Genomic DNA, 57,671 nt, shown 5'->3' on the forward strand with positions numbered 1-57,671 from the left:
CGTCCTAACCCCGGATTACGCTGCGCTAATCCGGGCTACGCATCAACACTCACACACTCCGTCCCAACCCCGGATTACGCTGCGCTAATCCGGGCTACGCATCAACACTCACACACTCCGTCCTAACCCCGGATTACGCTGCGCTAATCCGGGCTACACACCAACACCTTCACACTCCGTAGCCCGGATTAGCGCAAGCGTAATCCGGGATCTGCTCTAGAAAACACGATCCATCTGCGACTTAAACTCCGGAACGAGGCTTTTAACAAGAATATAAAGCTCTTCATCATTATGACCGTTGCAGGCACTGTTTAACAGACTGAATGTTTTTTGCAGCTCCAGCCAATCCACCTTGCGAAACCTGGCTCGATACAGTTTGGCGTGATCGGTTTGCGTTAGCTGTTCCGTTTCATGGAATAGCTCTTCAAATAATTTTTCACCTGGCCTGAGCCCTGTGTATTCAATTTCAATGTCCTTACCCGGTATTTTTCCAGACAGACGGATCATCTGCTCCGCCAGATAACGGATTTTAATGGGCTCTCCCATATCCAGAACAAAAATTTCACCCCCACGGCCATTCACCATCGCCTGCAAAATCAACTGACAGGCCTCGGGAATAGTCATGAAATATCGCTCTATATCCGGATGAGTCACAGTCAGGGGGCCGCCGGCCTGCAGCTGCTTCTGGAACAAAGGTACCACGCTGCCAACTGAGCCCAGCACGTTGCCAAAACGCACCGTAATAAAGCTGGTTTCCACACGTTCATCAAGATTCTGGCAATAGATTTCCGCCACGCGTTTGGTTGTACCCATAACATTGGTTGGATTCACGGCTTTGTCAGTCGAGATCAAAATAAATTTTTCGGCTTTCACATAAACGCTGGCTTCTGCCACGATCTGGGTACCAAGGACGTTATTCTGCACCGCTACCCTCATTTGCGGCTCCAGCATCGGTACGTGTTTGTAAGCCGCGGCATGGAATACCGTATGCGGAAGAAACTGGCGAAAATGCCAGTCAACGGCGACAGAATCCGTTACCGAGATCAGAGCCACCTCGATATGAGCCAGAGGCCATGAAGCCTTTAGGTCCTGCTCTATGGCATACAGATTATATTCTGAGTTATCGACAATCAGTAATTTTGCCGGTTTTAATGCCAGAATCTGACGGCATAATTCCGAGCCAATTGATCCGCCCCCACCGGTTACTACCACATGTTTTCCCTTAATACCGCTGGCAATTTTTCCCCAGTCCAGCTGCACCTGATCGCGTCCCAGCAAGTCGTCAATGCTGACCTCGCGCAAGGCATTAACCTCAACCAGACCAGAAGCCAGGGCCGACAGGCCAGGTAAGGTCCGGAACGGCACCTCACTTTGCTCACACAACTCGACAATACGGCGCATGACCACCGATTTCGCGGAAGGAATAGCGATAAAGATGAGATCGACCCTGTGCTTGTCAATAACGCGCAGTAACTCAGCGGTGGTACCCAAAACGCGAACGCCATGAATATCCAGGCCGAGCTTCGCACTGTTATCATCAATAAGGCCAACAGGCAGATAACGATTGCTGCGTTTTAAATCGCGAACCAGGCTCTCTGCAGCCTGCCCTGCCCCAATTATCAGCACACGCTGCTGATGCTCATCCATATCATCCACGACCTGCTGATCGCGGTAAAACCGCAGCAACAGGCGTCCACCGCACAGCAGGGTAATATTCACCAGAGCAAACAAAGGCAAAACCGAACGGGGGATCTGATGCAGCAGAGAACTCAGATACAGCACAGGAATACTGAGAAAAACAGCCGAGAAAACCGATTTGATAATCCGGATGACGTCGTTAATCGACGAATAGCGCCATAGTCCGCGGTATACTCTGAAGTAATAATAACAGGCAGTCTGCACCAGCGTTACGATGGTCAGAGACAGCAGAGAATCAAGGCTTATTACCTTGTACGGGAATGGCTGCATGTTATATCGCAACCAATATGCCAGATACCAGGCCAGCGGAATCGACAAAACATCAAAGGCAATAACAGGAAATTTTTTATATAGTTTCTGAAACAGAGAACCAGACTTCAACATTACGTTACTTGTCCTTTTATTAATATCATGATATTCAGTGCGTGATTATCCCCTACCATGCCGTTCGCCCGCAACCAATAATGCGGTAAGAATAAAATTTTTTAGCATGATACAAAGATCATAAATTTTTCAATGAGTTGCAATTTATCACAGCCATAGGATGCAACAAAACCGTAAAATTTGAATAATCTGCATTGCTTTTAAGCGATGAAGTCGTAATATAAATAAAGGACGAAACGCAAACAAGGACGAGGTGCATGATGCCCACAACTTATTATGTAGTACCCGATACATTCCTTCAGGACTTCCCAGACATACGCAAACGATACGAAGAGAAAGCTCTGGTCAGTCTGACATCAAGCCCTCAGCCCTATGGTTTTTTTGTAGCACTCGGCGCCACCGACATTGAAACCCGTAGAAAGCAGGTTGAATTTCTGGAATCCTTGTACAACTCTGTCAAATACAGACTCAGACCCCTGCTTGATTTTAAAACGGAAACAGAGCAACAGAATCACATCAGTGCGCTGAGAATTCTGATTGCTGGATGTCTTTATGTAAAAGCTCAGATTGATGAGACCTATACTTATCCGCGTGACAGCAGCAGTGCCGATTTGGGTCAGGTCATTAACGACCTGCTCAGGCTGACCTGTGAAAAGAAGCATGACAACCAGATTGATGACAAATCACGTGAAGCGGCCCTGCTGACTGCAAAACAGTTTCTGGTTAACCGCAAGGTATTTGACGAACCGGACTACGCTCCTGAAAAAAGCTGGGTAGAGTTTCTTGCCTATATAGAAAAAGAAACGAGTAAGAACGGTAAAGACTACTCAGATTACCCCTGTCGCGATTTCATGGTCTGTTCTGGTCGTATTCTGGGAGAGGCAATAGGCACTTCAACAGGCTATGTGTTTGGTGACGGATTGAGCCGTTCAGAACCTTTGGTCGGGGCACGTCAGGCCTTTACGACGGTTTTAGGCACAGGCATTATCATGCTCATGGGCCCCTCAGCGCGTATGGGTGTAATGGTGCTTGTTCCTACCTGCGCCGGAAAAATTCTGGATATGTTCTGCGGTTTGTCTCTGGCTTATGTACTGGGAGCCGCAATGGGAATTGCAGGTGCTGGTGTAGGCTGGGGCGTGGGTATGACCATGGATATGAGTATGCTGCTGTTGCAGAAAGCCTGCCGCATGGTGATGCGGGCCTATCATGGCGAAAGCCGCTATCCGGCCGTTTCAGGCGTTACCCTCGTGGATTCACAACGTATCGTAAACGGTCTGGTATGCCCGATTTCGGCCGAGGGCGGTGAGGCAGTGATCCTTGAAACCAAGGCTGACGGACTGGAAGTGAAAATCGGCGAACAAACGGCTTTTATCCCATGGGATTTCAGGAAGCTGCCTTACATGAATGAACTGCGTGAGCTGCTCCAGCTTGACGTTTCAGGAAAAATGCCTTCTGTTGAGTACGGCATGCAGGAGGAACAGGAAGCAGATGAGCCGGAGAACCTGGAGCTTTTCCCCAGCTAGTACCGTTTCTATTTAATTTTGAGTAGGTTGGGCCTTGGCCCAACAATTAGCCTCGATGCCAATTCCATGTTGGGCCAAGGCCCAACCTACGATGTATTAATATAGCTGGAAGCCACCTAGACCGGGTTGTCGCTGTCAATAAAATGATGTGACAATCCAAAGCGCTCAGCCACATGCTGCCCCAGCGCCTGGATACCATAGCGTTCCGTGGCATGATGACCACAGGAAAAATAGCTGATTCCCAGTTCTTTGGCCTGATAGAAGGTGCGCTCTGATATTTCGCCTGACAGATAGGCATCAACGCCGAGAGCATGGGCATCCGCTATAAAATCCTGCGCTCCGCCACTGCACCAGGCAATCGTTCTAATCGGTCGGTCATGGCCTTCAACAACCAGAGGTACGCGCCCCAGCTTTTCAGCCAAAAAAGCTGACATCGACTCCGTTGAGCGGCCAGGCGACATCTCCCCAGACCACAGCAAATCAGGGGTATTATTCACACGGTGTCTTGTTGGTTCCAACACGCCAAACAAACGCCCGAGGCAGGCGTTGTTACCCAGTTCGGGATGGCAGTCGAGCGGCAAATGCCAGGCAAAGAGATTGATATCGTGTCGGATCAAATCCGCGATGCGTGCGTGCTTCATGCCTATAATTTCAGGTGCTTCGCCACGCCAGAAATAGCCATGATGAACCAGAAGCGCGTCGGCTTTCAAACGAATGGCCTCCCGAATGGCATCGTGTGAAGCCGTCACAGCCGTGCAAATGCTCTTAATTCGTTCCTTGCCAGCTACCTGCAGACCATTGGGTGCGTAATCCGTGAAGCTGTCGGCAGACAGCAGCTTACCGAGGTAAGCTGCCAGTTCAAAACGAGCGATCACCTGTCGGAAACCCGCTTGATGTCTGCGCCCAGCATGGACAGTTTTTCTTCGATGCGCTCGTAACCGCGATCCACATGGTAAATCCGCTCCACTGAGGTCTCACCTTCAGCGGCCAGACCAGCCAGAATCAGGCCGGCTGATGCGCGCAGGTCCGTTGCCATGACAGGCGCGCCCGTCAGGTGATCGACCCCGGTGATGATGGCAGTGTTGCCATTGAGATGAATCTGCGCGCCCATACGCTGTAACTCCTGGACGTGCATAAAGCGGTTTTCAAAAATATTTTCAATAACAGAGGAGGTTCCCTCGGCAATGGTATTCAAAGCCATGAACTGCGCCTGCATATCCGTTGGAAAGGCAGGATAAGGGGCGGTGGCAATATTGACTGCCTGTGGCCGCAAACCATTCATATTCAGGGTAACCCAGTCTTCGCCCAGCGTTAACTCAGCACCAGCTTCCTCAAATTTACACAGCATGGACAGCAGATTGTCCGGCTTCACACGGCGCACGGTTACCTTGCCGCGTGTGATGGCACCCGCGGTCAGATAAGTACCTGCTTCAATACGATCAGGCATGACAGAATACGAGCCGCCTGAAAGCGCTTCGACGCCTTCAATTTCAATGGTCCCGGTACCCGCACCGGTAATTTTAGCGCCCATTTCAATCAGGAAATTAGCAAGGTCCACCACTTCCGGCTCGCGCGCCGCGTTTTTAATCGTGGTTTTTCCTTCAGCCAGAACAGCCGCCATTAGAATATTTTCTGTACCGGTTACGGTTACGGTATCAAATACCAGTGGCCGGCCCTGCAGCCGCCCTCGTCGGCAACGTGCCTTGATGAATCCATTTTTTACAGAGATATCGGCACCCATGGCTTTCAGGGCTTTCAGATGCAAATCGACCGGGCGTGTGCCAATGGCACAGCCACCGGGCAGCGACACATCAGCCTTACCAAAACGACTCAGCAGTGGGCCAAGTACAAGAATGGATGCGCGCATGGTTTTAACCAGCTCGTAGGGAGCGACAAATTCATTGACCTTGCTGGCATCAACCTGAACATTCATTTTTTCGTCAATGGTCAGCTCGGCACCCAGCTGGCCCAGCAGTTCCATCATGGTGGTTACGTCTTTCAGATGTGGCACGTTGGACACCGTGACGTTATCCGTTGCCAGCAGCGTTGCGGCCATAACCGGGAGAGCGGAATTCTTAGCTCCGGAAATGACAACTTCACCGAACAAAGGCTTATTGCCATTGATAACCAGTTTATCCACGTTTTTTCTCCCATTCTTCATGTGTCCACGTCTTCATGCTCAGTGCATGCAGACCGCCGGTAGTAATATAATCTTTCAATTTTGCGTACACCCATTGCTGTCTTGCAACAAGCGATTTTCCTGCAAAAGCCTCGGAAACGACAATCAGCTGATAATGATAGCCATCGCCTTCAACCAAAACGTATTCTGTTTCACCACTGTCAAGCAAACGCTGCCTGATTTCTTCGTTACTGATCATGTATTCAACCCCAGGGTACCATTCACACCACAAAACTCTGCCAGGCTCTGCACCGCCCGGGTTACGCCTTCAATACGACATTCCAGATGATGATCGCGGGCAAGGCGTTTGGCTTCGATTAAAAAAGCCAGGCCTGCACTGTCACATTGTTCGACCTGACTCAAATCGAGAATCATGACGGGCGTTTTCAGTTCCAAACTGTACGCCAGCAGGCGTTCTCGATCCGACATGACGGTCTCAAAGCTCATCTCATTTGAAGGTATAAAGACCGCACTGCTCATCAGGATGCCTTACCGTTTTTGTTCATTTTGGCAATCAGTGCCTGCATATTGGAATTCTGCAGAGCATCGGCAAACTGCGAACGGAAGCTTTGCAGCAGGCTGACGCCCTCTACGCTCAGGTCATAGATTTTCCATTGTCCGTTTTGTGCAACCAGGCTGTAGGTCAGCGGAATAGTCTGGCCACTGGGACGAACGATGGTGCTGTTTACGCGGACAAAACGGCCTTCAAGCGATCCTCTGACAGGCTGAAACGTCACTTTTTCATCGGTGTATTCGGCCAGGGGACCCGCATAGGTGCGGATAACCAGCTTTGTGAATGCCTGCGAAAACTGCGTGCGTTCGGCAGCAGAAGCCTTGTTCCAGGCCTGTCGTCCCAGAACGGAGCGGGACATGCCGGCTACGTCGACATTAGGCAGCAGATAGCGTTCAACAGCCTGGTAAATAATCTGATGATTGCTCTTGAGGCTGGCTTTATTTTTTTTGAGGGTATCGATAATCTGATTCGCGGTATTCTGCAACATGGGAACCGGCGTTGTCTGTGCCCAGATCCATTGAGACAGCGTCAGAGCAAATCCAATAATTATTATTTTTGCAATTTTCACAAATCACCTATTTTTTAATGTTAAACAACAGTTGACCAATCAGGTTTTCCAGAATAATGGCTTCCTGGGTCTTGGCGATGACATCCCCTTCCCTCAAGTATGGATGAGAACCGTCAGCATTGTCGTCAAAACCCGGAACAATACTGATGTAATTCGATCCAAGCAGACCCTCCGTCAATATCCGCGCGGACGCATCCTCAAAAGGAATGGGCTTGTCTTTACGTAACATCATGGTTACTTTGGCATTTAACTCGCCAGGCTGCAACTCGATGCGCGTTACCTCTCCAATTCGAACACCAGCCACGGTAACCGGCGCACGTACCTTCAAACCACCAATATCGGCAAAATCGGCAGTGATACGATAGCCTTTACTCGAAGATATGGTGGAAATTCCGCTGACCTGCATCACCATCACCAGTAAGGCCAGCACACCAAACAACATAAAAAAACCAACGCTCAAATCCAGATAACGCTGCCTTGTATTCATTTACCAACCTCCAATCATCATGGCCGTCAAAAGAAAATCCAGACCCAGCACCGACAACGAGGAATACACCACCGTTCTCGTTGTAGCCTGACTGATACCCTCTGCTGTAGGAACACAGCTAAATCCCTGAAAAACGGCTATCCACACGACAACGAATGCAAACACAACGCTTTTTATGATGCCACTCAGAACATCCAGTCTGAAATCGACCGCAGACTGCATGTTGGACCAGAAACTACCACCATCAACGCCCAGCCATTGCACGCCGATAAAGTAACCACCGTATACAGCCACGGCAGAAAAAATCAGCGACAGGGTCGGCAGGGAAATCAGACCAGCCAGAAAACGCGGATAAATGATACGACCCAGCGGATCGACGCCCATCATGTCCATGCTGGCCAGCTGCTCGGTCGCCTTCATCAGACCAATCTCTGCTGTCAGAGCCGAGCCGGCACGGCCGGCAAACAACAGGGCACTAAGGACAGGCCCCAGCTCGCGGGATATACTCAGAGCCAGTAATTGCCCTAACTGACTGCTGGCCCCAAATTTTTCCAGTGTATGGTAACCCTGCAGGCCAACAACCATACCTATAAACAGAGCAGATACCACAATAATCAGACATGATAACACACCAACAAAGTGCAACTGAACCCGCAAGGCTGGCCAGAGTTTACGAAAATTCGGGCTGCGGGAAAAAACCATGAATAAAAATACACCGGAACTGCCTATTGACTGCAGAGTATTGACACCCCGGTGCCCCATTTGCGCTATTTTATCAAGCATCGAGCAGATCCTCAGTATAAGGTTTGGCCGGATAATGAAACGGAACCACGCCATCAGCCTCCCCATGCATGAATTGATGAATATGGGGTTGCGTGGATTCCCGCAGTTCCTGCGGGGTTCCCTGCCCAATCAGACGGCCTCCGGCTATCAGATAAACGTAGTCGGCGATGGAACAGGTTTCTTCTACGTCATGCGATACAATCACCGTTGTTGTGCCCAGCAGTTGATTCAAACGCTTAATCAGGCGAACCAGCACGCCCATGGACATGGGATCCTGGCCAGTAAACGGTTCGTCGTACATCATCAGTTCGGGATCCAGCACGATGGTTCGCGCCAGGGCTATGCGGCGCATCATACCGCCAGAGAGTTCAGCCGGCATGGCATTGGCCACGCCACGCAGGCCCACGGCTTCGAGTTTCATCAAAACGATATCACGAATCATGGCCGCGTTCAGTGCCGTGTGCTCACGCAGAGGAAAAGCCACGTTATCAAACACGGATAAATCGGTAAACAGAGCACTGCTTTGAAACAACAGCCCCATTTTACGTCTGGCCTGATACAGGGCTTTACGGGACAGCTGGTGAATATTGGTGCCATCCACCATAACCGTACCGGAATCAGGCTGCAACTGCGCGCCAATCAACTTCAGCAGGGTTGTCTTACCGCTGCCGCTGGGCCCCATGATTGCCGTAATTCCACCACGCTTCACCACCAGATCCACGCCATCAAAAATACGCCGCCCAGCGCGCGAAAAGGTGAGATTGGTAATTTCCACCAGATTAGTTTGCATGAAATAACGAATCCCGCTTTGAAGAGTGTAATAGATAAGTGATTAGTATATACCGGTCAACGCAGATTATGCCACATTTGTTAAGCAGCAGCGCACGCCTGTCCCTGAAACTGGTTTGATTCGAGCGTGCCGGGGTAAGTCGAGGGTCGGCGATTCAGGGCGCGAGCGAAGATGAGGCATCAGCATCTGGATCATCCCGTGCTTTTTTCACCTGTTCAAAGATCGTCCTTCCTGTTGGGATGGGGGACAGATTTTGTTGCACGCCAAAAGCCCGGGCCTGCCTGAACTCTTCAAGATGGGTGTCAATCAGAGATTGTGGTGCGCCGGAGGCGGTTTGTATAATCACCTGCAAGTCTTCAATACTGTCTTCCTTCAGATTCAGTATGGTAAATCGATTGCTCAATGCTTTTGACAGTTCGCTGCCATCGTGGACGCCAAGGATGCAAAACCCCGCTTTCTCGCCCGGTGTTGACAGCAGTTCATTGACAAGACGTTCGTCAATAAGACTGCTGAATTTGGGGATATACACCGCCAGGCCTTTACGATGAGCGTCAATGAGCTGTTCACGGGCGACTCGGGGATTATCGAGAGAGATAATCTTCAGCGGCGGGTCAAGTTTAAGCTCTGTCAGAATTTCCATGATAAGCCGCCCTTTTCCTAAGCCCTGACCCTCCAGCAGGAATCCGTTCGTACCGAGTTCCTGAGCCGTATTTTGTTCATGTTTCTGTTTGCGTATGCTTAAAAAACCAAGCAAGGCAAGCGCAACTTTTATACGCGCAGGCGTCCAGTGGAAATCTCGACTGGTTTCGGGCAGGCGGCTGCAGAGTGCCTGCCTGAGCTCCTGACCCTGTGCACGCCAAAGGGCATCGGCCTTAATGTCTGCACGAATCGCCTGAATGTCTGTTTTATCCGCCTTGATACCTTTCAATTCGTTCAATAAGGCATATTGCAATAATACCTTTTCTGGAAAAAGCCTGTAATTCTGGTGCAGTTTGAGTTCCGCAACGCGTAGACAAACCATCAACGCATTGCGGGTTGTCATGGTAATCCCCTTCCTCAAGGCCGCTTGATACACACGGTCAACCATCTCGAGAGCCGCCGCCGGATCCTCGAAAGTAGACAGCATAGGACTCAGCAGCTCATGCAATGGCTGAGTTTTGAAGGCCACGTAACAGGGATAACGCCGAAATAAATCCGCCTGCATCCGCCCGCCGTAAGCATAGGGATTGCCGGCAAATACCACTTTTTGCTGGTCAGAGAGATCAAAGCGCTGACCATTTATCCAGAGAACGCGCTGCCCACGCGCCAGATTATCAAACATCAGATAATCCTGAGTGGAGATGTTGGCTTCGTCTATGAATAAAATGGCGTTGCCTGATGTATGACGCGCCCAGACCTCAAGATCAGACAAATTGTTATACACGGTAATGGGTTGATTGATTTCCTTCCCGTATTTGGGCAACAGGTTTTGCATCAGGTAACTTTTTCCTGCGCCCGATTCACTGATAAGAAAGGCAAATGGGTGCGAATTAAGATAGGCCATTAATTCCTCAGGCGTTGACACCTGATTGGTGATGACGGCTGAACTACTGCCTGAATTCGAAGGCGCTGCCGCTACGGGCGGTTTTCCCGCCGCTAATTCGAGGGAGGTGACGAGCTGCTGAGCCCAGGGGATTTGTGCAGAGGCCTCTTCAGGGCAGTTTTGAAAGTGTGCATAACAGGGGCTGATTTTTAAACGGTCGTAGCAAGCCAGTAAGATTTTCCTGGCCGGTTCGCACAAAGCATCGTTTACCAGACTTTGACTATCAAACGAGCTGAAAACGCTACTGTTTAAGATTTCAAAGGAATTTGTATCCTCAGACAGAATAATGAATTCATTTTTGATGGGAATACGTTCGCCATTAACGATCAGAGCCCTGTCCCGGGTAAAAATCGAAGAGAGTTTTTGCACAAATTCTAAAGAAAACCTGCCCTTCAATATAACCCTCTCCCCTCGTTTAATGGCCTGCAGCAAATCACTGTCTGTAGCGGTAATGCGCCCGTCAGGCTGGCGCTGAACCGTGATAAAAAGTGACTCAAAACGGGTGTTCAGGCTAATGGGAACCACGGTTTCATAATCATTGGGCGCTCTCATGGCCCAATCACTGTCAGTAGATGGGTGGAACCTGACATGAGATGCGTCATTATTCAGCCAGGCCGCGGGCAAGGCGTGCCGGCTTAATGCCTTTGGCAGTGAGATGCCGGGGCATGGCTCCAACACCAGACAAATGCCATGCCGTACCGCTTCTTCTGTTATTTCCCACCATTGCAGGGGTGTTAAATCGCTGGTTATAGCCAGGTGAATGACATGTTCTTTGTGTTGTTCCATCAAACCCGGCATGGTATGAAACCCGTTTTCATCCAGGCGCATCATGGAAAAAAATGAGTTGTAACTGGCTGCATTCAGGGCGAGCGTTACGGAATTATCCTTGTGAGGAAAGGCGTCATAATCAAAAGGCCTGTCAGAAAAGCTGATAAGCGGCTGAGCCAGGTGAAACGAAAATCCGTCAGGCAGGTGATGGATTTCCCCGTTCACTTCAAACTGCCGGATTTCCTCTAATTGGATGAGAAAATCCATAAACGCCTTGTTTTCCATAGGGGGATTATGAATCGTCAGAGACGTCGCCCCCCTGGATAGGGCGCTCAACAGGGCGCCGTCAGTCAAAGTTGCCTGTCGCCCTTCAAAAACCGGCCCGCCCAGCAGGATTTTTTTCCAATCCAACGTCTGGGTGATGACCGCATCCCCCTGCTCGACGGGTTTATGCGTTTCGGGTGGACGCGGTGGTGGTGTAAGCCTCGGAGCAAGGCTTCGCGCGGGCAGTAAGGAGGTCAAGGTATCACCGGTATTCGCAAGTGCTGCCTTATCCATCATCACGACTACGTGCAGATTATCAGGCAGTATATGTCCGAATAACTGACGTGGCGTACCCGAGATAAGGCTGTGCAATCCCTTGTGCTTAAGCTTTGCGTCTGACCAGTCAATGAACCAGGTAAAGGGTTCATCAGGATGGTTCTCAGCGCGAGTGATTAAGCGGGCGATAGCACTCGGAGTCGATTCAAACTGATTCTCGCGTATTTGAGGGGCTGTTAATGAAATGGTATCAATATCCGAGGTATACAGACAATGACCTTCGGTGCCGTACTGTTTTACGATAGCGCGATGCAGGCATTCGAGGCTGGTTTTATCTTCTGTTACGACCAGCTGTTGAATCAGCAGCCTGCTGTTTGTAAGGATTTCATCAATAAGCAGCTGCGCCTCCGTGCCTTGCAGAGGATGACTGTTCCAGGTCTGGTAGCGATTCGTCGGATGGGGTTCTGGAGCCAGGGTCATGACATCGTGCCTGAACGCATTCTCAGGCTCAGCCTGCTCTTCCTCCACCTCGTCATCATCTGGTACGGGAAGCTCTGTCAGGTGCGCTTCGGCGCCACCCAGTTGAAGGGTAACCAGCGCGTTATCTTCTGTGCGGGCAATCGCAAACGCATGCGACGCATTCGTTTGATAACAGGCAGGTATCTGCAGTTCAGTAGCCAGAACCACAAACAGCTGAGCACGGTGACGGCAGGCACCTTCGCGGTGCTCCAGCATATGGTTAAAAATTTGCCATGGCTCTCCCTCTGTGTTGTCGCCTGATTCCTTTTCGAACGTGCATACTGCCTGCAGCGCAGACAGTATGTCCTGAGTCGATGCCCGCATGACCTCAGACCAGGTTTCGTTTTGCTGAAGATGCCCGCTGGCGTCAAAGCGTAGCTGGCGAATGAGAGTCTGCAGCTCAGTCGTATCAGCATTGTCCCTGACAAGGGTGTCCTGGCCAAAACCAGGTGTCAGGTTAAATCGGAAAGAGATGGGTACTGGATGAGAGACAGGTACCCGAAAAAAATGATAGCCGCTTTCGCGATCGTGTACTAACTCAAAATTCTGACCGGGTACACTGGCAGCGAAGGCAGTGAGCGTATCCTGCGTGCTGGTGGCGGGTAACTGGTACCAGGTATTTGCCTCCAGTTGCGGAAGCTCCCAGGAAGCATGAAGTTGTCCAGCCTCCCTGGCGCGTCTGATCGCTGAAAGATTCATCCTGGCTGGATGAACTGATTCTAAATTAGATGCGTCTGGAACGTAGGGAGTAAACAGCTGCTCTGGCGCATCCCAGCGATAGGTCTGCAAATGATAAAAGCCTGTGGGAATCCGAGGGGTGGAAGCGTCACCGATAAAAATGGACTGGGCGGTATGATGGGTGTCGGGATTGTTCTGAAAATCTCCCCATGTTTTTATTCCTCTTTTTGCAGGGTTGACTGCGTAATCAGAGGGAAAAGACATGTCAGGCCTATCGCTGTCCGGTTCAGAATCAAAGTCAGCGTATTTTTCGATTTGAGCCGCACCTTCTATTCTAATCTGTGGATAATTTGACTGAATATACTCGATATTTTCCTGACTCAAGGCATAACAGGCGTTAACAACGACCCGCTCTAACCCCGGGGCTGCGTTGATAATCGACATCAACTGCTGCAATGAAATATTGGAATCGGATACATCCAGTTCGGTTAGTCGGCGCAGCTGATTTGATTTTAATTTAAAGGCTTCAGGGGTGTTCAGCTGAATGTCATTAAGTGATAGTTTCGTAATATTAGGTGCCGCCCGAAGCAGACCGCTCAATTCGTTGGATTCCGAAACTCTGGCCAGTCTGACTGTCCTCAGGCGAGATAGAGAGTTTGGGGGGAGTTGCGCGAAGGAGCCATACTCGCTGCCTTCCCAACTCGCCGTAAATTCTTCCAGATTGGCGGCGCCTTCAAGAAGATTAATCAGCAGTTTCTTTGTTTGCTCGTCGCAATTATGGGCTGATAAGACTCTCAGCAAAGGCATTTTTTTAGGACTGAAGTCGTGACAATCGTGATCCAGACTGGCCCTATCCAGCCGGATAACGCTTAAATCCGGCGCCGTTTGAAACAGATTGTCCAGTTGTATTTCACTAAGCCCACCGACCCCGTCAGCATGAAATGCCGTCAGTTGCGTTAACGAAATATTGTCGGGATTAAAGAGACGCTTAACGAGATAGGTTCCTAAAAGGTGGCTTCTGGAAATATCCAGGCAGGTCAGCCCGGGATTGCTACGGATCAAGGTAGCCACATGGTCTTCATGACATAAGCTATCTATTGCCTGAATGCGCATCAACTGCCCCTGACGCAATGTCGACGGTATCCCGATGTTGCTGCCATCCATGATGAGGCTGGTAAGATTCGGTGCTGCCTGCCATAAGCTGCCAAAGCTGTCTCGGTCAACCCATTTTCCCAATTGAGCCGTTTGCAGGAGCAGTAGATGTCCAGGAGGCAAACGTAGACCATCCAGACAGTTTTGAGTGTCTTTCAGATTCAAAAAAGACAACGCTGGCGAAGCATTTAAAATGCTGCTGGCCTGTGTTGGTGTCAGACCGGAATTCGCCGCATTAAACGCGCTCAATTGTCCTTTTTGCAGCGCAGGCAGATCTTGCGGTTGATACGTTGTTAACTGTGTGCAGTTGGCCACGGACAAGTGCGTCAGGCGCGGGCAATGCAGCATGAGCATATGAAGCGCATTGCCGCTGATGTCACTGCCATCAAGAATACAATGTGTTAAAGCAGCCAGCGCCTCGGGTCTGTCAGTGAGGATTTTTTCGATAAAGGCCGAGACGTTTTGGGTATTACTTAAATCCAGTGATTTCAGCAGAGAAGGGGAGCCAACATGTTGCTCGAACGTCAATGTCTCAAGAGACGCTCCTTCTAACTTCAAATGCGTTATTTTCCTCAGGGTCGGTTGCCCGGCTTCTAAACGCTGGTTAAGCCACTGCGTGGACGAGGGCGCCTGGGGTTGCCCGGCCGCGCTGGATGAGCCGCCAAATGACGGCGTTTTAAAATCCCACATGTCAACGGTATGGTCGTACTGATTGTCTCGTTGAATTTGATTATCGAAACTGCTTGAGGAGGCTGATGAGAATCCATGATTTTCATTATCGTGAAAATGTGATTGTTCGCTGGGTCCTTGTTTTAGAGCATTAATATCCCATTCTGTTCTCGAGGGTTTTGAGGTAATAACAGCCCGGGACATCACTTTATCACTAAGTGATAAGGCCGTGAGATTCGGTGCGGCATCAATGAGGGCGTTTCTGTGTTGCGGTATCAGGTCTGGCTCATCCAGCGTCAGCGCGTCGAGCGAAAGCAGCGTATCGGGCAAAAGGGTGAGAGGTTCTTTGTAATGTGGTGCATTTTTTTTCAGTATTAAACGGTTAAGATGTGGGCTGTGTTGTAACAGAGCCGACAATTGCGAGCTATTGAGATCAGAGCGACTGATTGTCAGCTCTGTCAAATTGCACGGATCTGACAGGATGCGACACTCGTCCTGGCTCAAAACTTCAACACGGTCAATCGTCAGCTTTTTAAGATTTGGCAGGGTCAGGAGTAATTGCAGCAAACGGGAGTCGATTTTCAGAGAAGACAGCTCTAGCTGCTCAATGTGCTTGAAATGCATCATAATTAAATCGATATCAAATGGTTGAATGTGCTGTATGGTCAGCTTCAGTTGACGTACTTTTTGACAGAGGGCCGGGTGTTTTAAGACTGGATTGGCGGTAAAAAAATTATCTAGTGTGAGTCCCAGTGCATCATCCTGCGCTATGGTGCTTTCAAGGCGGGCGCAGTCTTTCTCTCTAAACTCTGTTGGTAGCATGGCATGTTGCACCAGTGCATGGGTTTCACCGCTCATTTTGTTGACGATGGCCAGTAATGCGGCCGCATTGATGAGAGCCGTGTTAGTTAGTCTTACATCGTCAGCCAGCCGAACAGGGGTAAAATCCGCCAGCTGGCGCCTCAGGCTGGCACTGTTTTCAATGGGTTTAATACCATTCGCTGTTGACAAAGCCAGCGTGTATCCTTCGCGCAGCAATAAAAGAAAAAACCGCTCAACATGCGCTCGACTGGTGTCATCCAGCGTATCAAAATACCAGCTGGTAAGCAGGAGATTTTTTTTACTGGCAACCGTGACAACATCACGCGTTGCCCAGCAGGCTTCCTCTCCTCGACTGGCTGCAACAACATCCAGCTCACCCGTATATTCTTTGGTTAAGCTCTCGTCAGTAATGGTTTGTTCAAACAGAAAACCCAGTTCGGTACAAAAATCAGCGAATTCTTTGGCATTCATGTGAATATCCAAATAAAGGTGATGCTTAAAGTGTATATATAGCGAGCTCTTAGATCAAATTAAAATCCATCCGCAACGAAAAAACACGGATTGGCAGGAGGATAATAAACCGTCAAAATACTGACAACATGATTAATAAGGGTCTTATTTACCTACGTGCCGTGCTTTATGCACTGCATCCAGACTACTTGAATCGAGATCCGGACTGGATTGTGCGCATAAAGCGCGGAACGCAGGGCTGTCCCATCTTGATGTGAAGGGAAGTTAATCAGTTGGCACCATCGGCTCCCTTCTCCCTTGAGGGAGAAGGGTCGGGGATGAGGGTGGTGGGTGTGGCTCGTCCTGAATAAATACATTGACATACGGTACTTGATTGATTTAACAGCATGAGGTTTTTAAAAATATACAGGGTGTGATGGACGGCATGCTTAATTTACTCGAGACTGTGCCACACCCACCACCCTCATCCCCAGCCCTTCTCCCTCAAGGGAGAAGGGAGCAGATCGTCTCAACTGATTAACTTCAGTTCAAATTAAGACGGGACAGCCCGGGGCCGAAAGGATTTGAACATATCACACAAAGAACAAATGTGTTAAACTTCCCGTTTTATTCTAAACCGTATTAGCGTGGCTTATGAACTTTTGCAAAATGGGTCTGGCCGTTATTGAAACAGAAGCGCAGGCCGTATTTGAACTGACGCAGCGCATTGATGAACGATTTGAACGGGCCTGTGAACTGCTGCTGGCCTGTACAGGTCGGGTTGTTGTGACCGGCATGGGCAAATCAGGGCACATTGGCAGCAAGATTGCCGCTACCCTGTCCAGCACCGGCACGCCCGCCTTCTTCATGCACCCTGGCGAAGCCAGTCACGGTGATTTTGGCATGATCACCCGGCAGGACACTGTACTTGCCATTTCTAATTCCGGTTCCACCAACGAGGTGGTCACTCTTCTTCCCCTGCTGAAGCGTATGAACGTTCCACTGGTCAGCATGACCGGCAATCCAGAGTCCATTATTGCCAGGAGTGCTACGGTCAATCTGGATATCAGTATCCATCAGGAAGCCTGCCCGCTGGGCCTGGCTCCCACCACCAGCACCACCGTGTCGCTTGTCATGGGTGATGCTCTGGCTATTGCGCTGCTGCAGGCCCGCGGCTTCAGCGAAAACGATTTTGCCATGGCACATCCTGGCGGCGCACTGGGGCGGCGGCTGCTGTTGCGCGCTGACGATGTCAGCCATCGCGGTCAGGATTTACCTGTGACACTCGAAACTGCGAGCCTCAGCACCGCCCTGATTGAGGTCACCGCGAAAAAGCTGGGCATGACCTGCGCAGTCAATTCCCGTGGCATACTGACCGGGGTATACACGGATGGAGATATTCGACGAACCCTGACCCGGGAGCTGGATATCAACAACACACGACTCGAAGAGGTCATGAGCAAACAGTGTAAAACCATCCCTCAGGGCATTCTGGCGGCCGAGGCGTTGTCGATTATGCAGGGTTTTCGAATTACATCACTGGTGATCATTGACGATCAACACCGACCCGTTGGCGTTGTGCATTTGCATGATCTGCTGCGGGCCGGGGTATTTTAGGAGAGGAGCACATGACAAATCAGGTATTGGAAAAGGCAAAAAAAATCACCTGCCTCATTTGCGATGTCGACGGTGTACTGACCGACGGCCTGCTGTATCTCGATAATCATGGCAATGAACTGAAAGCCTTTCATGTTCAGGATGGTGTTGGTCTGAAATTACTGATGGCGGTTGGCATTAATGTGGCGGTGATCACCACCTCACGCAACGCCGTAGTGGATCATCGCATGGAGCAGCTGGGCATTCAGCATTATTTCAAAGGCCAGCTTGATAAGCGTAAGGCCTTTGCCGAATTAAAAGAGCGCCTCGGCGTCAGCGACGAAGAATGCGCTTACATCGGTGACGATTTTCCCGATCTGCCGATGATCAAACAGGCAGGACTCGGCGTTGCGGTTGCCAACGCGGTCTCTCAGGTCAAGGAGTTTGCGGACTGGCAGACAGAACAGTCAGGTGGGCGCGGCGCCGTTCGTGAGCTTTGCGATTTTATTCTCAAGGCACAAAACAAGGAAGAAGCCGCCCTTTCCGGTTATTTTTCCTTATGAATGCCGCAAGACAAGCCGCCTGGCTCTTCTGCGCCATGATTGCTCTGGCCTGCTCCGGCTGGTATTTTGCCAGCACGCCGGTGCCGGTCAAGCTGGATGAACAGACTCTGGCCAATACGCCGGATTATGTCATCCAGGGTTTTGCTTTGCGTCAGTACGATGCCAAAGGCACGCTGATCAATTTCATCGAAAGTCCCAGACTGGAGCACATACCCAATCAGGATACCAATCTGATTAGTTCGCCGCATATCACCGTGAAGCAGGATGATCTGCCGGCCTGGGATATCCGTTCCGAACAGGCCAAAGCGATCAATCGCGGCGACAGCATCACGTTTACAAAGAATGTCATCATTCACCAGGGCAAAGGCCGCAGCAACCAGCCCAGCACGTTTAAAACCGAAGAACTGGTTTATTTTCCAAAGAAAAAATACGCCACCAGCAATGCTGCTGTGATTTTTGAACAACCCGGCAGTGTGGTTCACGCCAATGGCATGAACGCCTGGCTGGAAGACAGACACGTCGAGCTACTCGGAAAAACACATGCCACTTACGAGCCTGATCATGCACAAGGCTAAGCTTTTTATTTCCTTACTCTGTTTTGCTGCTCTGTTCAGCCAACCGGCTCAGGCCATGCGCGATGATTGCAGCAAAAGCGCCAGACTGGCTGCTGACAGCGCGGATCTGAATCAGTTAACGCATCGAGGCGTATACCTGGGTAATGTGCAGTTTGATCAGGGGACAACGCACCTTCGCGCCAGCAAAGCCATTACGGAAGGCAATGCACAAAACAAACTGACCTTTGCCGCCGCCTATGGCAGCCAGACCGAACAGGCACATTATTGGGAAAAAACCGCCGAAAACAAACCCCTGCTGCACGCCTGGGCCAATGAAATACGCTATTACCCAGAGCGACATTTGATTGAATTGATTGGCAATGCCCGTATCGTCCAGGGTAACGACTCCTTTTCTGCGGCTGAAATCCGTTACGACACAGAAAAACAGCACGTCGTGGCGAACAGCAAGGGCAAAACCCGCACCATGATTATCTTCCACCCGGAGAAAGCATCGTGACCGATTTATGTGCCCGGCATCTGAAAAAATCGTTTAAGACACGAACCGTCGTCAACGACGTAAGCCTTACCATTCGACGAGGAGAATGCGTTGGCCTGCTCGGCCCTAATGGTGCCGGAAAAACCACCTGCTTTTACATGATCGTCGGGCTGCAGTCCTGTGACGAGGGCAGTATTCTGCTTGACGGCATAGACGTCACCCAGGAGCCCATGCACCAGCGCGCCAGACGAGGCATCGGCTACCTGCCTCAGGAAGCCTCAGTATTTCGGAAAATGTCCGTAGCTGACAACATCTATTCCATCCTGCAGCTTCGCAAGGATCTGGATGAACAGCAAAAACGCCAGAAACTGGACGAGCTGCTCGAAGAGTTTCACATCACGCACATCCGTAACAGCACGGGCATGAGCCTGTCCGGTGGTGAGCGACGACGCGTGGAAATCGCCCGCGCCCTTGCGATAGAGCCCATCTATATATTACTTGATGAACCGTTCGCCGGCGTGGATCCCATCTCGGTACTGGACATCAAAAAAATCATTTCGCATTTGTGCGACAAAAACATCGGTGTGCTGATTACCGATCACAACGTCCGCGAAACCCTGGATATCTGTGAACGCGCCTACATTGTAAGCCAGGGCCGCATACTCTGCGAAGGCAACGCCGAAGCCATTCTCGCCAATCAACAGGTTCGCGCTGTTTATCTGGGTGAAGAATTCACCCTCTAGCCCCAACCGAACCGTGACCGTCATCGGGCCATTCAAGGTCACCAAACAGAGGTCCAAAGACAGCCGGCCTGTTAAGCTTTCGGCTCCAGAATATATTGCCTGTATCAAAATGCCACCATTCGTATTGATAAGCCGTAAAGCCCACATTTTCCATAGCGGCACGTAATATCTGCCGTGCTTCCCTGATGCGTAACTCTTCCGGTAATAACGCTGCTTTTGTATCAAAATAATCGCTGTGAGCCCTTTCCGTACAATCATCAAATACCGTACCCATTTCCAGCCCGGTATCCGTCCTGGTATCATACAATGTCAGGTCAATTGCGCCACCGCTGAGATGGGGAGGGCAATAGTCCTCCCCAACCCGGGACGGTGCCGACATGTATTTCTGGGTTTCAGCATAATTTTCCGTATCACTGAGGTGAGGGTATCTGTTTTGAACTTCCACTCTCATCCAGTTAAAAAGATTGGCCTGGACACGCCGGGATCGATAGACATCCCAGACAAGAAACCCATAGTGATCCGGCAGGAAGGCCAGGGCCTTGAGGAGTCGGGTCAAGACAGCTTTTCGTCCAAAAACCTGCGCACAGGGACTAAAACCTGATTTAAAATACATGGGCTCAACTTTAATGCGGGGGTTTTGGCCATTTTCGAATAGTACGGCCTTGAAGTCATCGTCGCAGAATTCTGTGCTTGTCATTGAAATGGATGTCCGTAAAATTTACTGAGAGGCTGCTAAAAAAATATTGTATGATAAAACAACGTCACAGATAAGTTTTTTCGAGGGTCTGAGCCGCGCTCTCAGGCATTTGATTGCCAATCAAAAATTTGCTGGTTTATACCAGACATACTATAATCCAATAAATAATCATGGTGCGCATTATACTTTCATAGCGCGGGCATTGCCTCTGCAGTACAAGGGTGGGGAAAAACGCGCTTATCCTGACATGATACCTAGAGAAATGAATGAGAGAAAAAACCGAAAAACACGCAACAAGAGTTGTTATTATCGGTGCAGGCGCTGCGGGGTTCAGTGCGGCGCTTGAGCTGGCTGATGAAGGGTATCAGGTAGAGCTGCTTGAAAAAGCAACCCTCGGTTCCGGTGCCAGTGGCAGAAATCCCGGCCGAATGGGGCATGGTTTCCATTTTGTGGATATCAATACGGCGCTGACATACCTGAGAGCAAGCATCGAGGTTCAAAGAACCTATCCGGGTTTTCTCGTGGGACAGGATCTCCCTTTTGACGCGCCGATCCGACATGGGCGCTACTTCATAACCAAAGATTCCGACGAACCTGCTGAGGTAATTCTTGCAACATACAGAGCCATCCAGTCCGAATATCAGCGCCTGGTTGATTTAGATCCCGACAACAAGGTATTCGGTGAACCCGGGCAGTTTTTCAGAATCCTGGACCCTTCTGAATATCAGGATGACGTTAATGTCGACTGTGTTGAAGCAGGTGTTGAAACCTGTGAACACCTGTTTGACTGGAGCGGGTTTTCAAAACACATCAGGGAAAAAATCCTCAATCACCCAAACATTCATTTGAGAGAACACACAGAAGTCACCGATATCTCAAGAAACGCGCCCGGCGACGCCCGTTTTACCGTAATGGCGAAATCGGCAGATGGTGAAGCAATTGCACTGAAAACGGATTACATTGTCAACTCTACCTGGCAGGACATTGAGCGATTAAATGATTCCGCTGGCTTTCGAATGATACCAGGAGAACGAACCAATCGCCTGAAAACGCTGTTGACGCTGGAGCTGCCAGAATCAATGGAAAACACGCATTCGATGTTTTTTTGTATGGGACTGCATTGCATGATCTCAAACCTTGGCAATCGCAAAGCCATGGCGACCTTTGCCAAAACCACGAATCTGGAGGCATCATCGGACATTTCCGTCAGTGAAAACGCAGAGCGCCTGCTGAATGGTGGCGTTACACCAGAAGAAAAAGCGACGTGGATGAGAGAAATGATCGATGGAATAAGTTACTACATCCCTAAAATAGCGGAAGCCAGGGCAATTGATTTAAAGTTCGGAATTGTTCAGACAGCTGGAAAATTATCACTGTCCGAATTAAACGATCCGACGCACGAGTTCCGTCAACGTGCAGAATCACGCATAAGAGCAGAGCAGATAGGCTTTATCTCCAATCCGTGCATGAAACTGTTTTATATGGTCAGAAATGGAAAAACTGTTTCTGAAATGATACCGGAACATCAACAGGCAACAGAGGTCATCTGCAGCTGTATGGATTTAATCAAAGAAAAAGCAGCTCAGCAGCGGATTCCGTTTGACGGCAGGATAGAGCGCAGTGTACTCGAAACACTGGAGCGCTATGAAAGCACCAGTCTTACGATGGAACATATGGATTCAATAGCCAATACCGTTATAAACACGATAAAAAACAAATCTTCTCTGCATTCATTCTGGGCAACCAGGGCGTCCTCGTCGAGCCAGCCAGAACCAGGTGAAAGGCCTTGTCTACCATAGGGCGAATAAAGAAAAACGCCATGGAGAACAGCATGAAAGATACACTGTATTGGAAAGAACGACAGTTTACGGATGACCTATTGAATTTACTGCCAACCGCAGTTTTCTGGAAAGACGTCAACAGTATTTTCCTTGGGTGCAACACGCAGTTTGCCAGACTGGCGGGGCTTACGTCTCCGCAGGAAATCATCGGAAAGACGGACTACGACCTGCCATGGGGAGCAGAGCTGGCGGATATGTTTATTAAAGATGACAAGGATGTACTTTTCCACGAAAAAGCAAAGACAAATATAGAAGAGGAACTCATCCTTGCCAATAAAAGTAAAATATTTCTTCTGACCAGTAAGGTTCCGTTGTTTTCATCCAGCGGACAGCTTATGGGAATTTTAGGTATTTTTCACGATATTACTGAAAGAAAAAATATGGAGATGTCACTTGTGCGGGCCAAGGAATTATCCGAAACCGCCAACAAAGCCAAAACCGAATTCCTCGCCAACATGCGGCACGATATCCGCACCCCTCTCTCCGGTATTGTTGGCTTTTCCGAAATTTTAAAACTGGAAGCTCAGGAGCCGCGTATCAAGGAATATGCAGATAATCTGATCGCCTCAAGTCATGCGCTTCTGACTTTGATGGATGAGGTGCTTGAAGCGGTTCGCGTCAGTTCAGGTGAAATTCCAATATTGAAACGAAAATTTAATATTGGCCAGACACTCAACCATATCATAGCCCTCTATGCTGCCCGGGCACGTGAAAAAAACCTTGATCTTACACTGTCACTGGATCCCAGATTACCTGATTACGCTATCGGCGATAAAATCCGCCTGCATCGTATCGTGCTGGAGCTGGTAGGCAACGCGCTTAATTTTACTGAAACAGGTTATGTCAGGGTTAACGCTTCGCTGGCAAAACATGAAAATAACCGACTGATTATCAAAATAACCATAAGCGATACTGGGATTGGCATCCCGAAAGACAAACAGCAGGAAATTTACCTTCAGTTTAAACGCCTGACGCCTTCCTATCAGGGCATTTACAAAGGAACGGGGCTTGGCTTGTTTGTTGTCAAACAGTTTATGGATGAACTGGGGGGCGAAATTTATGTCAACAGCGAGCCACACAAAGGCACCTGCTTCACCTGTCTCCTCCCCCTCCAGGAATCATTGCTGGATGACGATACAGGTGTGAGCAGCGACGATGTGCTGGCTACTGAAAAGCCCTGTTTAACTACGTTAAATCAATACAAAAGGGCTGTGGACTCTGAAAAGACCAGTGGAAATGCCACAACACGAGTACTGGTTGTAGAAGACAACGGCATTGCTCAAATGGCTGCGAAAACGCTGTTAACCGCCCTTTCCTGCCAGGTTGATATCGCCGCCAACGGCATGGACGCCCTCGCCTTGTGCAAAAAGCATCAATACGATTTGATTTTTATGGATATTGGTCTGGGAGAGGGTCTTGATGGTTATGAAGTTACCCATTATCTGCGCAGCATGCCAGAAACAAGGAATATACCCGTTATTGCCCTGACTGCTCATGGCGGAGAAGAAAACAAACAACACTGCATTGAGGCTGGCATAGACGCAGTACTCACCAAACCACTCACCTATGCTCATGCCAGCGATATGTTGTCAACCTTTATTCCAGCCCGTAGCGTAGCACAGGCTGGTCAGCAAAAAACCGATCGGCTCGATTTACCGGACAGCGATGCCGAATTATTCCAACTGGGTCAATTTGCTCTTCTTGACAGCAGGCAGGCGTTAAAAAACTGTGGCAACAAAGCCATGGTCATTGAGCTCTTATCCATGATGGTTAACCAGGAAATGCCCAGAGATCTGGCAGCGATGAAACAGGCGTATGCAAGGAAAGACTACGACAGCGTTGAAAAAACAGCGCATAAAATCAAGAGCGGAGCGGTCTACGTTGGAACAACCCGCATGAAATATGCCTGCCAGTACCTGGAGCGCTATTGGAAAAGCGGGGAACGTGAACTGCTTGATGCCCTGTATCATCAGGCCATTTCAGTTATCGAGGAAACGTGCCTGTATGTTAGCGCCTGGCTGGCGAAAGAGTAAGGGGCTGGGTTGAAGACTTAAAACAATTCTTATGCCTCTAATTAAGTCCATATTGAATTAACTTTCATCATAATTATTCTGACAAGCAGTAGGTTGGGCCTTGGCCCAACGGCCTAATGGCACTACCTTAAGGATAAAAACCTATCCTCCAACGTCCCGGGACTTGTTCGCGGGATCCAGAAATCTACGCACAGAGCAAGGTTCATGGATCCCGCGAACAAGTCGCGGGACGTAGGTTTGGTAAAATTTTATCCAAAATTACTTAAGGTAGTGCCATTGGGCCAAGGCCCAACTAAGTCCCAAAATCATGGCTGAGGTTTTGGCAGGGACGCTTTGTATTCCTCAATAATCCCCCGGAGAGTCCGATTGGGAACCAGAATATCAGCAATTGTCTAAGTTTTTTCTGTTTTTTTGGTCAGCATAGGGCGTGTTTCGACTTTAAACTGGAATTTGATTGTCACCTGACGACATTCTTCACCAGCGCGTCAGTGATGTACCTTTTTTATGACACATAGTCAAAGGTAAGCAGGAGGGGTTGCCCCCCTCCGTCTAATCAGAAAGGATTATTGCTGATTGAGGTGGATGTATCGCAGCTGGGGGACATGCCTGTCTTCTGTATTTTTAAAAAAGAAAGGCCCGGTATACCATGGCTGGGTTGAGCAGACATCACCATTGCCGGCTCTGATAACTGGGGCCGATCAAGCAGAACAGGCTCCATTTGCGCATAACTCCCTCGAAGAGAATTTTCCTTAGGTAATGCCAAAGGCAGCTCCTGTAGATGCGTTTCAAGGCCGGCGCATTGTGATGCGCCGGGCGTTTCTACCTTTTTGAGCGCCCCAATGATATCGATTTCCGGCCTGGGTATTTTTGGTATTGATAGGTCGGCCGTAAACATAGAAAGGAAGGACAAAGTCATGTCTTGTGCAATCCATTGAGAATAGGCAGTAAATCTTGCCTGCATAACCTTGAGACTGGCAAGGGTTCCTCGTCTATCCGAGGTGGGAAACCAGCCGCGTTTTACTGCAAAAAATCTGCCAAGTGGGGTCGATGAATCGAGAGCAGCGCTTATCACGCCCCCTTTGAACGAGGCGTTTAGCCAGCTAATCGCTTCCAAAACAAGCTCTTTGTTGTTACCAGTCCTGGCAAGACGCGCGATTTTGCTGTCGTTCAATTTGGCAGACAGTAAGCGGGCAAGCAGCTTTTGCCCCGGTGCTGGCGTGTTTTGGGAAGATGGTGACCTGCTGGCAGATAAGTGTTCCAGGGCTTTCTCTGCAGTTGGTTTCCTGGGTTCTGTCTGCGTATAACGGTTGAACAAGGCGCGGGCGCTATCAAAAATCGACATGATAATTTACCTCTAAAAACGTGAACTGCAATCTTTTCTGTGTCAATTATATACAATTTGTTATTGTATTTTATACCGTATTTTTTACGGTATAATATAGTTGACTTTGCTTCCGTGTCGTAGAAAAGAGGTATGGAATAACGTGAAAAAAATTGCTGTTTTTGGTTCTGGACCCGTTGGTCTTTTTCTCGCCAATTGTCTTAAAAAGCTGGGGCTTTCTCCAACAATACACGATCTTCGCGCTGGCCATTATGTACGCCCAGGCCATTTAACCAGAGAAAGCATTGACTACGCAGAAGCAGGATTAGGCTGCGACTTCTGGAATGATTCCAGCATGAAGCCACATATTAAAAAAGTCGAAAAAATATTATATGACATGGCAGTTGAATCCGGTATAACCATTGAAAAAAGCGAATTTGTGCGCTTTGAGGAACAGGCAGATTCAACAGGCGTAATAATTCGGGACGCAAATGGCAATGAGTCGTTTTTTGCCTGCAATTATGCGTTCGACTGCACAGGTGCAAAGCGTGCACTGATGAAGGCAGCAAATCAAATCAGAACACCGCAACCGTTTCAATTCAAGCGCGTTGTTGAGCGCATGCCTGTTAAAATGCATTTCATTGCCTACGTAAGCATGACCGACTCAGAGTATCAGCTCTATGAACAAATGTACAAAAAAACAAGAAGCTGTATTCCCGATTTTGTTAAATACATTGGCTACATGGAACGTCTGCGAGAATATGGCTGGAATGAATGCAAATTGCCATACATTTATCACAAAAAATTTGGTAAAAAAATATGTTTTTATCTTGAGGCGCCCAAAGACCTGCCTGAGGAAAAACATGAAGGATGGGTGTCGCTCGTTATTGCTGCCGTAACGAATCATGATGGAATCACCTATACCCGATTGCATAAAACACCTCCCAATAAAACCGATTTTCAGGCATTTAAAGTCATTCCAGAATTTTCGGACTGTTTTGTGTATTGCAGCCCGGGCTTACCTGTCATTATTCCCATGGGCGATGCGCAACTGACGTTTCATCATGAAATAGGATATGGCTTTGAAACTGGCGTTGAAAGAGCCCGCTGGCTTTTATCCTGCATCTCAAAACAGGAAAATGGTGAATTTGTTTTTGATGAAAGTAAATATATACCAACCATGACCTGGCTGACTCAGGAATACCGGACCTTAATAAACGATTATTATGAAGATAAATTATCTGCATTTCAGAGCTTTGCGGATGAAGTTGTTTTGACCTGCAAAAAAGCCTTGTCTATGCCATCGCCCATTCCCTCACAGACCTCAACCAGCAGAGACCGTTATCAGGAGTTACTGGAAGATGCGACCAGGCGTCAGCGAGAATATCCTGATTATCAATTCAAGCCCTGAATTCATTTCCGGAATTAAAATCTGCCACTTGCCGGCAGAGATTTTCAAAAAAAATATCGCATAAGAAAGACTGCGGTATATACAACGAACCAGCCCTGCTCTGCAGAATCTCAGCTTATCCGTTGTTTCTCCAGCCAGACGTTAATATGCTGGCAGGTTTCATCAATCACTGAAATTTCCTGACGATAGAAGTGACCTATAATTAAACATATGCACAATAGCTTTTATCATGGTGAAGGATGGATAAATTCATTGATAGATTTGATGCGGGTATTTTTTTAGCAGAAAATCTAAAAGAGTATGCAAATAAGCCGAATGTTATTATTTTGGCTTTGCCGCGGGGAGGCGTGCCTGTGGCTTATGAGATAGCCACGGCACTATCTGTGCCTCTGGATGTCTTTATTGTTCGCAAATTAGGACTTCCAGGACATGAAGAACTTGCCTTAGGTGCTATTGCTTCAGGGGATACGATTTTTTTTAATGAACCCCTGATGAGTCAATTAAATATTAATCGCCTGTCAATACAGCATGTAGTAGAGAAGGAACAAGAAGAGTTGCTGCGCCGAGAGCATTTATATCGTGGTAATAGATTCTTCCCAAACCTTAAAGAAAAAACAATCATATTGGTAGATGATGGAATTGCCACAGGATCTACAATGAAGGCAGCGATTAAAGCTCTCCGCAAACACAATCCAGCATCAATTGTTATCGCTGTTCCTGTTGCCGCCTACTCAACTTGTGAAGAATTAGCTCCTTTGGTTGACAAGATTGTCTGCCCATTAAAACCAATCGATTTTTATGCGGTAGGTTTATGGTATGAACAATTTCCCCAAACCTCTGATAATGAGGTCATTGAATTACTAAAAAAATCCCTTTCCAATTCCAGGTGAATTATGTCCCATTTTATTTTAAATACAGAGCGCGCATTACAATTCCGAGTGGTAATGAACAACTAGAGCATTTTCTTAAAATTCTACGCTTACAAAGAGCTATTGGTGTAATTTATCGGCCTGAAACAGAGCGTTTTAGCCATTATTTCTTTACTCATTTACCCTGTCAATTTGATAGCATCATTCATTTTGACAGAACAAATGCGCTGCAATCTCTTGATGAATAATATCAAATTGAACAAATTAGAATGATTTGTGTGTGTTTTTATGAGAGATCTTGAAGATATCGCGAAGTCCGAGCGAAAAAAATGCAAAATAAGAAGAAAATACTTAAAAAAGACATAAAAAAAACAATATGTTATTACCTCTATACGGGACAAAAATTCATGCCGACACCCCAAGGGGTGGGCTCAGCCTCAGCAAGTTAACAACCGCGTGATGCAAAGCCCTCTTGGCATTAAGCGCAACATCGCGCAGTAAATCAAGGCCATAGCGAAACAAACTGATCGCCTTCCTTCCATGCTTTTTGATAGTTATGGGTCTTTGCCCATGCCTCCACTCCCCGGTTTTGTATGCCCAATGCCAAATTGCTCCATAAACCGCTTGAGCAGCGCGATGCGCTCGGTTGTATTGCTGTTGCCACGTTTGGGCAACAAGTCCCAGAACAACGGGATGGTAATCCCCTTGTACACTACTGAGAGCATCAGGATATTGATATCCTGTTTTCCCCACTGCCAATTGGTTCTGTCCAGACTGAGAAAGAGCGGTGTGTTTCCAAAATCGAAAAAAATAATCACCCATGCTGCCAGTGCCGAATCGGTCAGCGCAAACTCCCTGAAAAAACGTTTGATCCGTCTGTAACAAGACGCTGTTGTGGCATTACTTTCAAAGCCACAAGCAAGTCTGGTCAAATTAACTGTCCTGACTTTGAACAACGAAACCAGCATCCCTGCAAAACAGGCCATTCTGGCCTTGTTCCAGCCGAAATACCGGTTTAACATATTTCTCAGCTCGTTAACATCCATGACATTCAGCCCTTTCTTTGGTCGGAAAAAGCATTAATTTGCCATGGGTTAGCGAGCTACTTCAAGTTTTTGTCCCGTGTAGAGAAAATTTTGACAATAAGGTTATCCAATGAAAAACAAAAAATTAATCAGCTTTATTTTATTCGCTCTATCTTCCTTCGCATATGCAACCTCGGAAATTTATAGCATGGATTTTACAGTTCATTTTAATACAGGTAATACTTATGAGGTATCAATTAAAGGTAACTCTTTAGCCTGGACCGGTGTAGCGGGCGAAGACAAAGATATGAAAGAGACTGTCACCATTAAACATATGACACTTTCAAAAAATATTGAAGTGTTTCAATGGAAAGAGAAGAGAGGATACTTTGACACCTTCATTGTAGATACTCGCAACAAAACTGCGATTACTTCCACCAAAAACGCTAAGAACGAAGATTGGTTAGTGAAGGGGAAGATTACTAATCTAAAATAAACAGGTATATTGCAATTGGTGTGGTTTGGGCTCAAAAATGGCTGCAAAGATTGATTAAAGTGCTTGTTATATCGGACGTCACTTTCAAATCCACAAGCAGGCCTGGTCAAATTAACTATTCTTACTTTGAACAACGAAACCAGCATCCATCACATTCAGCCCTGTCTTTGGTCGGAAAAAGTATGAATTTTCCATGAGTTAGCGAGCTACCTCAAGTTTTTGTCCCATACAGACAAATTAGTAAACAAAAAATTCATATTGGAACGCTTGGATCGGTTCCAGTGTTCTGGTTAAATCTACGCTCATAAGTTAAACCAGAGACGAAGTTTCATTAATCAATGAGCTACTTCAAATTGTTGTCTCGTACAAAGCTCAATTATACGCTTAACAACTTTTTTGTTATGGAATAGAGGAAGAGGCCGTTGCGCATAGGGAGTGGGGCAAAAGATTAGCTAATAATTCGAGGTGGTGTTCATTTTCATGAGAAAAAAATTGTCGATAGACTACCCCAAAATAAACTCGAATCTGTTGCTGTAATTCATTACATAATAATGACACGCACAGTAAGGGATCAACGGATGAATCTTTTGCAGAAAAGTTTTCAATAGAAAATACTGGACGCTTTATGGGATAAAAAATATCTCTCAAAGTATCGATAGACACTTCACCTTCTTTTATTTTGTTGAGAGTTAATAATGATTCCAACAAATTTATCAATGTATATTTACTCCGGGCTTCTGGTTGGTTTTCCAGCTGGTTAAATACATCGATTTCTGTTATCAGCTTTCTGCTAAACTCCTGCAGGATCGTTTTTAATTTCTCCTCACCAAGAAGCTTGATATTTGTCAGAGTGGACTTACTTGATAATGCTTTGTCAACCAATAAAAAAGATGGTTTAAAATGTTGTTCATGAAACACCGACTGTCGTCGCCACGTCAAACAAAATGTATGCAAATTACTTCCATAAATCATAGCGAAATGTGGATATTGACTGGCATGATAACGCATTGATCCAGCAGTGGATACAGCGGCCTTATGTGGCTTTACAACAAAAGTTTTTCCAACAGGAGTGAATAGTACCGGTTTATAACCAGATTTTTTGCTGCTTTCAAATCGATATGTCTCATGGGCATAAAAACACTTGGTCATAGATGTATTTGAATCGACACCAAGTTGATCTATTTTTTTTTGAAAACTGCTGCTCTCTGACGAAAATTCAGGAAGATCAACTCCCAATTTATCCATGCGTCTTTTGTCTGTCTTATTTGAAAGGTTTTCATATAAATCAAAGCGTTGATCGCATAAAATTCCTTGCATACCAACGCGCGAAAATAAATCAAATCCATGAGCATGCAAATGCTCACTAAGTACACGCCCATGAGTATCAGGATATAGATGAAGACGTAGTTCTAAATTTGGACGAGGGATAAACGTTTTGTTTGATGATAAATCGGCTCGCTCTTTCAATGGAATGTTATAACCACCAAAACTGATAAGAGGGATTTTTAAAAAACCAATCGGATGCTCACCTGTTCGACTTACAACATCAGCAAGCCAACTCTGATCAGACAAAATGCCTGTAATTAGTTTTGCCTGACCAGCCAACGAAGACAAGCTGCTAAAACAAGGAGTCATCAGTTGCTCCACCAGAATTTCTCTTGTGACATTATCGTGAACAGGATGTAGCAGATCTTCCACATAACTTCGCAAAATATCTATTCGTTGCATTAAAATCAATACCAAAGAATAAAAATCTGGTGCCTGTGGATCAGCGTCGATGAACTGATCCAAAACTGACATCATTTGCTGGTAGTAATCATTAACCTGTTCTATGGTGGCCAGTGAGCACCCGGATTGAAATAATGTTTGTTGAAAAAGCTGACTTGGCATGGTAAAAACTCTAAAAGATCCTCAGTGATAAACGAATACGAGGGAATAAATTTCTTTGTACGGGACAAAAAATTTGAAGTAGCTCATTGATTAATAGACAATCCGTGCGTTTCTGTTCAAGGAAAAGGCATGGAGTCATGGAAATCAACGAGCTGAGCGCTATATTAAACGGATATTTTGGTTGGAACAAGGCAAAAATGACCTGTTTCGCTTGTATTCTGGTTTCTTTATTCAAAGTAAGGACAGTAAATTTAAGCGAACTGGCCTTTGGCTTTGAAAGTGAGGCCACAATAGAATCGCGCTACAAACGTATCAAGCGATTTTTCAGGGATTTCACAATATGTTTCACTGTTCTGTCCGGATGGGTGATGACTTTTTTGATTTTACCCAGACGCCGCTGCATCTCAGTATAGACAGAACCAATTGGCAGTGGGGAAAGCAGGATATCAATATATTAATGCTTTCCATTGCCTACAAAGGAATAGCAATCCCTCTCATGTGGGATTTGCTGCCCAAGCGCGGGAACAGCAACACCACAGAGCGTATAGCCTTACTTAAGCGTTTTATAGAGAAATTTGGCAAGGAATAAATCGCCTGCCTGCTGGCCGACCGGGAGTTTGTTGGAAATGAATGGTTCTCATGGTTACGTAGTGAAGGTATCTCATTTTGCATTCGAATCAAAAGCAACACTCAAACCAGCAACAGCTTTGGGCTTGACGTAAATGTAGATGCTCTTTTCTACGATCTGAAGCCTGGTGAACAACGACAATTGAGTGGTGAGCGCAGGCTTTGGAAACAAAAAATCTGGTTGAGTGCACTTCGACTTACAGATGGTGAATTACTGATTGTCGCAACAGACAAAGAAGTTGATTCACCTATCGAACTATATAGCCGGCGTTGGGAAATAGAAACGCTGTTTTCCTGCCTGAAGTCGTGCGGTTTTAACTTTGAGGACACGCCCTGGTGATTAACACCCTTTGCGGCGAACAATGTTAAAAAAATGTCCAAAAAAAAGAGCCTGATTTAAACCAGGCTTAAACAGAGTTTAACGTGGACCGGTGCTAAATGAACACTCAGATTCACTTGATGAACTTGATGAACTTGATGAACTTGATGAACTTGATGAACTTGATGAACTTGATGGGCTTGATGAACTTGATGAACTTGAAGAGACATCACTGCCAAAAAATGAAAAACCACTGCTTTTCCTGGGTGCATCAATATGCTCTGCAATTGTTTGATATAATTTTATTTTTTTACAAAGCTTGGCAATTGTTTTATTGTTTTCTCGCAAATCAACTATGTTTTTACAAAATTCTCCGGGCAATTGATCGATCAACTTACAAAAATTATCGGGTGATATTTTTTTCATTTCACGATCAAACATGCCTTGTAATCTGGTAATTTTTGAAGCAAGTTCGACTGGCATCTTGCTTGCAACAGGTAAAATGGCTGCCTGCATTTTGAGCAATATTTCAGGATCATCTTTTTTATAAAAATTGCATTCGAAACAGACCTGAACATTTTTCAAATACGTTTCCAAATCGGAAGCAGAATCCGGATTATATGAGTACAACAAACAATCCAGGACATTAGTTGGAGAGAAGAGATATCCCTGCTCATCCCCGTATTTAACCGCCAATATCCTGTCTGCAATATACAAATCTATCAGACTGGAAAAGGCCTGTTTATTGTTTTTCTGTGCCAGAAATTTAAGAGCCGCCAATGCATTCTGCAATGATTTTTCTTTCTCTTTATGAATTGTTGGTGGTATTTCTTCCTGACTCCCGGATGGCGAGCTCTTCGCATTAAATTCCGCCAATATTTCTTGCATAATGTCGTTACCAGGATGACTGGCACAGAGCGCAATGATCTTTTGTCTCATTTCCTCAGAATGTGCTTCTTTCGTCGCTTGAAGAGATAACTCATATTGTTTCAGATATTGCGCTATAATTTTTTTTGCACGCGCCGATAAAGCAGCATCATTATTGTCCTGCATGAAGCTTTTTATTTTCTCATCTGAAACCAAATGATGACGCTTTAAAAATTTATTAACTGTCATGATGCATTTCCTTCTACTGATAAATTAAGGTAACTACTCACATCATCTCAAACACCGTGCTGACTTACTTCATTGAGAGACTCGCGAATGATAAGTAAATATAAAAAAAAATCAATCCGTAAAATTACGAAACTAGAGTCTTTTTTAATGAATATTTTGTATAAATTAGAACAATCATCTCTTCACAGAATCAAAATTTTTGTCTGTATTGGGCTCCTGGGGGGTAAGTGGACGGCCAACCGACTTAACAGGATATCCGAAAAGGAGCGATTTCAGACATCCTGTTATTATGAAGCCCAAAAGTATGTAATTTTATTTCGCACACGTATTGTTATTCGCACATGATTTTCGAACGGAATGTCACTCATGTTAAGTGATTTTGTTATTTTCGCATCAAACCTCTTGTAGGTGCCCCTGATACTCATCCAGACATTGATGTGTCATCGAGGGGCTAGTTCGGTAATACCCCAGGGTACAAAAAAAGTGATGACAGCCCAACGTGAGCAAGGTTCGCCAATGTGGGTTTCATCAATTTGGATAACACCATGCCATGCCGGAAAAAATGAACATTGCTCACTAAAAACCGCTTTAAAATTACTTGAAATAAAAAAACCGTCTTTCCCTCTTCATGTTGCCACGACGATTTTTTTCACGCAATTTAAAATCAATGACATCTTTTACTGCAACCGGAGGTGAAAGAAAATCAAAAAATCGCGCTATTGCCGGGTCGATCTTTTGTCTGTTAACCGGGAATGGCGTTTGATAAAGGGGTTTGAAATCCTCACGACCGAAAACGCACGCTAAGTTAAAATTAAGCGTCAATTAAAATCAATATGGTTTACCAATGTATCTAAGCCAGACTATACGAATTGAAATCAACATATTGTAAGATTGTCGTAGTGATATTTTGAGATATTTCCTACATAAACAAAATCCTCTTACGGTTTGCTGAAAACCAGCCCGCTGATAATCTATCATTACGAGGCGTGCAATTGAGAAGAAATCAAGGATGATAATTTTGCCATAGATGGCTATTCTCAATTCCGCACTCGACCAACTTCATACATAGTTCAAATCACATTTTGACCTGCAAAAAAGCCTTGTCTATACCATCGCTAATTCTCACACAGACCTCAACCAGCAGAGACCGTTATCAGGAGTTACTGGAAGATGCGACCAGGTGTCAGCGAGAATATCCTGATTATCAATTCACGCCCTGAATTCATTTCCGGAATTAAAATTTGCCACTTGCCGGCAGAGATTTTCAAAAAAAATATCGCATAAGAAAGACTGCGGTATATACAACGAACCAGCCCTGCTCTGCAGAATCTCAGCTTATCCGTTGTTTCTCCAGCCAGACGTTAATATGCTGGCAGGTTTCATCAATCACTGAAATTTCCTGGCGATACAGGGCATCAAATAATTCGCGCCGCCCTGTTTTCCAGTAGCGCTCTACATACTGGCATTGGGAAGCAGAAGGCCAGGGGAAGGCAGACTGACGTCTTGCAGTGTTGGCTGTGGCTGTGCAGGTCTGGCCGTCTGGGGCGGCGGACGGGGCGGTGCCAGCCTGGATTCAGAACCAGACTTTCTTCAGCAGAGCTTCATGTGGTGGTCGAGGTAAATATTTGTACGCGTTTAAGATTTCGTAATTGCCATAAGCACATTACAATCAAACAAATAACTACGAGGCTTATGGTAAGGAGGGCTGGAGAAATCGAACTATGTGTCCTTTTTAAGAGCACCAGCGACAGTAATGGCGCCAATCCTGCGGAAAGACTGGCCGCAGTAGAATATAAAACGGACAAAACAGTACATCGTAAATTTATGGGGAACATCTCAGTTAACATGACAGGTACTGTTGCATAATAAGCCGCAGCGGGAATAGATATTAATGACTGCATTAAAACGAATTCACCAAACGTGCCATAAGATAAGAGATAGAACAAGGGTTGAGATAGAACAAGGAATCCAATACTTGAGTAAAAAACGATTTTTTCTCTATTAATTTTATCTGACAGCCTTCCAATAAATGGAAATACAGCAAGCAACACCAGTAGAGAAATGATGTTGGAAATGAGAATTTGATGGTCGCTGAAGCTACCATAAATTTGGGCCTGCACAGGACCATATATATAAATCTGAAACGTGGTGGTAACACCCAGACAGCTCAGAACAAAAACATACAGAGATTTTAATTTATTACCAGCAATATACTGAAAAGACTGGACAAATAGTTTACTGATCCTGGGCTTTGGACTGTTCGCATAGTAAGTCACAAACTCCATACTTTCCGGGACGCATAATCGCACATATAAACCGACAGACGAGCCCGCTAATGCTAAAACAAATGGCACACGCCAGATTGCCCATTCAAGATCAGGGTATTTTTGTATAAATAAAGCGACAATCAGAGCAATAATTGATGCCAGTAAAAAACCTGACATTGCTCCAAAAGAGGCCCAGCTTCCAGAAAAGCCCCTGTTCGACTCATCTGAATTTTCGACTAAATAAGCAGATGAGTTAAGATATTCAGAGCCACAGGAAAAGCTTTGAACAATACGTAAAATCAGTAAGGCAGATATAGAAGCAATGCCTGCTGAACTGGCTGGAGGAACAAATCCGATTAAAGTTGTCGCTATTCCCATACTGAGAATTGAGGCCGCCAAGGTAATTTTACGGCCATAACCATCCGAAAAAAGACCCAGAACCATGGCGCCAATCGGTCGTGCAAGATATCCTGCGAAGAAAGTAGCAAAAACAACAGACAACCCCTGGGCTTCATTCCCAATCAGATAACGGGCGAGATACATTGATAGCAGACCACATATCGCCATATCAAAGGTTTCTATCAGATTTCCCAGCATGCCAGCTGCGATTATGCGAACACGATGCCTCATAGCCTACACTCTGCTCTGTAGTTCGGCTGCGGTGGTATACGTACTTTCATCTTGTACTCGATCAGTGAACAATAAACCATCCAGATGATCTATCTCGTGCTGGAGTATACGCGCTTCAAGCCCACTGGCACGCTTACTGAAAAATCTACCAGCCAAATCGTAGCCGGAGTATTCAATATCCAGCGATCTAGGGACCTCGGCTCGCAGATCGCCACAATTCAGACAACCCTCATAACCAATTTGAATTTCATCCGAGAGAGCTTTTAACGATGGGTTGATCAGTACTGTATCTGGAACCGGTTCTTCAATTTTCCTGCTTTTGGTGTAGGAGGTTCCAAAAACAATGACTCTTTTTTGCACACCAATCTGAGGTGCAGCGACTCCTACAGCACATTTTTCTTTCATAATACGAAGTAAGTTGTCCGCCAGTTCTCGTAACCACGAGCTTCCAAATTCAGACTCCAGAACAAGGGCAGCTTTTTCTTTCAGCAATGGATTATCTTTTTCAAGTAGTTTTTGCATTTCAAGCTGTTCTATCATATGCCCCCCCGGGAAGTAATGAGTTTCAAATCAGGTTTTTTAGCAGAGAGTATCTGCTTTCTGTCTGGTAAAGGTACTGCTTTTGTAATATTTTGCAAACAAAAACGACCAATATTTATTAGGTTTACGATATTGGCTTCGGCGTTAGATTTTATATGTTCTTTGTTTGATCGGAATGCAAACGAATAAATAACTTTGTACTCATCGTATAAATCAGGCATGGAAAGTCCCATCATTAAATTTGGGATGACTTGTTTGTAGCGATATATTTCATCACAGCAATCTGAGTACAAATCGCTCCACCATTGTGCTTTACCTTTCTGAAAAAAATCTTCGCGAAATATACTATCTTTATGCCATATGTTCTGCTCGATTAAATTGTATTCAATAGATGGGCAGGAAGATAAAAAAAACAATTCATTTTTATTGTTTAAAAGAACGATCGAGATATAATCCAGCTCCATTAAACCCAACACATCTCCAAAAATTTTTCTGATTTTGCGATAATGTTCGTAAAGAAAAACTTTCGCATGGGAGTGTAATGTAACTCGCAAATCGTTTACATCCATATATATTCCACAAATTTTACATGATTTTTTTCTGGTATTTTTCTTCAATAAAAGAAATAGAACCGATCGCCAGTTTAATGATTTTATGCAAATTTTCTTTTGATGTATCAATTTCCCGAACCTGTCTGATCAATCCCAAGACAAAATCAGCATAATCATTTGTATCGCCCACTTCTTCCTGATAAATTTGGTGGCTCATTTTTAAAATATAATGCAGTAAATCATCGTCAATTTTCTCGATAACCGGTGTACAGTCTTCCCCAAAAAGCAGCCAGCCTGGTGAAACACCTAGATATTTTGCGATATTTTTGATTTTTTCGTAATCAGGTAGAGCATCACCTCGAACATAGCGCCGACAGATTTGCTCAGAGGCACCTGCAAACTGAGATAGCATTTCCACGCAAATACCACTTGATGAACGCGTAGCTACATAACCTTTGGATTTCATAGCGTCAATCAGACGGGTTGAAAACTCTTTATATTTTCCGGTTGCCATTATGAGTATTTCTTGCATCATGTCTCACTGGTGCCAACAATACCATATAAATCTAATGCATTCAAATTTATAATAAATATTAATATTTATTTCATATTCAGCCATAATCGAAACTAATATTAACATTGCATTAGTATTTGTTTCGATTATAATTGCCACAGCTTAATGTTGACTAAATTAGTTAAGGTTAACCACGATCCTTTTTTTATTTGAGTATATGGAGTAATTGCATGGTCTGTATGATGGAGTTTACAGGTGAACAATTTCAATTCAAAGGAGACAACCAAAAAATTATGATCGATATGCTGCTACAACTCGATGAATTTGATCTGAACAGACTGGCGTTAGCCCTCAACGTTTCGATAGATCAGATTGAAGAGATCTATAATGACACAAATTATCTTGATGATCAGCAGACTGAAAATCTGGCTCAGATTTTTTTGCGCTTAATAGGCAGAACATTTTTTCATAAATTTTCTATTACTCGCCACTTTCGCCAGCCCTGAGAGTTTTTTGATGGTTATGACCGGTCACCATCCGAAAAGATGTAACCAAGGCTAAAGGACATTATGATTATATATTGGAGTCTACTGCAGGCTATGGACATACGGTTTTTTGGAAAAATACTAACGATTATTTGAATGCAAGGGGGTAAACAGTGTCAATAAAACGTATTAGCGCTCTTTTTTTAGGAGTTACTCTAACTCCACTAGCGTTAGCACTTCCTCCGGAAGTGATTGGATCTTGTAAAAATAATAAAGCATCAAGGTCTATAGTAACAATTTCATCAATACCAAGCCCGCTTGGCATGCAAGATGATAATGTTGAACCAGGATGTGTAGACCACTTTGAAAATACAACCAGTAATTTTATTTATGGATTCATAACCTGCAATAATAATGTCAATTTGATAATAAAAAACTCAAAATACGATACTGAATTAGCAGAGAATCATTCAGTTAATCCTAATATCGGGCCCGGTGGGGAGCTATCTGTTACTGCAAGTTGGTGGAAAATAGAATTTAATGATGCTGCATATCTATGTATTGATAATCCATTATCTTCTTCAGGACAAGCTGGAAACGTTTCTCAATATTACATCGTTGAAAATGCATTTAACTCAAGTACCCCGATTATTCATTACTACTTTTTTGACAAAGAAATCACACCGATTGATTCAATTAACTAAGCCTCTAAGAGAATCTTCTTAGCCAGAATTAAATAAAATGATAATTTTGGCTATAAATTGATTTTAAATTTAATGGCAAAAGCACGTTAAAGAGATTCATATTTTTTTCACCACGACAATATATTTTAAGGTTGAATATGGTGATAAAATAATTGCGAAATTTAATCCAATTTAGATAACGAATTAACAATGGCCATTATTAGTGGTCTACATAGAAAATCAAAAGATAAAATCAAAATTGAAATCCATTCTTAAGTTCTGACTAAAATTAACGAATACTGCAAGTGGGCAAACATTGTTGATATAGGTTTTTTTCTTGAAGAGGCGGCTCAACTTGTCTTCACAAAGGACAAAGATTGGAAGCAGGCTTTAAAGAATCAAAAAAATTCCATGAAAGAAAACGCATAATCTATGGAGATTACGGCTGATACGCAAATCAAGAATGAGTTCATCAGCTCTGAATTTAACTTTTTACTTGGTGATAAATGAGGCTTTTTGCTTTGATCATTCAATCCATCGATCCCAGCCTCTAAATATCGTCTGTACCACTTCCTCAGGGTAGGACGAGAAATACCGCATTTACGGCAAACATATCCTGCATCTTTAGTTTCCAGATAAAGATTTACCCAAGTGAATCTAGCTTTAATTTGCTGTTTCATAAGACGGACAAATCTATCAATTAATTGAAACGATGTCTATGAATCACACACTTATGGACTTTTGGGCTTTAGTATCTCAGTAGTTCTATCTGTATTAGCAGTACCTAATATTTTTTTCGCTGTTTGCCAAAGTCCCAAGAGACTACATAAAGGGACTTTATTCATTTTTTTACTTATGGAGTAAGCGTCTCGATTTTTCCCCATATATGTTACTTTACAGCTATCATCTGCGCCCGCTTGTAATAAATAATCCGCAATAACATCCCTTCCTTGCTCAGCAGCTCTCATTAAGGGAGTAAAACCACGAGGACAGATCTTATTAATATCAACTCCGTGCTCTACGAGATCTTGAACCAAATCGAAATCATTATGATAAATTGCATATGTTAATGGCGTGAAAAAATCTGAATAAATATAACCACCACAAATTCTTTCTCGCTCAATGCTTTGATGAGGTTTAAATCCAGCTGCAGTTAATTTATTGATACTTGTAGTAGAAAGATCTTCTATTTGCATTTTCATCCCCTTAAACTTGTTATTTTTTCGTCACGAACATAATGCGGCCAAGATGTTTGAAATTTGCCATTTTTATGAATTGGAAAATACAAATTTTTGGTATTATTTTGCTGTGAATTGTAGTGGCTCCAGCAATCAATTGATTTCAAGAAATTTTTTACCATCACAACGTAACTTACCTGTTGGTGACAGGTGTCTATATAATGTTTGTTTGGTGATTCCAGGCTCCTCGCATAAAGCGACCGATTTTAGTCTCAACTTATCCTAAAGATACCATTGCAAGTCTAAGTTTTGCCTGGGTCATTTTATCTGGACGTAAATCCCTTCAGGTCTGATTATCACAGTAATCAGACCTAACTTTATTAAATATTACGACCTTTTCTTTTAGGGATCCCCTGTCAACTAATTAATCAATTCTCTTTATGTAACGCTGTAATAACAGCAGCAGGATTGCTTGCAATAACAGTCAAATAAGCTCTAGCAGATGATTCCGGAGTTCGTTCGCCCCGCTCCCATTTTTCTAATGTTCGCACGCTGAACCCAAACTCTTCACAAAATTTCTGGCGGCTCATGTGCATATTTTTTCGAATGGCCATAACATCTACCTGAGCAGGAACTAATACGTCATGTGCAACCGCGCCTTTTTTGTTTCCTTTGGCGTACTCAAGAGCCTCCATTGCTCCACGCAATAAACTTTCACCTAAATCACTCATGATCCGTCTCCCCATAAGCCTTAACAATAGATTTAATAATGGTTTTCAATATATTTTTCTCACTATCGGAAATATTTTCCTTTTGATTCTTTCCGTAAGCCGTAAATAAAAAAATGGGCATATTTTGGTTATGGTAATAATAGATAACTCTAGAACCACCACTCTTACCCTGATTAATATCAGCTGTCCATCGAATTTTCCTTGCTCCACCAGTTCCAGATATAAGAGCACCCTCTGTAGGATTTTGAGCAATATAGCTTATAAAATCCTCCCTGCTCTTTTTATCCATACAAGATTCCGCCTGCTTTAAATATTCCGCAGTTTCCACCACAACCTGTAATTTTTTTATTTTTTTCATAGTAGTATTATGACCCCATAGGGGTTATTTGTCAACCCTAATGGGGTTGGATATTAAGTTCCATTTTTAGCTCAAATGAGCATTGCAAAATGAATTTTTTGCCGATGGCTGTTTTAGGCATGGAGAAAATGCCGCGGAAGGATGGGCGGATTGTTCTGCATATTTTGTAGTGCGGTTTTTAATCAACCAAAATGACATCCTCTTATAGACAAAAGAGGATGTCAGGACTATTAAAAATTTCTTAATATCTACTAAACTAAAATAAACCATCTTATGAATTAAAATTTCCGTATGATAAATATAATCATTGATACAAATATTTACACGAAGAATCCGCGTCGAGATGACCTTGATTTTAATGCTTTGAATAAATTGGGTAAATCAAAAAAATGAAATTATATATACCTTATATAGTTTGCAGAGAATTTCAGAGTCAGCAGCGACTGAAATCAAAAAAAGCAATGGATTTAATTATTAATAACTTAGAGGGTTTAACACGCAATAATTTAATTTTTTCAACAAAGGATCTCATAGAGGAGATAAAAAATAAACTACACGATAATTATATAAATATATTAGAAGATTCAGAAGTCTTCTTTACCAAATGGGCGGCATCAATTAATGCAACGATTATTCATTTGTCCATCGAACAATCAAATAAGGCTTGGGATGCATATTTCATGGGGTTTCTTCCATTAAAGGAACCTAAGATAAGAAATGATATTCCTGATAGTTTTATTGTCCAATCTATTGAAGAAATTCTTCCGAAAATTAAGTTATTATATCTTGTTTGTGAAGATGGAAAGATAAAAGACACATATGTAGACAATGATAAAGTACGGGTATTTACATCATTAAACGAATTCATTAGTCTCGATGAGATTCAAGATGAATTAAAAAAATTAGATTTTATTGATCATCTTGAAATTATTCATGAACTAATAAAATTATATAATAATAAATCACATTACTTAGAGGTTTTTCTTGGGGAAAACCTTGGTGATAGATTAATAGGGGAGGTTATCGAACATCATACAATACCAGATGATAACAATGAGGCGACCATATCATCTTATGACAAAGGAAATATTGATATTAATATAGAAAAATTATCCTATTATGGTGATGGTATACTAGGCTTTAATTTTAGAGCAACATTTCAAGTATCTATTTATTTTTATATATTTAAAGCTGATTATTATGCCATGAACAATGCAACTAAATTCTCTGTAACTGATCACAGTGATCATTATTATGAAGCAGAAAGTGAATGTGAAGTTCTAATTGAAGGTACTATAGGGATAAAATTCGATTATAAGAATTTTAGTCCTGATAACATAGAAGAGATAAAAATAAATGATGGAATAGAAGCATATATTTTAAATGAAATAAAAATTGATATTGACACTATAAATTTTATTGGATGGTAAAATCTCCACGTTTTTAGTGCAATAAAATAAAATGAAAAATACGTAACATGAAAATTTCTGTATGCCATCCAGCATGGGCGAGTGTTTCAGCTCGCAATCACAAATCACTTCTCCCATAATTATCGTATTTTTCTAGTCCAAAATAACTGCGAATTTAAATCGATTGCGACACACATTAATCGCCACTATAAAATTATTAGCCTAGATTAATTGCGAATGAGCCCACATTATTTGCTTCTTTAATTTCACTTACTAGCGCGCAAACCAAGAAGTTCTATATAATAAAAAATTAAAAAGCTCTAAAACACATATCTAAATGGAACATTGAGTTGAGTAGTATTGACGCCTACCAATTTATTTGTGTTTTTTCTTTTAATTTTGAATCTCGATGCAGAATTCCAATTAATTGACCAACAGAAGTTGGTATTGCATGACCTAGATAGCTCCATTGATTATTAAGTGTATCAAACCATTTTTGACCAATAAAGTCGGTTATATTAGAATCTAAGTCAGGTGATACAATGCCAGTAGAAATAGTTTTAGCAAGATCTGACGTTCCGATACTTATTCTAATGCAACCCATAGCCGCTAAATGTTCAAAATCAAGAGATGTTGCATTATCAATATTTCCATCATCAATTAAGGGGTTGATATTTTTCTGCCACCACTTGTTAATGTAATCTTTTGCGTCAGTTGGTTCTGTAACATTATTTTTTTGTAATGGCCTTATACTATAAATCGTAGAGAGAACTGACAAGATTCTAATTTGTCGACTTGATAATGAGATTATAACGGAGCAAGCAGCAGATCCAGCTAGGGCAATCATATCGTCAGCATTTGCAGTAAGCCTTTGAGCAATTAACTCAGATAATAGTTCATGCCGGTCATCATCGTCTGTTGTTGCAGAATCAACCATTGCTGTTTTAATTAATAACGCACTACCAGGATGATTCAGCGCTTTCTCAAAAATTTCAGATTTATCAGCAGGAATTTCTTTTTCTAAACGTTCTACTCTTTGTGCTAGCCGAGTTACAAAATTTTCCAAATTTCTCTTAGCAGCGGCTTGCATTTCAGGCGATTGTGCCGTCACTAAATCAATAAGCCATTTAACGCCATTTGATGAGATTTCTTTTATGAAGCTCCCCGCCGCACCACCTACAGCACTACTGATAATTAAAGTTGTAGTTGGATCCATAGTATCTCCATAAATTGACTTGTATTAGATGAAAATTAATTTCAATATATTAAACTATTTGGGGTCAATCAAATCCATGTATGTTGAGAAAAAAATCATGTGTTAGACCTCAAACAAAGATTCTACTGTAGTTTGCATCTCATCCTGGCTCGGTTTGGCATAACGAAAAATTTCCTTAATTGAAACATTACCACTCAGCTCCTGTGCAAAATGTACCCCATGCTTGTTCGTTACTTTTTTCAAAAAAGTATGTCGCAATTTATGGGGTGTAAACTCAAATTGCTCATGCTCCGGCAGAAATGCCAAAACTTGCTGTAAAACACGCTGGCAAATCCGGTAAATGTTACGAGTGTTAATTCTATTACCTGCCCGGTTTACAAACAACGGCTCGTCTGATCCAGTAGTACGACTGGCGAGATACGCATCCAGATGCTCACGGGCTTCCTGCGGCAGGGGTATTTTATTGGTGACGCGTTTACTCTTGTGGCGCACTACGGATTGCAAGCCCTTTGAATGATACTGATGCACATTCAATGTCACCAGCTCGGATTCTCGCAAGCCGGTTCCGAGAAGAACATAAAAGACCGCCGTTTCCAGTAACGCATTCTGGTTTTTGCGGGTACATATTTTTGCCCGCTGCTCGCAGGCCGCTTTCAAGCGCATAATTTGCCTGGACGTAAGGCCATTCCATTCCGGCGCCTCCGTCTGTAAATCCTTAACGCCTGCCAAAGGATTGCCAGCGATCAAGGGGCGTTGCTGATGCAGCCATCGACCAACATGCCGAATGGTGGCCATGGTTCGGTTGATTGACGTGGCCTTATACGCTTTCCCGGTTTTCTCAGAGACAGTATTACAAAGGGATCGTTGAAATTGTTTGCTCACAGCTGGCGTCCAGTTATCAACCTGGTCGTGCCCTACCCCGCTCTGAAAAAAATTCAGGAATTTGGCGAGATCATTTTTTTTTGCCTGCTCTGTTTTTTCAGGCGCACCCAGGACATGAACCTGATAATAAAATGACAACCAGGCTGAAAGTGAGTTGGTATCAAAATGAACATCCAGGGGATGAAAAATCTTATCTACCTCAAACTTCCGATTTTTGTCATTTTTGGCGGCCAATGGATTCAAGGGCTTCTCCGTGAGCATTTTTCCCATTATACCCTGTTTGAGATAGATAAGGTACGTTATCTACCCCAAACAACAATTACACCACAAAAAAAATTATGTGCTGTTCAGCTTATTTTAACTGGCTTTTGACAGGGTATGGGCGAATATCACCCTGGTGCTGGCCCTCTTCTTGTGTCTCCGAAATCCAAAACGTCTGCAACCAATTTTGGGTCAATTAAATCACTTTGTCGGCTTGCCAGAATGCTTGCATGTGAAAAAGAGCTTCCGCCTGAGCCGAGGTGTGTCGTACAGCGTCCATTTTGAATTTTACCCTCTTCATTATAGAGCGGGCCAATTGTCGGAAATCCATCATACGCGACAGCCCTGGAGCCCACCCATCGAGTGGCCAGCTGTTGCTCTTCCAGGATATTTAAATCTGTCTCGCTCATGGCCACCCCTTTTGTATCACGACCTAATGCCAAAGAAATCAATTCTGGCAATATTGTATTCAACATATCAAGCTGGATAAGGGCTCTATTCCTGGCAAATTCCTGCTCAACTGAGGGTTCTTCAACACCGTAATACGCTTTGGTTCCGGCAATACCCATAAAAATTCTGTCGCCAATAAGTCGGGTTTGCCACACCGAACTAACGCCATCCCTGACCGCTGACATATACTCATTCAAATGCTCGTATTGAGCGCGTTTTTCTGGCGGAACAGGAAAATTCAAGACCAGCGATGCTCCTGCAAACCGGGCATAAGGAGGTTCCATAAAGCCAAGTCGCCTTAAAGTTCCAACAGATTCGCCGGGACAAAAAACAAAATCAGTCTGGTGATAGGCGTGTTTATCGGTTTTAACAACAGGGATGCCAAAAAACTGCAACCCGTGAATTCGATTCCCTATACCACAGATCGCCTTCTCAACCTTGTGCTGAAAATGCACGCTGAATGCATTTTTAATGACGCCCTCTTCATTCACATATTGCCCCATCAAAGCCTGCAAATAATCGTGGAACAAAGGCAAAAATACCTGGGTATCAATGCAACCTCCCGGTCGCCAAAGTACAGAAGCATCACTATTCCAGACCCGTACTCCCTCTTCGCTTGTCGATGAATGCATCCTGCAAAAGTCCTGAAAAACCGGATCAATCGCCATGACTTCATCCGGTGACAGGATCTTGCAATCCTGATAACCCAGTTGCTCAAAGGACTCCTGGAATTCGCGTGCTTTATCAAGGGCATTTTCAGTGTTAAACCAGAAATGAAAGCGATAACCGTCATGCAGTTTTTTTTCATCGATTCCGCTCCTTTCGTGGGAAGGTTGAAAATTTGCAGCCCTTAATATCGCCTGCAGTTCGCTATCTGCCTGATCGTAAAATGCCTGCCATAAGGCCATGCTTTTTTCGCCCAATGCCATCAATGTTTTCTTTCGTAGCCCATACTTTGTCTCATCATGACTATCAGCCAGCACAGCCTGCAAAAAGGCCAGACTTTCTACAGAGTCATTTGCCCCGGAGACATCATCAACACGCAAACCATCTCTTTCAGTAAACTTATGCTGCAGGCAATCTATCAACTTGCTTCCTTTTGGCACAACAGCAAGTATTTCCAATGACGACAGACTTGGAACCAGATGCGAAACGGTCGTATCGTGTAGCCTGGCATTTTTTTCGTGAATGGTTACACGCAGGCGTTCACCGCGCTGTCTGGCATCCAAAAATGCATAATATGCTTCCAGATACCCAATGATCCCACCGCCAACAATAACGAGTTTTTTATCGGGATAATCCCCGGCAAGTACATGTCCTGGCATAGCTGCTTCTCCTGAGTTGATCTGAAAGAGATTAATGTGATCATTCAACCTTTAAAAAAGTGTAAGGTTGGCAATTCTTTTAACATGCTGGTTTTTAATAAACTTCGAGCCCTGAAAAAAAATGATAAACACCAGTGCAATCAACTGAGCAACGCCCCCTGAAACATACGTGATTAAAGTTGATCATAGATTACTGATCAAAGAAGCCCTGGACAATCTGATTATTGATATCATCACCCTCATAAGCTTGATAGTCAGATGCATTGTCACGCTTAATAGTGATTATTCTCACAAGCCATGCAGCGAAAGTAGCAATAGCTGCCATGAGCAACAAAATTGCCATTCGATCTGGTGTTCGAGTTAAGCTGCCCCTAAGAACGAGGCCATTTAGTGGGATATCAACTTATCTATTGTTTATCAAGCCAAATGTTAATATGCCGATATGTTTCATCAATCACTGAAATTGCCTGGTGATACAGGGTATCGAATAATTCGCGCTCCCCTGTTTTCCAGTAGCGCTCTACGTACTGGCAGGCATATTTCATCCGGACTGTACCAACGTATACGGCGCCGCCTTTGATTTTATGAGCCAGTTTTTCAACATCGGCATAATTTTTCTGCCTGAATGCTTCCTGCATTTTTTCTTTGTCGCCGGGCAGCTCAAAATTTATCAGAATGCCTAAAAGCTCTTTTAATGATTCGAAGCCTCCGCAATTCTCCATACCCAGTTGTTCATCCAAAAGCGCAAATTGCTCAAGCTGAAACATGTCGCCGGCATTTTCAGGTAAATCATGCCTGGTCAAATTTTTTCTGGGTGTTTCGATTTTTTTAACGTCTTCAGTGGCAAGGTTCTGATGTAGATCATATTTTTTTATCAAATCATTTATATATTCAGGCCGCAGAGGTTTACTGAGCACCTCATTCATGCCTGATTGAAGTGCTTCCTGTTCAGTATCCTGCACAGAATGCGCCGTTAGTCCAATTACTGGAGTCCTTATCCTTCCGTCTTCCTTTTCCAGAAATCTTAAATGACGTACTACATCGAATCCTGATATATCTGGTAGTCCGATCTCTCGACACCATTATCAGTTCATCATGAGAATATATACTGCTTTTTAACTGTCGTTATCGTCTCGTCAAACTGAGTAGTGCGGGAATCAAGTGACAAAACGATGACTGATAGCAGAAAATCTTATTGTATGGAGCAAATATTTTGTTCGTCCTCTTCGTCAAACACAAGCATACGAGGATTATCTATCAATAAATTTTCAATGCGTTCCTGATCTAAACGCAACGCTTTAAAATATATGTCAAATATACACATAGTATACTTGGAAGTACTGCCTATTGGGTTTGGGACATCTACTTTAAATTTTAAAGTAATCTTTATTTGTTCACATGACTCTCTAGCTTTAAAGAAAGAATCCCATGTTCTTGATCGCGGAAGAAAGATGTGTTTTGACCTGTATTGTGCTTGCCGGCTTGTACTAATGTTATTAGGGTCAATTTCGTTATTAATAATGTAATCTTTAAAGGCATCATACTCGATGCCTTCAAAATTTTTTATTGTGACGATTCCAACAAACCCGGGCACTAACTCGATCAAAGAATCAGGGTTATTATCTGCAAAAATAGTTTTTAAAATTTTGACGATATTTTTATCTACATATTTTTGAAGGCTATGATCCCGGATAAAAAGCTCAGGTGATTTTGCTGTTGATTCTTTATCTATCTGCTCTGTAACGGACTCACTGTTTGCTGACACAATTTACTCCCGGGTATAAATGGTATTACTGCTTAAAAAAAAATTGAAGCCGTGCATATGCATTATAAAAAACCTATGCTTTCGGTCAATATAGATACATGTTGCTACCGAAAACCGTCATACAGATAAATATGTTAAACTGATATCTTGCATGAGGCAATGGATGGGACAAAATGTGCTGCGGACGAACACCAATGCAAACATTGAATGTTGGTAAACAAATCTGGATGGAAAAATTTATCAACTAAATTTGACCCGACAGACACTTCTAAAAATCCGGCAACTGTCAGATCAAGTTTGAACTACTACAACTTTTATTGTTAACACCAAGCGATTATTTCGTATCTCAATTACCAGGCAAATTGACGGATTCTAACTATCAGTGATTTTCTGTAACCTGAAATAAAGTAAGTGATAAAGGTGGGTATTATGTTTGAATTTTGATATAACTCATTCCTAATTAAATCAATAGGAGATCGGGGTGTACGAATATTTTGCAATTACAGAATCTATAAATGACGATATTAGCTTTGGCTCAGGAACTGTTTCTACAAAAAACCCCATTGCGAGTATTTTTTTTAGTACTACTTTTAATATTCGTAAAAAGGATTTAATTTCCGCATTTAATAAAACAGAAAAATTTTTGGTGTTCTCATCAGAAAGTGCAATGTTGGACTATTTTGATCAAAACCCTGCTTTTTCCGGAACGAGTACCCTTCATTTCGAAACAGCACCTCTTTTTATAGTCGGTTCAGAAATCGAATTATCTTTTGACAACAATGATTTTATAGAGTTAGAGCCTTCAAATTTACAGTTAATTGCTGGAAAACTTCGTCAACTAGATAGTGAATATCAACTTTCCAATAATTTACCTTATTTTGATTTAACTTCAAAAACCAACAATATTGAATCAAATGAAATTATTCATCCTTCTAAATTTACAAGTTGCACAATACTTTAAAGAAATCTCGCGGACTAATGATTTGTCCGCGACAATTAAAAAATTACCAATGATGAATATAGGTAGAAACTCAGATGATATTAAATACTACTTTATAGCCATTATTGTTATTGGAATATTGCACTTATATTTAAGTGATCAAATGAAAAATTTTCCAATACGCTGAAATTTTACAACACTGGGTAAAATTAGATTTTTGCTTGTCATTTGCAATCCTTTGTCTCATTAGATGCGATGGTAACCTCTCTGAATTATAATGGAATAGCACTTTAGAGTTGTATATCCAGCAAGTTAATCCTTTAACACAGGCTGAATATCGGAGCGTGGTAATAAATTACTCAAACAACCAGACAAAAAGGCTGGTTTTATGAGGGAAAATCTGATGCGACGATACAGCTCTATCGCTTATCATAATTTATTTATCCACGCATTCAATGTTGACAAGGCACTAGGCCGAATGAATATAGTAAGATAATACACCATCATAGTAACTTGGAACTGTTATTTGATAATCAACCCGCTGGACTTGCGAATCATTGAGAAATGAGGAAAATGTTTCTGGTAACTTATTAATATGGTGTATATTAATAAATCTCACATGCTCAACATTTTCAGCATTCAATTTTCCGCCCAAAACATTTATTACCTCAAACAGATTAGAGTGCAGCGTTTCATCCAGTTCCCCAGAGTCAATCGCCTCTTTGGCTACCCCTGACATAAATCGTGTCAGTAATGCGGCCAGACTTGCTGAAAGTTTGAGGTCAGTTCCTATTAATGCACGTATTTCGTTATTGGCAGAACAAAATGATCCAAGGTAACCAACCCCCTGAGACGCGGTCTGTTCTGACTGACTCATACTTCTGACTCTGATTTCCGACCCGGTTAAATCAGCAAGAACTTTTTGAGTTTCACCGCAGGATGGGAATGAGCGTTTATTCATGATCTGTCTCCGGTTATCTGATAATGTTTGTCAGTTTTTTTTCAAAAATATCTGCCGAAAACGGTTTTGTGATAAAACACCTTGCTCCCAGATCGGTTGCTGCAGATACCATATCATGAGTAGATTCACTGGTTACAAATACAAATACCGGTTTTTTTTCCAGTTGATCAGATTCATGCTTCGTGTTAATTGCCTGTAATAATTCAATTCCGGTCATTTGCGGCATGTTCCAGTCTGACATCACCAGATCAGGCTCATGGGCAAGAACCATTTCAAGACCTGCAGCTCCATTATCAGCCTCAATAATGGTATGTCCTGAATAACCAGCCTTGCGCAGGTTTAATGACACCAGCATGCGCATAGCCTTGCTGTCATCCACGATAAGTATTTTCATCCTACACCTCCTGTATGTTGTTTAGAATAAGACTAAATCAACGTATACGATTAACGGACAAAAGCACGGGCATATTGGCCACGTGAATCATCCCCGCAATCGATTCCTTGCCTGTATTATGGATTTTTTTCTGCTCAGAATAAGTGGGCAAGCCTAACAAAATTCCCCCGGTCACCTCGTTGTTAAGCCGGCATTTTACTCCGCCGGATATTATATTAATGGCTTCTTTAATGGCATCCATCATGTCTTCGCGTCTTAACTCCTCCTCAGGGGGCATAACAAGCATCAGTCTGCCAATCTTTGTCAGTACCTCCTCCTGAGACAAAAAGGAAATTTCTATCAGATCTTCACCACAGGAAAGAGCAATGCATGAGCCAGGTAGTGAATCAGAAACGTCATCATATACCCGCTTTATATCGTAGACATTATCCGACTCGTCCAGACCGAGCATTTGTCCTGAAAAATCATGTGCCGCTTCGGCTGCAGCATGAATCCAACTATCCAATGCGTTAGTGCAATTCATCGAACGCTCCCTTTCTTTAGTTGATAACAGGAAACTCTGTGGATATCTGTGCGCTCAAATTCATCACTGATTCCCAGGGTTGTTTCAGCACCACCCAGAAAAAAATAACCATCTGGATGCAGCATTTTTTCAACCCGTTTAAAAATATTTTTCTTGGTTTCAATATTAAAATAAATCAGTACGTTGCGCATAAAAACCAAATCCATTGTTGGCAACAGCCATGGACTCATTAAATTAATTTTTTGATATCGAACCATTCTGCGAATATCATCATTAATCTGCCAGTTGGATCCATTTTTTTTAAAATATTTCATTAGATAAGAAACGGGCAAGCCCCTGTTAACCTCCAGCTGGTTGTAAATACCTTCTTTTGCTTTTGCAAGCATGGTTTCTGAAATATCACTGGCAATAAAATTGATTGTCCAATCTTTCATGCTGTCATCGTGCTCTTTTAAAATCATGGCGATAGTGTATGGCTCCTGCCCGCCGGAGGAAGCGGCACACCAGATATTGAGCTTCTTGTCTTTCCCTTTTTTAGCCAGAATTGCGGGAAGTATGGTATTTTTTAACGCTTCAAATGGATGAATATCCCTAAAAAAAAGGGTTTCATTAATGGTGAGCGCATCGATAACTTTCAACTTTAAATCTTCGATGGGCTTGCATCTGATGTCACTGATTAATCCCTCCAGAGAGGGATAGCCCGCATCTTTGACGACTGGATTCAAACGGGATTCGACAAAGTACTCTTTGCCCGGTTCGATGATAATAGCCGCCTCGTTTTTTATGAATTGTCTGATAAAATCAAAGTCGGCCGGGTTCATAATAGGACTCTTTTTCTATTAACACGTTGAATAATCGCATGACTGAGCGTTTCAAGCGGCAGTATTTCCTGCGCGAGCCCCGCCGTTGCAACCTCGCCTGGCATGCCCCAGACAACACTGCTTGCTTCATCCTGCACAATAATCTGGCCACCACGCTTGCTAATATCATCACAGCCGAGCAGGCCATCTTTACCCATTCCTGTCATGACCACTGCCAATGAATGAGAGCCGAATTCTGCAGCAACAGAACGAAACAAAACATCGGCAGCCGGACGGCAAAAGTTTTCAGCCTCGTCCTGATTCAGGGTTACAATATGCTTCATATTTTGTCGCTCAACCCTCATGTGATAGTTTCCCGGAGCAATCAAAGCACATCCAGGCTGTAACTCATCACCGTGCCTGGCCTCAGATACCCGAATAGCACTCTTGCTGTTCAGATTCTCGGCAAGGAGCCCTGTAAAAACAGGTGGCATGTGCTGCACGATAACGATGGGTATGGGAAAATTGGCAGGAATGGCGGGCAGCAGTTTTGTCAAGGCATTGGGGCCACCCGTAGATACTCCAATAGTCAGAATATCGATGCGATCATTGTCAGAAGCTGCTTTCAACCTGCGTATGACTGATTGAACCGTTGTTGGCTTGTTACGAGAGGACTGCCTGGCCAATCCCCTGATTTTAAACGTAAGCTCGTGGCTCATTTTTTCGAATAACTCATCGCGGGAGTGATTCCCGCCTGGCTTGGCAATATAATCAGCGGCACCTCGATTCAAGGCCTCAAGGGTTGCCTGACCTCCGTGCCTCGTTTGGGTGCTGCACATGATTACCGGCAAGGCAGGGTACTTTTTTTTCAATTCGGACAGGGCCGTTAATCCATCCATTTCGGGCATTTCAATGTCCAGGGTGATAATATCTGGATTCAGCCGCTCAACCATAGCGATGGCAAATCTGGCGTTAGCCAATGAACCCACAACCTCCATATCGGAATTGCGCGTTATCATGTCTGAAATGACCCGCCTCATTAATGCCGAATCATCTATAATCATGACCCGAGTCCTGGGGACAGCTACATCCTGATTTGTTTGTTCCATATTATCCCAGCCCCATCATCTCGAGTTTTCCTAAAATAACGTCTTTCGTGAATGGTTTCATGATGTATTCATTAGCGCCCGAAACCATGGCACGGCCAATATTGTCCATTTCCGTTTCTGATGTAACCATCATCATCCATGTTTTTGAAAAACGTGGAATTTTTTTCACCTGTTTCAGGAAATCCAGTCCATTCATTACAGGCATATTCCAGTCAATGCAGGTCAGTTCGATTGAATCGATTCCAGCCAGTTTATCCAGTGCATCCTGACCATTTTCTGCTTCCAATATTTCCCAATTTCCCAATTCTGTAAAAATGCGTCGCAGAATAGACCTGGCTGTTTTGGAATCATCTACAAGCATAACTCTCATAAACACTACCTCCATTACCCTTTTGTTTTCAGAAATTCACATTTGGTTCCCTGCCTGCATTCCGCGCTTTATCCCGGTAATCCAGTCTGTTCCAAACGCATTAACAGGTATTTATCAGCCAGTTTTGCATCGATCCTGCGCATAGAGCGCAGGACTTGGGTCCGCACATATCAACGTCCCCTAACATTTGAATTGAGACACGATGCTTTGAAGCTCAACAGCCATTTTAGACAATTCGCTGGCTGCCAATTGATTGTTGCTTGCGCCTTCGGCCGTTTCCTTCGCAGCCTTGGCAACACTCATGATATTTTCAGAAATTTCAGATCCGCCTTTTGCTGCTTCAGAAACATTCCGTCCTATCTCTTTGGTTGTTGCACTTTGTTCCTCTACCGCGCTGGCAATAGTATTTTGTGATTCGTTGATTTCCTTGATAATCGAGCTGATTTTGACTATTGCGTTCATCGAATCCTGAGTAGCAGCCTGAATAGCCTCGATTTTACGACTGATATTTTCAGTGGCTCGTGCCGTTTCCTTAGCGAGCTCTTTTACTTCGTTTGCCACAACAGCAAAGCCCTTACCCGCTTCACCGGCGCGAGCGGCTTCAATGGTTGCATTGAGAGCCAGTAAATTGGTTTGTTGAGCAATAGATGTTATCACTTTGACCACATTACCAATCTCAGCGCTGCTTTCACCGAGTTTCACCATGGTAAGATTGGCCTCTTCGGTGTGCCCTACTGCCTGCATGGCCACTTGCGCCGCATCCACGGAATTCTTCGCGATTTCCTTAATGCTGGCATCCAGCTCTTCAGCTCCAGCCGCTACTGTCTGAATATTCTGGCTGACTTGTTCTGCCGCTACCGATACGATATTGGATTGCACCGATGTCTCCTCGGCATTGCCAGACATTTCCTGGCCAATAGCCGAAAGCTCTGTGGCTGAGGATGCCAGAATTTCGGCGCTCTTTGAAATGGCGTGAATATTGCTGCGTAATGTACCGAAAAATGTTTTCAAGCCATCACAAACCTTGTCGATCGCTTCGGTACCGTCAACGGAAATCTCTTTGGTCAAATCCCCTTTTGCGGCAGCGTCCACAACCTCCAGAATACGCTCGACTTTTAGAGGCAAATCAAGCTCTCTCTTTTTTTGTTCCGTGATATCGATCGCAAGTTTTATTATCTTGACAACGCGATTCAAGTTATCCTTGACCGGGGTATAAACAGCACGTATCCAAACAGGGGATCCATCTTTTGCAATCCGGCAGAAATCGTCGTGAAAAGCCTTACCGCTGTTCAGGTCTTCCCAGAATCGAGCGTATTCAGGGGTTTCGGTATAAGCGGGGTCAACAAAAATCCGATGGTGTCTGCCAATAACCTCATCAGCCCGATAACCCATTAAGGACAGAAAACTATTATTGCCATAAGTAATATTTCCCTTGAGATCAAACTCCACCCAGGCATAGGCCTCATCAATGGCTTTATGGGCGCCGATCATATTTTGCTTTTCTAACTCCTCGTCAGTAATTTCATAGCTCACAGTCAGGTATTTGACCGGTTTACCATCATCGCCTAATACTGGAGAGATAACGGCATCCACAAAAAAGGGCGAGCCATCTTTCTTTTTGTTTTTTATTTTTCCACGGAAAACGTTGCCCGAACTAATGGTTGCCCATAAATCCTTGAATAAGCTCTTTGGCATATCAGGGTGTCTGAATATGTTGTACGAATTTCCAATACACTCCTCGCGATCATACTGGGAGATCTCACACAGTTTGTCATTGACTGTCAGGATATTCCCTTGCGTGTCCGCTGTAGCGAGGATGCTGGAGGTGTTGATGCATTTTAACAATGCTTCTGACTCCTCAGGACTGTATGTAAAGCCAGCTGCTCCTGGCTGGTTCATTATCTGGAACCCGATAGCATGTGCATTATTTTCGGTGTGGACACGTTCATTTGTATTCATCATATTCCCTTATTATGTTTATCCATACTTTCTCAGGCTTCCTGCTCGATTTTCAACACCTGCTCCAAATCCAGAATTAACAAGAGCCTGTCATCCAGTTTACAAACTTCCTTCAGCATCTTATGAAGCCGCCCCTTCACGTTGTCTGGTGCCGGCTCAATAGAGTTCTCGGGGATGTCAATCACATCTCCAATGGCATCAACCAGCAGGCTTACAGCGCTGTCTTCAGTACGCACAACGATATTTATCAGCTGTTTAGCATCCAGAGTCCGCACAAAACCCAGCCGTACATTCATATCAATCGCCGTTACAATCTGGCCGCGCAAATTGATTAAACCACTAACGGTTTCGTCAGCCAGTGGAACGCTGGTCATCTCCTGATAACGAATAATTTCCTGGACTTCAGCTATGTCTAATCCAAAATAATGATCGTTTACACAAAAAGTACAAACTTTTCTTTCAGTAGTCATAGTTATACTCAAGCTGCTTCAATGATGTTAAAGTAATTTGGTAAGGCCGTACAAAGAATGGCGTCTATATCCAGAAGTTCCGTAACCTTACCTTCAACGACGGTAGTACCCAACACGCCAGGGCGGCTGATTTCCTGCTGCAAATCAAATACTCCCTCCACAACGTCATAGACCTGATCAATGATAAATCCATAACTTTTGTCTTTGCTCATGCAGACAATCACCTGAATTTTTCCATCTACAGATAACGTTTCTGTGTTGGTATTTATAAATTTGCTCAAACGAATCAGAGGCATAATCGAATTCCGGTATTGAACGACTTCCTGTAAACCTGATTTCTCAATACTGGAAGCTGGAAATTCTTCGATTCGTTCCACTTTATCCAACATGATTGCCATTAGATTATCGTTACCGGATCGGACCAGTAATAAAGATTGTTTTTCAAAAGACTCGGCATGTGAATGGGCGCTTTGAACGGCATTGCTTTTTTGCGTATTAAACGAAATCAACCCGGCTTTTTGGGCAAGGCCTACGGGATCCAGAATAAGTGATATTTTTCCGTCGCCCATAATGGTTGCACCTGAAAAGGCCTGTAGGTTTTTAAAGAATTTATTTAATGGTTTGACCACAATTTCCTGTGTGTCATTTATATTATCAACGACCAGACCAAATCTTGTTTCACCTGCCTGTAATACAACTATACTGATGACTTCATTTGCTGAATTTGATGTTGATTCATTCGTTAAACGTAGTTCTTTTGATAGGTAAATCAAGGGCAGTATTTTTCCTCTGAGCTTATAAACAGGCGTATCCTTGATAAATTGTATGTGTTGCGTGATTTCCTCCGTTTCAAGACGAACAAGTTCCAAAAGACTGGTTTGCGGAATGGCATAGCGACTGTTCTCACAGGTCACAATGAGCGCAGGTACAATGGCCAGCGTTAATGGAATCTTAATCCTGAGTGAAGTGGAAATACCTGCTTTGCTTTGTATGTCGATTGTACCGTTAATTCGCTCTATGTTGGTACGAACCACATCCATACCCACCCCTCGTCCGGAGACATTGGTAATCTGTTCAGCGGTAGATAAGCCTGGTAAAAACACCAGATTAATGGCCTCGTGTTCACTCATACGTGCCGCTTGCTCAGCGCTGATCAATCCCTTTGCCACGGCTTTGCTTTTTACCTTGTCAGCTGAG

The 57,671-nt window shown here is 44.1% G+C and carries 51 protein-coding genes and 3 pseudogenes (1 of these 54 running past the window's edge); 17 read left to right on the forward strand and 37 right to left on the reverse strand.

Annotated features, from left to right (window positions below):
- Nucleotides 1-216: 216 nt before the first annotated feature.
- On the reverse strand, nt 217-2,082 hold the full coding sequence (locus tag ACQUTA_RS04480) for a polysaccharide biosynthesis protein (RefSeq protein ID WP_444987011.1): 1,866 nt from the start codon (nt 2,080-2,082) through the stop codon (nt 217-219).
- Nucleotides 2,083-2,339: 257 nt separating this feature from the next.
- On the opposite strand from ACQUTA_RS04480, the gene ACQUTA_RS04485 reads away from it, so the two are divergent.
- Nucleotides 2,340-3,605 (forward strand): hypothetical protein, encoded by a 1,266-nt coding sequence (locus ACQUTA_RS04485; RefSeq protein WP_444987012.1) that lies wholly within the window; start codon nt 2,340-2,342, stop codon nt 3,603-3,605.
- A 116-nt stretch (nt 3,606-3,721) separates the two neighbouring features.
- Here ACQUTA_RS04485 and ACQUTA_RS04490 read toward each other — a convergent pair whose 3' ends face one another.
- The 9 genes from ACQUTA_RS04490 to ACQUTA_RS04530 form a co-directional block, all read right to left on the reverse strand.
- Nucleotides 3,722-4,480, reverse strand: a complete 759-nt coding sequence (locus ACQUTA_RS04490; protein ID WP_444987013.1) for a Nif3-like dinuclear metal center hexameric protein — start codon at nt 4,478-4,480, stop codon at nt 3,722-3,724.
- On the reverse strand, nt 4,477-5,745 hold the full coding sequence (gene murA / locus ACQUTA_RS04495; RefSeq protein ID WP_444987014.1) for a UDP-N-acetylglucosamine 1-carboxyvinyltransferase: 1,269 nt from the start codon (nt 5,743-5,745) through the stop codon (nt 4,477-4,479). The genes ACQUTA_RS04490 and murA overlap by 4 nt, the downstream gene beginning before the upstream one ends.
- Complete coding sequence (locus ACQUTA_RS04500) at nt 5,738-5,983, reverse strand: BolA family protein (RefSeq protein ID WP_444987015.1); 246 nt, start codon at nt 5,981-5,983, stop codon at nt 5,738-5,740. The genes murA and ACQUTA_RS04500 overlap by 8 nt, the downstream gene beginning before the upstream one ends.
- Nucleotides 5,980-6,264 (reverse strand): STAS domain-containing protein, encoded by a 285-nt coding sequence (locus ACQUTA_RS04505; protein WP_444987016.1) that lies wholly within the window; start codon nt 6,262-6,264, stop codon nt 5,980-5,982. Before ACQUTA_RS04505 ends, ACQUTA_RS04500 begins: the two co-directional genes overlap by 4 nt.
- Nucleotides 6,264-6,866 (reverse strand): MlaC/ttg2D family ABC transporter substrate-binding protein, encoded by a 603-nt coding sequence (locus ACQUTA_RS04510; protein ID WP_444987018.1) that lies wholly within the window; start codon nt 6,864-6,866, stop codon nt 6,264-6,266. Before ACQUTA_RS04510 ends, ACQUTA_RS04505 begins: the two co-directional genes overlap by 1 nt.
- Nucleotides 6,867-6,873: 7 nt before the next feature.
- Nucleotides 6,874-7,353 carry an outer membrane lipid asymmetry maintenance protein MlaD gene (mlaD, locus tag ACQUTA_RS04515; RefSeq protein WP_444987019.1) on the reverse strand — a complete coding sequence of 160 codons (480 nt, stop codon included), beginning with the start codon at nt 7,351-7,353 and terminating at the stop codon, nt 6,874-6,876.
- The gene (gene mlaE / locus ACQUTA_RS04520; protein WP_444987020.1) at nt 7,354-8,136 is read right to left on the reverse strand and encodes a lipid asymmetry maintenance ABC transporter permease subunit MlaE; all 783 of its coding nucleotides are present in this window, start codon (nt 8,134-8,136) and stop codon (nt 7,354-7,356) included.
- On the reverse strand, nt 8,129-8,926 hold the full coding sequence (locus ACQUTA_RS04525; RefSeq protein WP_444987021.1) for an ABC transporter ATP-binding protein: 798 nt from the start codon (nt 8,924-8,926) through the stop codon (nt 8,129-8,131). Before ACQUTA_RS04525 ends, mlaE begins: the two co-directional genes overlap by 8 nt.
- A gap of 154 nt (nt 8,927-9,080) precedes the next feature.
- Complete coding sequence (locus ACQUTA_RS04530) at nt 9,081-16,127, reverse strand: hypothetical protein (RefSeq protein ID WP_444987023.1); 7,047 nt, start codon at nt 16,125-16,127, stop codon at nt 9,081-9,083.
- A gap of 633 nt (nt 16,128-16,760) precedes the next feature.
- On the opposite strand from ACQUTA_RS04530, the gene ACQUTA_RS04535 reads away from it, so the two are divergent.
- Genes ACQUTA_RS04535 through lptB form a run of 5 tightly spaced genes read left to right on the forward strand, consistent with a single transcriptional unit; the run spans nt 16,761 to nt 20,058 of the window.
- Nucleotides 16,761-17,723 (forward strand): KpsF/GutQ family sugar-phosphate isomerase, encoded by a 963-nt coding sequence (locus ACQUTA_RS04535; RefSeq protein ID WP_444987024.1) that lies wholly within the window; start codon nt 16,761-16,763, stop codon nt 17,721-17,723.
- Between the two features lie 11 nt (nt 17,724-17,734).
- Nucleotides 17,735-18,265 (forward strand): 3-deoxy-manno-octulosonate-8-phosphatase KdsC, encoded by a 531-nt coding sequence (gene kdsC, locus ACQUTA_RS04540; protein ID WP_444987025.1) that lies wholly within the window; start codon nt 17,735-17,737, stop codon nt 18,263-18,265.
- Nucleotides 18,262-18,840, forward strand: coding sequence for an LPS export ABC transporter periplasmic protein LptC (gene lptC, locus ACQUTA_RS04545; protein WP_444987026.1), 579 nt, complete (start codon nt 18,262-18,264; stop codon nt 18,838-18,840). Before kdsC ends, lptC begins: the two co-directional genes overlap by 4 nt.
- 55 nt (nt 18,841-18,895) lie before the next feature.
- Nucleotides 18,896-19,336 (forward strand): lipopolysaccharide transport periplasmic protein LptA, encoded by a 441-nt coding sequence (lptA, locus tag ACQUTA_RS04550; RefSeq protein ID WP_444987147.1) that lies wholly within the window; start codon nt 18,896-18,898, stop codon nt 19,334-19,336.
- Nucleotides 19,333-20,058, forward strand: coding sequence for an LPS export ABC transporter ATP-binding protein (gene lptB / locus ACQUTA_RS04555; protein WP_444987027.1), 726 nt, complete (start codon nt 19,333-19,335; stop codon nt 20,056-20,058). Before lptA ends, lptB begins: the two co-directional genes overlap by 4 nt.
- Here lptB and ACQUTA_RS04560 read toward each other — a convergent pair.
- The gene (locus ACQUTA_RS04560; RefSeq protein ID WP_444987028.1) at nt 20,048-20,755 is read right to left on the reverse strand and encodes a M15 family metallopeptidase; all 708 of its coding nucleotides are present in this window, start codon (nt 20,753-20,755) and stop codon (nt 20,048-20,050) included. The genes lptB and ACQUTA_RS04560 overlap by 11 nt on opposite strands.
- Nucleotides 20,756-21,021: 266 nt before the next feature.
- Here ACQUTA_RS04560 and ACQUTA_RS04565 point away from each other — a divergent pair, with 266 nt between their 5' ends.
- Together ACQUTA_RS04565 and ACQUTA_RS04570 are read left to right on the forward strand one after the other, a co-directional pair.
- Nucleotides 21,022-22,554, forward strand: a complete 1,533-nt coding sequence (locus ACQUTA_RS04565; RefSeq protein ID WP_444987029.1) for an FAD-dependent oxidoreductase — start codon at nt 21,022-21,024, stop codon at nt 22,552-22,554.
- Nucleotides 22,555-22,586: 32 nt separating this feature from the next.
- Nucleotides 22,587-24,629, forward strand: a complete 2,043-nt coding sequence (locus tag ACQUTA_RS04570; RefSeq protein ID WP_444987030.1) for an ATP-binding protein — start codon at nt 22,587-22,589, stop codon at nt 24,627-24,629.
- Between the two features lie 553 nt (nt 24,630-25,182).
- On the opposite strand, the gene ACQUTA_RS04575 is transcribed toward ACQUTA_RS04570, so the two are convergent.
- Nucleotides 25,183-25,971: a hypothetical protein gene (locus ACQUTA_RS04575; RefSeq protein WP_444987031.1), complete on the reverse strand. Its 789-nt coding sequence runs from the start codon at nt 25,969-25,971 to the stop codon at nt 25,183-25,185.
- 142 nt (nt 25,972-26,113) lie between these two features.
- Between ACQUTA_RS04575 and ACQUTA_RS04580 the strand changes: the two genes are divergently transcribed.
- From ACQUTA_RS04580 to ACQUTA_RS04590, 3 genes are all read left to right on the forward strand, one after another.
- A complete protein-coding gene (locus ACQUTA_RS04580) occupies nt 26,114-27,361 on the forward strand; it encodes a hypothetical protein (RefSeq protein WP_444987032.1) in 1,248 nt (415 codons plus the stop codon).
- Nucleotides 27,362-27,600: 239 nt separating this feature from the next.
- Nucleotides 27,601-28,251 (forward strand): phosphoribosyltransferase, encoded by a 651-nt coding sequence (locus ACQUTA_RS04585; protein WP_444987033.1) that lies wholly within the window; start codon nt 27,601-27,603, stop codon nt 28,249-28,251.
- Entirely contained in the window at nt 28,248-28,478 is a 231-nt protein-coding gene (locus ACQUTA_RS04590) for an erythromycin esterase family protein (protein WP_444987034.1), read from the forward strand. The genes ACQUTA_RS04585 and ACQUTA_RS04590 overlap by 4 nt, the downstream gene beginning before the upstream one ends.
- 354 nt (nt 28,479-28,832) lie before the next feature.
- Here ACQUTA_RS04590 and ACQUTA_RS04595 read toward each other — a convergent pair.
- Nucleotides 28,833-29,276: pseudogene (locus tag ACQUTA_RS04595) on the reverse strand (IS4 family transposase); the annotation flags it as partial.
- A 109-nt stretch (nt 29,277-29,385) separates the two neighbouring features.
- Here ACQUTA_RS04595 and ACQUTA_RS04600 point away from each other — a divergent pair.
- Nucleotides 29,386-29,751 (forward strand): hypothetical protein, encoded by a 366-nt coding sequence (locus ACQUTA_RS04600; protein ID WP_444987035.1) that lies wholly within the window; start codon nt 29,386-29,388, stop codon nt 29,749-29,751.
- Nucleotides 29,752-30,150: 399 nt separating this feature from the next.
- Here the strand turns inward: ACQUTA_RS04600 and ACQUTA_RS04605 are convergent, their stop codons facing one another.
- The gene (locus ACQUTA_RS04605; protein WP_444987036.1) at nt 30,151-31,641 is read right to left on the reverse strand and encodes a hypothetical protein; all 1,491 of its coding nucleotides are present in this window, start codon (nt 31,639-31,641) and stop codon (nt 30,151-30,153) included.
- Between the two features lie 137 nt (nt 31,642-31,778).
- On the opposite strand from ACQUTA_RS04605, the pseudogene ACQUTA_RS04610 reads away from it, so the two are divergent.
- Nucleotides 31,779-32,599: pseudogene (locus ACQUTA_RS04610) on the forward strand (IS4 family transposase); the annotation flags it as partial.
- 87 nt (nt 32,600-32,686) lie between these two features.
- Here the strand turns inward: ACQUTA_RS04610 and ACQUTA_RS04615 are convergent.
- The 5 genes from ACQUTA_RS04615 to ACQUTA_RS04635 all read right to left on the reverse strand — a co-directional run bounded on the left by ACQUTA_RS04615 (nt 32,687) and on the right by ACQUTA_RS04635 (nt 38,205).
- Complete coding sequence (locus tag ACQUTA_RS04615) at nt 32,687-33,703, reverse strand: hypothetical protein (protein ID WP_444987037.1); 1,017 nt, start codon at nt 33,701-33,703, stop codon at nt 32,687-32,689.
- 1,601 nt (nt 33,704-35,304) lie between these two features.
- Nucleotides 35,305-36,600: an MFS transporter gene (locus ACQUTA_RS04620; RefSeq protein ID WP_444987038.1), complete on the reverse strand. Its 1,296-nt coding sequence runs from the start codon at nt 36,598-36,600 to the stop codon at nt 35,305-35,307.
- A 3-nt stretch (nt 36,601-36,603) separates the two neighbouring features.
- Nucleotides 36,604-37,140: a peptide deformylase gene (locus ACQUTA_RS04625; RefSeq protein WP_444987039.1), complete on the reverse strand. Its 537-nt coding sequence runs from the start codon at nt 37,138-37,140 to the stop codon at nt 36,604-36,606.
- Nucleotides 37,137-37,709: a flagellar biosynthesis protein FlgJ gene (locus ACQUTA_RS04630; protein ID WP_444987040.1), complete on the reverse strand. Its 573-nt coding sequence runs from the start codon at nt 37,707-37,709 to the stop codon at nt 37,137-37,139. The genes ACQUTA_RS04625 and ACQUTA_RS04630 overlap by 4 nt, the downstream gene beginning before the upstream one ends.
- Before the next feature lie 16 nt (nt 37,710-37,725).
- Nucleotides 37,726-38,205, reverse strand: coding sequence for a helix-turn-helix domain-containing protein (locus ACQUTA_RS04635; RefSeq protein WP_444987148.1), 480 nt, complete (start codon nt 38,203-38,205; stop codon nt 37,726-37,728).
- A 239-nt stretch (nt 38,206-38,444) separates the two neighbouring features.
- On the opposite strand from ACQUTA_RS04635, the gene ACQUTA_RS04640 reads away from it, so the two are divergent.
- Both ACQUTA_RS04640 and ACQUTA_RS04645 read left to right on the forward strand, forming a co-directional pair.
- Entirely contained in the window at nt 38,445-38,711 is a 267-nt protein-coding gene (locus ACQUTA_RS04640) for a hypothetical protein (RefSeq protein WP_444987041.1), read from the forward strand.
- A 152-nt stretch (nt 38,712-38,863) separates the two neighbouring features.
- Entirely contained in the window at nt 38,864-39,394 is a 531-nt protein-coding gene (locus ACQUTA_RS04645) for a hypothetical protein (RefSeq protein WP_444987042.1), read from the forward strand.
- Nucleotides 39,395-39,808: 414 nt separating this feature from the next.
- On the opposite strand, the pseudogene ACQUTA_RS04650 reads toward ACQUTA_RS04645, so the two are convergent.
- The 4 genes and pseudogenes from ACQUTA_RS04650 to ACQUTA_RS04665 form a co-directional block, all read right to left on the reverse strand.
- Nucleotides 39,809-40,053: pseudogene (locus ACQUTA_RS04650) on the reverse strand (helix-turn-helix domain-containing protein); the annotation flags it as partial.
- Between the two features lie 51 nt (nt 40,054-40,104).
- Nucleotides 40,105-40,569 carry an ankyrin repeat domain-containing protein gene (locus tag ACQUTA_RS04655; protein WP_444987043.1) on the reverse strand — a complete coding sequence of 155 codons (465 nt, stop codon included), beginning with the start codon at nt 40,567-40,569 and terminating at the stop codon, nt 40,105-40,107.
- A 410-nt stretch (nt 40,570-40,979) separates the two neighbouring features.
- Entirely contained in the window at nt 40,980-41,282 is a 303-nt protein-coding gene (locus ACQUTA_RS04660) for a helix-turn-helix domain-containing protein (RefSeq protein WP_444987044.1), read from the reverse strand.
- Entirely contained in the window at nt 41,275-41,640 is a 366-nt protein-coding gene (locus ACQUTA_RS04665) for a type II toxin-antitoxin system RelE/ParE family toxin (RefSeq protein ID WP_444987045.1), read from the reverse strand. The genes ACQUTA_RS04660 and ACQUTA_RS04665 overlap by 8 nt, the downstream gene beginning before the upstream one ends.
- Nucleotides 41,641-42,029: 389 nt before the next feature.
- Here ACQUTA_RS04665 and ACQUTA_RS04670 point away from each other — a divergent pair, with 389 nt between their 5' ends.
- Nucleotides 42,030-43,070, forward strand: coding sequence for a PIN domain-containing protein (locus ACQUTA_RS04670; RefSeq protein ID WP_444987046.1), 1,041 nt, complete (start codon nt 42,030-42,032; stop codon nt 43,068-43,070).
- A 346-nt stretch (nt 43,071-43,416) separates the two neighbouring features.
- On the opposite strand, the gene ACQUTA_RS04675 is transcribed toward ACQUTA_RS04670, so the two are convergent.
- The 5 genes from ACQUTA_RS04675 to ACQUTA_RS04695 form a co-directional block, all read right to left on the reverse strand.
- Nucleotides 43,417-44,265 (reverse strand): LPO_1073/Vpar_1526 family protein, encoded by an 849-nt coding sequence (locus tag ACQUTA_RS04675; RefSeq protein WP_444987047.1) that lies wholly within the window; start codon nt 44,263-44,265, stop codon nt 43,417-43,419.
- Between the two features lie 102 nt (nt 44,266-44,367).
- On the reverse strand, nt 44,368-45,390 hold the full coding sequence (locus ACQUTA_RS04680) for a tyrosine-type recombinase/integrase (protein ID WP_444987048.1): 1,023 nt from the start codon (nt 45,388-45,390) through the stop codon (nt 44,368-44,370).
- A 146-nt stretch (nt 45,391-45,536) separates the two neighbouring features.
- Nucleotides 45,537-47,183 carry an FAD-dependent oxidoreductase gene (locus ACQUTA_RS04685; protein ID WP_444987049.1) on the reverse strand — a complete coding sequence of 549 codons (1,647 nt, stop codon included), beginning with the start codon at nt 47,181-47,183 and terminating at the stop codon, nt 45,537-45,539.
- Nucleotides 47,184-47,590: 407 nt separating this feature from the next.
- Nucleotides 47,591-48,253 (reverse strand): response regulator, encoded by a 663-nt coding sequence (locus tag ACQUTA_RS04690; protein WP_444987149.1) that lies wholly within the window; start codon nt 48,251-48,253, stop codon nt 47,591-47,593.
- A 122-nt stretch (nt 48,254-48,375) separates the two neighbouring features.
- Nucleotides 48,376-48,948, reverse strand: a complete 573-nt coding sequence (locus ACQUTA_RS04695) for a hypothetical protein (protein ID WP_444987050.1) — start codon at nt 48,946-48,948, stop codon at nt 48,376-48,378.
- A gap of 481 nt (nt 48,949-49,429) precedes the next feature.
- Between ACQUTA_RS04695 and ACQUTA_RS04700 the strand changes: the two genes are divergently transcribed.
- A complete protein-coding gene (locus tag ACQUTA_RS04700) occupies nt 49,430-49,909 on the forward strand; it encodes a hypothetical protein (RefSeq protein ID WP_444987051.1) in 480 nt (159 codons plus the stop codon).
- A gap of 448 nt (nt 49,910-50,357) precedes the next feature.
- Here ACQUTA_RS04700 and ACQUTA_RS04705 read toward each other — a convergent pair whose 3' ends face one another.
- The 9 genes from ACQUTA_RS04705 to ACQUTA_RS04745 form a co-directional block, all read right to left on the reverse strand.
- Entirely contained in the window at nt 50,358-50,849 is a 492-nt protein-coding gene (locus ACQUTA_RS04705; protein ID WP_444987052.1) for a hypothetical protein, read from the reverse strand.
- A 13-nt stretch (nt 50,850-50,862) separates the two neighbouring features.
- Nucleotides 50,863-51,243: a response regulator gene (locus ACQUTA_RS04710; RefSeq protein WP_444987053.1), complete on the reverse strand. Its 381-nt coding sequence runs from the start codon at nt 51,241-51,243 to the stop codon at nt 50,863-50,865.
- A 37-nt stretch (nt 51,244-51,280) separates the two neighbouring features.
- Nucleotides 51,281-51,766 (reverse strand): chemotaxis protein CheX, encoded by a 486-nt coding sequence (locus tag ACQUTA_RS04715; RefSeq protein WP_444987054.1) that lies wholly within the window; start codon nt 51,764-51,766, stop codon nt 51,281-51,283.
- Nucleotides 51,763-52,587 (reverse strand): CheR family methyltransferase, encoded by an 825-nt coding sequence (locus ACQUTA_RS04720; protein ID WP_444987055.1) that lies wholly within the window; start codon nt 52,585-52,587, stop codon nt 51,763-51,765. The genes ACQUTA_RS04715 and ACQUTA_RS04720 overlap by 4 nt, the downstream gene beginning before the upstream one ends.
- Complete coding sequence (locus ACQUTA_RS04725; protein WP_444987056.1) at nt 52,584-53,630, reverse strand: protein-glutamate methylesterase/protein-glutamine glutaminase; 1,047 nt, start codon at nt 53,628-53,630, stop codon at nt 52,584-52,586. Before ACQUTA_RS04725 ends, ACQUTA_RS04720 begins: the two co-directional genes overlap by 4 nt.
- A gap of 46 nt (nt 53,631-53,676) precedes the next feature.
- Nucleotides 53,677-54,045: a response regulator gene (locus ACQUTA_RS04730; protein WP_444987057.1), complete on the reverse strand. Its 369-nt coding sequence runs from the start codon at nt 54,043-54,045 to the stop codon at nt 53,677-53,679.
- A gap of 180 nt (nt 54,046-54,225) precedes the next feature.
- Nucleotides 54,226-56,004 carry a methyl-accepting chemotaxis protein gene (locus ACQUTA_RS04735; protein WP_444987058.1) on the reverse strand — a complete coding sequence of 593 codons (1,779 nt, stop codon included), beginning with the start codon at nt 56,002-56,004 and terminating at the stop codon, nt 54,226-54,228.
- A 32-nt stretch (nt 56,005-56,036) separates the two neighbouring features.
- Nucleotides 56,037-56,474, reverse strand: a complete 438-nt coding sequence (locus ACQUTA_RS04740; RefSeq protein WP_444987059.1) for a chemotaxis protein CheW — start codon at nt 56,472-56,474, stop codon at nt 56,037-56,039.
- Nucleotides 56,475-56,482: 8 nt separating this feature from the next.
- Nucleotides 56,483-57,671, reverse strand: the 3' portion of a protein-coding gene (locus tag ACQUTA_RS04745) for a chemotaxis protein CheA (RefSeq protein ID WP_444987060.1). 1,013 nt of this gene lie beyond the right edge of the window; 1,189 of the gene's 2,202 nt are visible here — the last part of the coding sequence; its start codon lies off the right edge, out of view — the gene reads right to left on this strand; it ends in the stop codon at nt 56,483-56,485.

The sequence above is a fragment of the Legionella navarrensis genome (assembly GCF_052527415.1).

Bases quoted from the DNA above. Each gene is read 5' to 3' on its own strand.
- ACQUTA_RS04730 (WP_444987057.1), bottom strand. From the start codon at position 54,045: ATGAGAGTTATGCTTGTAGATGATTCCAAAACAGCCAGGTCTATTCTG.
- ACQUTA_RS04675 (WP_444987047.1), bottom strand. From the start codon at position 44,265: ATGGATCCAACTACAACTTTAATTATCAGTAGTGCTGTAGGTGGTGCG.
- ACQUTA_RS04480 (WP_444987011.1), bottom strand. From the start codon at position 2,082: ATGTTGAAGTCTGGTTCTCTGTTTCAGAAACTATATAAAAAATTTCCT.
- lptA (WP_444987147.1), top strand. From the start codon at position 18,896: ATGCGCGATGATTGCAGCAAAAGCGCCAGACTGGCTGCTGACAGCGCG.
- ACQUTA_RS04740 (WP_444987059.1), bottom strand. From the start codon at position 56,474: ATGACTACTGAAAGAAAAGTTTGTACTTTTTGTGTAAACGATCATTAT.
- ACQUTA_RS04625 (WP_444987039.1), bottom strand. From the start codon at position 37,140: ATGATAGAACAGCTTGAAATGCAAAAACTACTTGAAAAAGATAATCCA.
- ACQUTA_RS04605 (WP_444987036.1), bottom strand. From the start codon at position 31,641: ATGCCAAGTCAGCTTTTTCAACAAACATTATTTCAATCCGGGTGCTCA.
- mlaE (WP_444987020.1), bottom strand. From the start codon at position 8,136: ATGCTTGATAAAATAGCGCAAATGGGGCACCGGGGTGTCAATACTCTG.
- ACQUTA_RS04640 (WP_444987041.1), top strand. From the start codon at position 38,445: ATGATGGAGTTTACAGGTGAACAATTTCAATTCAAAGGAGACAACCAA.
- ACQUTA_RS04615 (WP_444987037.1), bottom strand. From the start codon at position 33,703: ATGACAGTTAATAAATTTTTAAAGCGTCATCATTTGGTTTCAGATGAG.
- ACQUTA_RS04715 (WP_444987054.1), bottom strand. From the start codon at position 51,766: ATGAATTGCACTAACGCATTGGATAGTTGGATTCATGCTGCAGCCGAA.
- ACQUTA_RS04535 (WP_444987024.1), top strand. From the start codon at position 16,761: ATGAACTTTTGCAAAATGGGTCTGGCCGTTATTGAAACAGAAGCGCAG.
- ACQUTA_RS04720 (WP_444987055.1), bottom strand. From the start codon at position 52,587: ATGAACCCGGCCGACTTTGATTTTATCAGACAATTCATAAAAAACGAG.
- ACQUTA_RS04500 (WP_444987015.1), bottom strand. From the start codon at position 5,983: ATGATCAGTAACGAAGAAATCAGGCAGCGTTTGCTTGACAGTGGTGAA.
- mlaD (WP_444987019.1), bottom strand. From the start codon at position 7,353: ATGAATACAAGGCAGCGTTATCTGGATTTGAGCGTTGGTTTTTTTATG.
- ACQUTA_RS04725 (WP_444987056.1), bottom strand. From the start codon at position 53,630: ATGATTATAGATGATTCGGCATTAATGAGGCGGGTCATTTCAGACATG.
- ACQUTA_RS04575 (WP_444987031.1), bottom strand. From the start codon at position 25,971: ATGTCGATTTTTGATAGCGCCCGCGCCTTGTTCAACCGTTATACGCAG.
- ACQUTA_RS04705 (WP_444987052.1), bottom strand. From the start codon at position 50,849: ATGAATAAACGCTCATTCCCATCCTGCGGTGAAACTCAAAAAGTTCTT.
- ACQUTA_RS04735 (WP_444987058.1), bottom strand. From the start codon at position 56,004: ATGAATACAAATGAACGTGTCCACACCGAAAATAATGCACATGCTATC.
- ACQUTA_RS04620 (WP_444987038.1), bottom strand. From the start codon at position 36,600: ATGAGGCATCGTGTTCGCATAATCGCAGCTGGCATGCTGGGAAATCTG.
- ACQUTA_RS04665 (WP_444987045.1), bottom strand. From the start codon at position 41,640: ATGAAAAAAATAAAAAAATTACAGGTTGTGGTGGAAACTGCGGAATAT.
- kdsC (WP_444987025.1), top strand. From the start codon at position 17,735: ATGACAAATCAGGTATTGGAAAAGGCAAAAAAAATCACCTGCCTCATT.
- ACQUTA_RS04630 (WP_444987040.1), bottom strand. From the start codon at position 37,709: ATGGATGTAAACGATTTGCGAGTTACATTACACTCCCATGCGAAAGTT.
- ACQUTA_RS04600 (WP_444987035.1), top strand. From the start codon at position 29,386: ATGAAAAACAAAAAATTAATCAGCTTTATTTTATTCGCTCTATCTTCC.
- ACQUTA_RS04710 (WP_444987053.1), bottom strand. From the start codon at position 51,243: ATGAAAATACTTATCGTGGATGACAGCAAGGCTATGCGCATGCTGGTG.
- ACQUTA_RS04685 (WP_444987049.1), bottom strand. From the start codon at position 47,183: ATGCCAGGACATGTACTTGCCGGGGATTATCCCGATAAAAAACTCGTT.
- ACQUTA_RS04635 (WP_444987148.1), bottom strand. From the start codon at position 38,205: ATGGCAACCGGAAAATATAAAGAGTTTTCAACCCGTCTGATTGACGCT.
- ACQUTA_RS04565 (WP_444987029.1), top strand. From the start codon at position 21,022: ATGAGAGAAAAAACCGAAAAACACGCAACAAGAGTTGTTATTATCGGT.
- lptC (WP_444987026.1), top strand. From the start codon at position 18,262: ATGAATGCCGCAAGACAAGCCGCCTGGCTCTTCTGCGCCATGATTGCT.
- ACQUTA_RS04560 (WP_444987028.1), bottom strand. From the start codon at position 20,755: ATGACAAGCACAGAATTCTGCGACGATGACTTCAAGGCCGTACTATTC.
- ACQUTA_RS04505 (WP_444987016.1), bottom strand. From the start codon at position 6,264: ATGAGCAGTGCGGTCTTTATACCTTCAAATGAGATGAGCTTTGAGACC.
- ACQUTA_RS04655 (WP_444987043.1), bottom strand. From the start codon at position 40,569: ATGCAAATAGAAGATCTTTCTACTACAAGTATCAATAAATTAACTGCA.
- ACQUTA_RS04530 (WP_444987023.1), bottom strand. From the start codon at position 16,127: ATGAATGCCAAAGAATTCGCTGATTTTTGTACCGAACTGGGTTTTCTG.
- ACQUTA_RS04525 (WP_444987021.1), bottom strand. From the start codon at position 8,926: ATGCAAACTAATCTGGTGGAAATTACCAATCTCACCTTTTCGCGCGCT.
- ACQUTA_RS04485 (WP_444987012.1), top strand. From the start codon at position 2,340: ATGATGCCCACAACTTATTATGTAGTACCCGATACATTCCTTCAGGAC.
- ACQUTA_RS04670 (WP_444987046.1), top strand. From the start codon at position 42,030: ATGAAATTATATATACCTTATATAGTTTGCAGAGAATTTCAGAGTCAG.
- ACQUTA_RS04660 (WP_444987044.1), bottom strand. From the start codon at position 41,282: ATGAGTGATTTAGGTGAAAGTTTATTGCGTGGAGCAATGGAGGCTCTT.
- ACQUTA_RS04570 (WP_444987030.1), top strand. From the start codon at position 22,587: ATGAAAGATACACTGTATTGGAAAGAACGACAGTTTACGGATGACCTA.
- ACQUTA_RS04585 (WP_444987033.1), top strand. From the start codon at position 27,601: ATGGATAAATTCATTGATAGATTTGATGCGGGTATTTTTTTAGCAGAA.